59 protein-coding genes (1 of these 59 cut by a window edge) are annotated in these 55282 nt (G+C 63.5%); 10 read left to right on the plus strand and 49 right to left on the minus strand.

The window, feature by feature from the left end:
• A partial coding sequence (locus QZ497_RS06730; RefSeq protein ID WP_295472679.1) for an IS3 family transposase occupies positions 1-98 on the plus strand: 98 nt, incomplete at its 5' end.
• Positions 99-187: 89 nt separating this feature from the next.
• On the opposite strand, the gene QZ497_RS06735 is transcribed toward QZ497_RS06730, so the two are convergent.
• On the minus strand, positions 188-856 hold the full coding sequence (locus QZ497_RS06735) for a polysaccharide lyase family 7 protein (protein ID WP_295472454.1): 669 nt from the start codon (positions 854-856) through the stop codon (positions 188-190).
• Between the two features lie 476 nt (positions 857-1332).
• On the opposite strand from QZ497_RS06735, the gene QZ497_RS06740 reads away from it, so the two are divergent.
• The 7 genes from QZ497_RS06740 (at position 1333) to QZ497_RS06770 (ending at position 8521) form a co-directional block, all read left to right on the plus strand.
• Complete coding sequence (locus QZ497_RS06740) at positions 1333-1782, plus strand: MarR family transcriptional regulator (protein WP_295472456.1); 450 nt, start codon at positions 1333-1335, stop codon at positions 1780-1782.
• Positions 1779-3866, plus strand: a complete 2088-nt coding sequence (locus QZ497_RS06745; RefSeq protein WP_295472458.1) for an FUSC family protein — start codon at positions 1779-1781, stop codon at positions 3864-3866. The genes QZ497_RS06740 and QZ497_RS06745 overlap by 4 nt, the downstream gene beginning before the upstream one ends.
• Positions 3863-4072, plus strand: a complete 210-nt coding sequence (locus tag QZ497_RS06750; protein ID WP_295472460.1) for a DUF1656 domain-containing protein — start codon at positions 3863-3865, stop codon at positions 4070-4072. Before QZ497_RS06745 ends, QZ497_RS06750 begins: the two co-directional genes overlap by 4 nt.
• Positions 4069-4950, plus strand: a complete 882-nt coding sequence (locus QZ497_RS06755; RefSeq protein WP_295472462.1) for an HlyD family secretion protein — start codon at positions 4069-4071, stop codon at positions 4948-4950. The genes QZ497_RS06750 and QZ497_RS06755 overlap by 4 nt, the downstream gene beginning before the upstream one ends.
• Positions 4947-6359 carry an efflux transporter outer membrane subunit gene (locus QZ497_RS06760; protein WP_295472464.1) on the plus strand — a complete coding sequence of 471 codons (1413 nt, stop codon included), beginning with the start codon at positions 4947-4949 and terminating at the stop codon, positions 6357-6359. The genes QZ497_RS06755 and QZ497_RS06760 overlap by 4 nt, the downstream gene beginning before the upstream one ends.
• Before the next feature lie 217 nt (positions 6360-6576).
• Positions 6577-7410 carry an ion transporter gene (locus QZ497_RS06765; RefSeq protein ID WP_295472466.1) on the plus strand — a complete coding sequence of 278 codons (834 nt, stop codon included), beginning with the start codon at positions 6577-6579 and terminating at the stop codon, positions 7408-7410.
• Between the two features lie 115 nt (positions 7411-7525).
• Positions 7526-8521: a sulfate ABC transporter substrate-binding protein gene (locus QZ497_RS06770; RefSeq protein ID WP_295472467.1), complete on the plus strand. Its 996-nt coding sequence runs from the start codon at positions 7526-7528 to the stop codon at positions 8519-8521.
• A gap of 54 nt (positions 8522-8575) precedes the next feature.
• Here QZ497_RS06770 and QZ497_RS06775 read toward each other — a convergent pair whose 3' ends face one another.
• The 10 genes from QZ497_RS06775 to ccmA all read right to left on the minus strand — a co-directional run bounded on the left by QZ497_RS06775 (position 8576) and on the right by ccmA (position 15938).
• Positions 8576-8992: a hypothetical protein gene (locus tag QZ497_RS06775; RefSeq protein WP_295472469.1), complete on the minus strand. Its 417-nt coding sequence runs from the start codon at positions 8990-8992 to the stop codon at positions 8576-8578.
• 9 nt (positions 8993-9001) lie between these two features.
• Positions 9002-10183, minus strand: a complete 1182-nt coding sequence (gene ccmI / locus QZ497_RS06780; protein ID WP_295472470.1) for a c-type cytochrome biogenesis protein CcmI — start codon at positions 10181-10183, stop codon at positions 9002-9004.
• Positions 10180-10647: a cytochrome c-type biogenesis protein gene (locus QZ497_RS06785; RefSeq protein WP_295472472.1), complete on the minus strand. Its 468-nt coding sequence runs from the start codon at positions 10645-10647 to the stop codon at positions 10180-10182. The genes ccmI and QZ497_RS06785 overlap by 4 nt, the downstream gene beginning before the upstream one ends.
• Positions 10644-11180 carry a DsbE family thiol:disulfide interchange protein gene (locus QZ497_RS06790; RefSeq protein ID WP_295472474.1) on the minus strand — a complete coding sequence of 179 codons (537 nt, stop codon included), beginning with the start codon at positions 11178-11180 and terminating at the stop codon, positions 10644-10646. The genes QZ497_RS06785 and QZ497_RS06790 overlap by 4 nt, the downstream gene beginning before the upstream one ends.
• Positions 11177-13150, minus strand: a complete 1974-nt coding sequence (locus QZ497_RS06795; RefSeq protein ID WP_295472476.1) for a heme lyase CcmF/NrfE family subunit — start codon at positions 13148-13150, stop codon at positions 11177-11179. The genes QZ497_RS06790 and QZ497_RS06795 overlap by 4 nt, the downstream gene beginning before the upstream one ends.
• Positions 13151-13153: 3 nt before the next feature.
• The gene (gene ccmE, locus QZ497_RS06800) at positions 13154-13621 is read right to left on the minus strand and encodes a cytochrome c maturation protein CcmE (protein WP_295472478.1); all 468 of its coding nucleotides are present in this window, start codon (positions 13619-13621) and stop codon (positions 13154-13156) included.
• Positions 13618-13794 carry a heme exporter protein CcmD gene (ccmD, locus tag QZ497_RS06805; protein WP_295472479.1) on the minus strand — a complete coding sequence of 59 codons (177 nt, stop codon included), beginning with the start codon at positions 13792-13794 and terminating at the stop codon, positions 13618-13620. Before ccmD ends, ccmE begins: the two co-directional genes overlap by 4 nt.
• On the minus strand, positions 13791-14576 hold the full coding sequence (locus QZ497_RS06810; RefSeq protein ID WP_295472481.1) for a heme ABC transporter permease: 786 nt from the start codon (positions 14574-14576) through the stop codon (positions 13791-13793). The genes ccmD and QZ497_RS06810 overlap by 4 nt, the downstream gene beginning before the upstream one ends.
• A 61-nt stretch (positions 14577-14637) precedes the next feature.
• Positions 14638-15309, minus strand: coding sequence for a heme exporter protein CcmB (gene ccmB, locus QZ497_RS06815; RefSeq protein WP_295472483.1), 672 nt, complete (start codon positions 15307-15309; stop codon positions 14638-14640).
• Positions 15306-15938 (minus strand): cytochrome c biogenesis heme-transporting ATPase CcmA, encoded by a 633-nt coding sequence (gene ccmA / locus QZ497_RS06820; protein ID WP_295472485.1) that lies wholly within the window; start codon positions 15936-15938, stop codon positions 15306-15308. The genes ccmB and ccmA overlap by 4 nt, the downstream gene beginning before the upstream one ends.
• Positions 15939-16083: 145 nt before the next feature.
• Between ccmA and QZ497_RS06825 the strand changes: the two genes are divergently transcribed.
• Positions 16084-17712 carry a flagellar hook-length control protein FliK gene (locus QZ497_RS06825; RefSeq protein ID WP_295472487.1) on the plus strand — a complete coding sequence of 543 codons (1629 nt, stop codon included), beginning with the start codon at positions 16084-16086 and terminating at the stop codon, positions 17710-17712.
• Positions 17712-18041, plus strand: a complete 330-nt coding sequence (locus tag QZ497_RS06830; protein WP_295472489.1) for an EscU/YscU/HrcU family type III secretion system export apparatus switch protein — start codon at positions 17712-17714, stop codon at positions 18039-18041. The genes QZ497_RS06825 and QZ497_RS06830 overlap by 1 nt, the downstream gene beginning before the upstream one ends.
• 241 nt (positions 18042-18282) lie before the next feature.
• Here QZ497_RS06830 and QZ497_RS06835 read toward each other — a convergent pair whose 3' ends face one another.
• The 38 genes from QZ497_RS06835 to fliD all read right to left on the minus strand — a co-directional run.
• A complete protein-coding gene (locus QZ497_RS06835) occupies positions 18283-18678 on the minus strand; it encodes a DUF2802 domain-containing protein (protein WP_295472491.1) in 396 nt (131 codons plus the stop codon).
• Positions 18679-18681: 3 nt separating this feature from the next.
• The gene (locus QZ497_RS06840) at positions 18682-19161 is read right to left on the minus strand and encodes a chemotaxis protein CheW (protein WP_045489510.1); all 480 of its coding nucleotides are present in this window, start codon (positions 19159-19161) and stop codon (positions 18682-18684) included.
• 57 nt (positions 19162-19218) lie between these two features.
• Positions 19219-20118, minus strand: coding sequence for a CheW domain-containing protein (locus tag QZ497_RS06845; RefSeq protein ID WP_295472495.1), 900 nt, complete (start codon positions 20116-20118; stop codon positions 19219-19221).
• A 102-nt stretch (positions 20119-20220) separates the two neighbouring features.
• Positions 20221-21009, minus strand: coding sequence for a ParA family protein (locus QZ497_RS06850; protein WP_295472497.1), 789 nt, complete (start codon positions 21007-21009; stop codon positions 20221-20223).
• 39 nt (positions 21010-21048) lie between these two features.
• Complete coding sequence (motD, locus tag QZ497_RS06855) at positions 21049-21936, minus strand: flagellar motor protein MotD (RefSeq protein ID WP_295472499.1); 888 nt, start codon at positions 21934-21936, stop codon at positions 21049-21051.
• A gap of 3 nt (positions 21937-21939) precedes the next feature.
• Positions 21940-22680: a flagellar motor protein gene (locus QZ497_RS06860; RefSeq protein WP_295472502.1), complete on the minus strand. Its 741-nt coding sequence runs from the start codon at positions 22678-22680 to the stop codon at positions 21940-21942.
• Complete coding sequence (locus QZ497_RS06865; protein ID WP_295472504.1) at positions 22680-23837, minus strand: chemotaxis response regulator protein-glutamate methylesterase; 1158 nt, start codon at positions 23835-23837, stop codon at positions 22680-22682. The genes QZ497_RS06860 and QZ497_RS06865 overlap by 1 nt, the downstream gene beginning before the upstream one ends.
• Positions 23838-23882: 45 nt before the next feature.
• On the minus strand, positions 23883-26207 hold the full coding sequence (locus QZ497_RS06870; protein ID WP_295472506.1) for a chemotaxis protein CheA: 2325 nt from the start codon (positions 26205-26207) through the stop codon (positions 23883-23885).
• Between the two features lie 35 nt (positions 26208-26242).
• Entirely contained in the window at positions 26243-27028 is a 786-nt protein-coding gene (locus QZ497_RS06875) for a protein phosphatase CheZ (protein ID WP_295472508.1), read from the minus strand.
• A gap of 20 nt (positions 27029-27048) precedes the next feature.
• The gene (locus QZ497_RS06880) at positions 27049-27423 is read right to left on the minus strand and encodes a chemotaxis response regulator CheY (RefSeq protein ID WP_295472510.1); all 375 of its coding nucleotides are present in this window, start codon (positions 27421-27423) and stop codon (positions 27049-27051) included.
• Positions 27424-27657: 234 nt separating this feature from the next.
• Positions 27658-28398: an RNA polymerase sigma factor FliA gene (gene fliA / locus QZ497_RS06885; RefSeq protein WP_295472512.1), complete on the minus strand. Its 741-nt coding sequence runs from the start codon at positions 28396-28398 to the stop codon at positions 27658-27660.
• Positions 28395-29231, minus strand: coding sequence for a flagellar synthesis regulator FleN (fleN, locus tag QZ497_RS06890; RefSeq protein WP_295472515.1), 837 nt, complete (start codon positions 29229-29231; stop codon positions 28395-28397). The genes fliA and fleN overlap by 4 nt, the downstream gene beginning before the upstream one ends.
• Positions 29232-29346: 115 nt before the next feature.
• Positions 29347-30693, minus strand: a complete 1347-nt coding sequence (gene flhF / locus QZ497_RS06895) for a flagellar biosynthesis protein FlhF (protein WP_295472517.1) — start codon at positions 30691-30693, stop codon at positions 29347-29349.
• 11 nt (positions 30694-30704) lie between these two features.
• A complete protein-coding gene (gene flhA, locus QZ497_RS06900) occupies positions 30705-32834 on the minus strand; it encodes a flagellar biosynthesis protein FlhA (protein ID WP_295472519.1) in 2130 nt (709 codons plus the stop codon).
• Between the two features lie 106 nt (positions 32835-32940).
• Positions 32941-34077, minus strand: a complete 1137-nt coding sequence (gene flhB / locus QZ497_RS06905) for a flagellar biosynthesis protein FlhB (RefSeq protein WP_295472521.1) — start codon at positions 34075-34077, stop codon at positions 32941-32943.
• A gap of 1 nt (position 34078) precedes the next feature.
• Positions 34079-34864: a flagellar biosynthetic protein FliR gene (fliR, locus tag QZ497_RS06910; protein WP_295472523.1), complete on the minus strand. Its 786-nt coding sequence runs from the start codon at positions 34862-34864 to the stop codon at positions 34079-34081.
• 4 nt (positions 34865-34868) lie between these two features.
• On the minus strand, positions 34869-35138 hold the full coding sequence (fliQ, locus tag QZ497_RS06915) for a flagellar biosynthesis protein FliQ (protein WP_295472525.1): 270 nt from the start codon (positions 35136-35138) through the stop codon (positions 34869-34871).
• Positions 35139-35162: 24 nt separating this feature from the next.
• Complete coding sequence (gene fliP, locus QZ497_RS06920) at positions 35163-35915, minus strand: flagellar type III secretion system pore protein FliP (protein ID WP_295472527.1); 753 nt, start codon at positions 35913-35915, stop codon at positions 35163-35165.
• On the minus strand, positions 35915-36331 hold the full coding sequence (fliO, locus tag QZ497_RS06925) for a flagellar biosynthetic protein FliO (RefSeq protein WP_295472680.1): 417 nt from the start codon (positions 36329-36331) through the stop codon (positions 35915-35917). Before fliO ends, fliP begins: the two co-directional genes overlap by 1 nt.
• A gap of 30 nt (positions 36332-36361) precedes the next feature.
• Positions 36362-36829 carry a flagellar motor switch protein FliN gene (fliN, locus tag QZ497_RS06930; RefSeq protein ID WP_295472529.1) on the minus strand — a complete coding sequence of 156 codons (468 nt, stop codon included), beginning with the start codon at positions 36827-36829 and terminating at the stop codon, positions 36362-36364.
• Between the two features lie 60 nt (positions 36830-36889).
• The gene (gene fliM / locus QZ497_RS06935; RefSeq protein WP_295472530.1) at positions 36890-37858 is read right to left on the minus strand and encodes a flagellar motor switch protein FliM; all 969 of its coding nucleotides are present in this window, start codon (positions 37856-37858) and stop codon (positions 36890-36892) included.
• A gap of 11 nt (positions 37859-37869) precedes the next feature.
• Positions 37870-38361, minus strand: coding sequence for a flagellar basal body-associated protein FliL (gene fliL / locus QZ497_RS06940; protein WP_295472531.1), 492 nt, complete (start codon positions 38359-38361; stop codon positions 37870-37872).
• Between the two features lie 188 nt (positions 38362-38549).
• Positions 38550-39965 carry a flagellar hook-length control protein FliK gene (locus QZ497_RS06945; protein WP_295472533.1) on the minus strand — a complete coding sequence of 472 codons (1416 nt, stop codon included), beginning with the start codon at positions 39963-39965 and terminating at the stop codon, positions 38550-38552.
• 75 nt (positions 39966-40040) lie between these two features.
• Entirely contained in the window at positions 40041-40370 is a 330-nt protein-coding gene (locus QZ497_RS06950) for an Hpt domain-containing protein (protein ID WP_295472682.1), read from the minus strand.
• A 66-nt stretch (positions 40371-40436) separates the two neighbouring features.
• Entirely contained in the window at positions 40437-42161 is a 1725-nt protein-coding gene (locus QZ497_RS06955; RefSeq protein ID WP_295472535.1) for a fused response regulator/phosphatase, read from the minus strand.
• Between the two features lie 3 nt (positions 42162-42164).
• Positions 42165-42467, minus strand: coding sequence for an STAS domain-containing protein (locus QZ497_RS06960; RefSeq protein WP_295472536.1), 303 nt, complete (start codon positions 42465-42467; stop codon positions 42165-42167).
• 439 nt (positions 42468-42906) lie between these two features.
• Positions 42907-43353, minus strand: a complete 447-nt coding sequence (fliJ, locus tag QZ497_RS06965; RefSeq protein WP_295472538.1) for a flagellar export protein FliJ — start codon at positions 43351-43353, stop codon at positions 42907-42909.
• A gap of 6 nt (positions 43354-43359) precedes the next feature.
• Entirely contained in the window at positions 43360-44718 is a 1359-nt protein-coding gene (fliI, locus tag QZ497_RS06970; RefSeq protein WP_295472540.1) for a flagellar protein export ATPase FliI, read from the minus strand.
• Positions 44708-45556 carry a flagellar assembly protein FliH gene (gene fliH, locus QZ497_RS06975; protein WP_295472542.1) on the minus strand — a complete coding sequence of 283 codons (849 nt, stop codon included), beginning with the start codon at positions 45554-45556 and terminating at the stop codon, positions 44708-44710. Before fliH ends, fliI begins: the two co-directional genes overlap by 11 nt.
• 3 nt (positions 45557-45559) lie before the next feature.
• Positions 45560-46576: a flagellar motor switch protein FliG gene (gene fliG / locus QZ497_RS06980; protein ID WP_295472543.1), complete on the minus strand. Its 1017-nt coding sequence runs from the start codon at positions 46574-46576 to the stop codon at positions 45560-45562.
• Positions 46569-48350: a flagellar basal-body MS-ring/collar protein FliF gene (fliF, locus tag QZ497_RS06985; protein WP_295472545.1), complete on the minus strand. Its 1782-nt coding sequence runs from the start codon at positions 48348-48350 to the stop codon at positions 46569-46571. Before fliF ends, fliG begins: the two co-directional genes overlap by 8 nt.
• Before the next feature lie 15 nt (positions 48351-48365).
• The gene (fliE, locus tag QZ497_RS06990) at positions 48366-48695 is read right to left on the minus strand and encodes a flagellar hook-basal body complex protein FliE (protein WP_295472547.1); all 330 of its coding nucleotides are present in this window, start codon (positions 48693-48695) and stop codon (positions 48366-48368) included.
• A gap of 243 nt (positions 48696-48938) precedes the next feature.
• Positions 48939-50327: a sigma-54 dependent transcriptional regulator gene (locus QZ497_RS06995; protein ID WP_295472549.1), complete on the minus strand. Its 1389-nt coding sequence runs from the start codon at positions 50325-50327 to the stop codon at positions 48939-48941.
• Complete coding sequence (locus tag QZ497_RS07000; protein ID WP_295472551.1) at positions 50327-51538, minus strand: ATP-binding protein; 1212 nt, start codon at positions 51536-51538, stop codon at positions 50327-50329. The genes QZ497_RS06995 and QZ497_RS07000 overlap by 1 nt, the downstream gene beginning before the upstream one ends.
• A 194-nt stretch (positions 51539-51732) precedes the next feature.
• The gene (gene fleQ, locus QZ497_RS07005) at positions 51733-53211 is read right to left on the minus strand and encodes a transcriptional regulator FleQ (RefSeq protein WP_295472553.1); all 1479 of its coding nucleotides are present in this window, start codon (positions 53209-53211) and stop codon (positions 51733-51735) included.
• Between the two features lie 167 nt (positions 53212-53378).
• Positions 53379-53681: a flagellar protein FliT gene (gene fliT, locus QZ497_RS07010; protein ID WP_295472555.1), complete on the minus strand. Its 303-nt coding sequence runs from the start codon at positions 53679-53681 to the stop codon at positions 53379-53381.
• A 21-nt stretch (positions 53682-53702) separates the two neighbouring features.
• Positions 53703-54110, minus strand: a complete 408-nt coding sequence (gene fliS, locus QZ497_RS07015) for a flagellar export chaperone FliS (protein WP_295472557.1) — start codon at positions 54108-54110, stop codon at positions 53703-53705.
• A gap of 120 nt (positions 54111-54230) precedes the next feature.
• On the minus strand, positions 54231-55282 hold the 3' portion of the coding sequence (fliD, locus tag QZ497_RS07020) for a flagellar filament capping protein FliD (RefSeq protein ID WP_295472558.1). 388 nt of this gene lie beyond the right edge of the window; the window shows 1052 of its 1440 coding nt (coding positions 389-1440); its start codon lies off the right edge, out of view; the stop codon is at positions 54231-54233.

Genomic DNA, 55282 nt, shown 5'->3' on the forward strand with positions numbered 1-55282 from the left:
GTCTGGATGAGTACATCCGTTACTACAACCATGACCGTATCAAGCTGAAGCTCAATGGCCTGAGCCCTGTGGAATACAGGGTTCAGGCTGCGAGCTAAAACTCTCCAACTTTTGGGGGGCAGTTCAAAAGCTGCAAAGCGCTTAATCGAACAGTATTGCGGCTAAAGCCGCGAAGGACTCAGGCCACTCAACCCTTTTTGTCGTGAGCGATGCTCAACTGATAGAAGGTCGCCGCGCCGCCTTCGGTGGCGTAGCCGGTGTTGTCCTGGGTGTAGACCCCGGCCTTGAAGTACAACAGCTTGGTGCTCCAGGTCGGATCCAGACGCACGTTCCACACGTTCTCGTAGGCATTGACCGTCAGGTTGCCCGCCGGGGTCAGGTGGATGCTGTAGCTGAAGCGCTGGTTGAGCGGCACGCCCTCGGCGATGGTAATCACTTCGATCTCAGACTGCGGGCTGCGACGCAGTTTGGCGACGATGTTGCCGGTCTTGAGCTTGTCCTTGTACTGGTACTCGACCTTGAGCAGTGGCTCGTTGCTCTGGTAGGTGTGGATCTGACCAATGACGATCTTGCCGCTGGAAGGCACCTGGTTGACCATCAGCGCCGCCCGCAGGAAGTTGTCCGCCGAGGTGTAGTTCCAGTTGAACGCGCGTCCGTCCGCCGTGGTCTCGCGCAGCTCGGTGCGCGGGAACTTGGCGTTGTCGGTGGTCGACCCCGTAACCGGCGCCCAGAAGAACAACGTATTGCCGGAGCGGAAGTAACCGTCCTGATAGCCGCGCATCAGCTGCGCAGTCGCGATGGTCTGGGCGGGAACACCGACGGGAATGGACAGGTTCCAAGTGGCAAGGTCGATCATGGTGTGGCTCGCAAGGTGCGCATGCGCACCGACAGGATGGCTCTGGGACGCGGGTTACAGGCCCGAGTGATTCGTCATCGCTATCGGCATGGGCGGTTTTTTGATGAACCGCTACAGGCGTCAAGGAACCGTTGTGCCAGCACCGAAGATATCATTTAGATATCACCCATCCCCTCCCCCTGGGCTGGACCCTTTCAGCACGAAGGCCGTGCCATAAGGCCCGCCTCCCGGCGATCCGCGTCGGTTTTTTGAATGCCTTGGGGTCTCGCCCCTCAATGCACGCAAAAAACCCCGACGAACGGTCAATAATTTTTGAACTTTTCACCCGGGAACCCTGTCTCGTCCGCTCAACCCCGCGCCGTTCGTCGAGCTGCTCGCCGATTTTCAGTTGACTGAAATGGTTTGTTACAGGATATTAATAGTTAGCAAGCTACTAATATCTTCACTAACAATGTTCAACCTAACTACCTGCCACCATGCCTGACGAAATCCTCCACCGCGCCATCAGCAGTACGCTGGTCGCCGCCTCGCGGCGCTGGCGACGCCTGTGCCACGCCACGCTGTCCAGCTACGACATCAGCGAAGCCTGTGCCGGGCCGCTGCTGGCCATCGCGCGCCTGGGCGACGGTGTGCATCAGGTCAAGGTGGCGCACGCGGCCGGCATGGAAAGCCCGACCCTGGTGCGCCTGCTCGACCAGTTGTGCAAGGCCGGTATCGTCTGCCGCACCGAAGACCCCAACGACCGCCGCGCCAAGGCGCTGAGCCTCACCGACAAGGGCCGCACGCTGGCCGCGGCCATCGAAAACGAGCTGACCCGCCTGCGTGCCGGGGTGCTGGCCGACATCAGCGCGGCGGAGCTGCAGACCACCTTGCGGGTGCTGCAGGCGTTTGCCGATGCCGTCGACGCCGAGGGAGACGGCGCATGAAGGATTTCCTGGCCGGCTTCCCGCCAGGGCGTGACTGGCTGCACGGCGTGCGCACCTTCGCCGCGTCGATGCTGGCGTTGTACATCGCTCTGGTCATGGAAATGCCCCGCCCCTACTGGGCCATGGCCACGGTGTACATCGTCGCCAGCCCGTTCGTGGGGCCGACCAGCTCCAAGGCCCTGTACCGGGCCATGGGCACCCTGGCCGGGGCCTGCGCCTCGGTGCTGCTAGTGCCGCTATTCGTACAGACACCGATTCTGCTGGCCATCGTCGTGGCGCTGTGGACCGGCACCCTGCTGTTCCTCTCGCTGCACCTGCGCACCGCCAACAGCTACGCGCTGATGCTCGCCGGCTACACCATGCCGCTGATTTCCCTGCCGGCAGTGGACAACCCGCAGGCGGTGTTCGAGATCGCCGTGTCGCGTACCGAAGAGATCTTCCTGGGCATCACCTGTGCCGCGGTGGTGGGCGCGCTGTTCTGGCCCCGGCGCCTGGCGCCGGTGCTGCAGGGCACCGTGGACAAATGGTTCAAGGACGCCAGCCAGTACAGCGCGCAGTTCCTCGCCCGCCGCGTGGACGCCGCCGAAGTGGCCGGCCTGCGCACGGCCATGGCCGCCGGCTTCAACAGCCTGGAACCGATGATCGGCCAGTTGCGCCATGAGGGCGCGCACCGCCAGACCGTGCGCCATGCCCGCGAGCTGCGCGGGCGGATGATCCACTTGCTGCCGGTGATCGACGCCCTGGACGATGCGCTGTGGATCCTCGAACGCCGCCAGCCCGCCGGCATGGCCAGCCTCACGGCGCTGCTGGCGCAGACCCGCGAATGGCTGGAGGCCAGCGACCAGGACACGGGCATGCCGCAGTGGCAGGCGCTGCATGCCGAGCTGCAACGCCTGCAGCCCGATGCCGCAGCGCTGGACGAACGCGACAACCTGCTGCTGTCCAACGCCCTCTACCGGCTGGGCGAGTGGATCGACCTATGGATGGATTGCCGTACCCTGCAGCAGGCCATCAACGCCGACGACGGCCGCCCCTGGCAAGCGGTGTACCGGCACTGGCGCCTGGGGCGCATCAAGCCCTTCCTGGACCGTGGGCTGATGCTCTATTCGGCCGGTTCGGCCGTGTTGGCGATCATCGTCGCCTCGCTGCTGTGGATCTTCATGGGCTGGCAGGACGGCGCCAGCGCGGTGATTCTCGCCGCCGTGTCGTGCAGCTTCTTCGCAGCCATGGACGACCCCGCGCCGCAGATCTACCGGTTCTTCTTCTGGACCCTGACGTCGGTGGTGCTGGCCAGCCTCTACCTGTTCGTGGTGCTGCCCAGCGTGCATGACTTCCCGATGCTGGTGCTGGCCTTCGCCGTGCCCTTCATCTGCGTGGCCACCCTCAGCGCGCAGCCCCGCTTTTTCCTGCCGACGGTGCTGACGGCAGTCAACACCGCCACCTTCGTTGGCGTGCAGGGCGCCTACGACGCCGATTTCCTGGTGTTCATCAACAACAACCTGGCCGGACCGGCAGGCCTGCTGTTCGCCTTTGTCTGGACGCTGATCATGCGCCCCTTCGGCGTCGAGATGGCCGCCCGGCGCATGACCCGCTTCGGCTGGCGCGACATCGTCAGCCTCTGCGAACCGGCCAGCCTCGCCGAACACCGGCGCTTGGGCGTGCAGATGATCGATCGTCTGATGCAACAGGTGCCACGCCTGGCGCAGACCGCCCAGGACAGCAGCGCACCGCTGCGCGAACTGCGCGTGGCACTGAACCTGCTCGACCTGCTGGCCTGGACCCCGCGCCTGCCCGAAGCCTTGCAGCCAGGCACGCGCCAGGTGGTTGGCGAGGTCGGTGGTTATTTCCGTGCCTGCCTCAAGGCGGGCGAACGCCTGCCCGCGCCCATGGGCCTGCTGCTGACCCTCGACCGCACCCGCCGCACGCTCAACAGCGAAGCGCTGGGGGATGAGCCGGTACGCCTGCACCTGCTGCATGCACTCAGCGGCCTGCGCCTGGCCCTGTTGCCTGGCGTGGAAATCGTCGACATGAACGGCGAACTCATCGAACAACCCATCCACGGCCCGGACGGAGCCCCCGCATGATTGGCGAACTGGACATCAGCGGGATCTTCATTCCCACCTTCCTGGCCCTGATGGGCATTGCCTACCTGCTGTTCCTGGGCATTCACGCGCTGCTGTCGCATACGCATTTCTACCGCCTGGTGTGGCACCGGGCGCTGTTCAACACCGGTCTGTACGTGCTGCTGCTGGCGGCCCTGGACTCCTTCTGCCGATATCTGATGACATGAAAAAGCCGATCCTGACCCTGGGCCGCGTGGTCCTGACCCTGATTGTGGTAGCGCTGGCCGCCGTGCTGGTCTGGCGCATGGTGATGTACTACATGTTCGCGCCCTGGACCCGCGACGGGCACATTCGCGCCGACATCGTGCAGATCGCCCCGGATGTTTCCGGGCTGATCCAGCAGGTGGACGTGCACGACAACCAGAAGGTCAGCAAGGGCCAGGTGCTGTTCACCATCGACCAGGAGCGCTTCCGTCTGGCCCTGCGCCAGGCCCAGGCCACCGTGGCCGAGCGCCAGGAAACCTGGCAGCAGGCGCAGCGCGAGAACCGCCGCAACCGCTCGCTGGGCAACCTAGTGTCCCGCGAACAGCTGGAAGAGAGCCAGTCCCGCGAGGCGCGCGCCCTGTCGGCGCTCAATGAAGCCAGGGTGGCGGTGGACGCCGCCCAGCTCAACCTCGACCGCTCGGTGATCCGCAGCCCGGTGGACGGTTACCTCAACGACCGCGCTCCGCGCCCCCATGAGTTCGTCAGCGCCGGACGCCCGGTGCTGTCGCTGGTGGACGCTGCGTCTTTCCATATCGACGGCTACTTCGAAGAAACCAAGCTCGACGGCATTCATATCGGCTCCGCGGTTGACATCCGCGTGGTCGGCGACAACGCCCGCCTGACGGGCCATGTGGTAAGCATGGTCGCGGCCATCGAGGACCGCGACCGCAGCAGCGGCACCAACCTGCTGCCCAACGTCAACCCGGCGTTCAGCTGGGTGCGCCTGGCGCAGCGCATCCCGGTGCGCATCGCCTTCGACCAAGTGCCGGCAGACTTCCGCATGATCGCCGGGCGTACTGCGACGGTGTCGATCATCGATACCCAGGAGCACCGCCAATGATTCGCCCTCTGCCCTGGTTGGCGCTGGGCCTCGGCGCGCTGCTCTCGGCCTGCCAGATGGTCGGCCCGGACTACCAGAAACCCAAGGACGCGGCGATCAACCGCGCGGACCTGCAGGGCGCGCTCGGCCAATCGGCCAATGTGGTTTCCGCACCGGTACCCGACCAGTGGTGGCGGCTGTACCAGGACCCGCGCCTCGACGAGCTGGTACACCAGGCCCTGGCCAGCAATGCTGACCTGCGCGTCGCGGCGGCCAACCTGCAGCGCTCGCGTTACCAGAACGCCGAGGCCGAGGCCGCTGGCGGCTTCAGCGCCGGCGCCAAGGCCGGGGTGCAGCGCCTGCAGGAATCAGGCGAAGCCTTTCTGCTGACCGAGAAAGTCCCGGTGGCCAATGTCGGCGATGTCGGCCTGACCACCTCCTACCAGTTCGATCTGTTCGGCACCCTGCAACGCGGCATCGAGGCGGCGCAGGCCAACGTGGACGCCACCCAGGCCGCCGCCGACACCGCGCGCATCACCGTGGTCGCTGACGTGGTGCGTGCCTATACCCAGGCGTGCGCAGCCAACGAGGAGCTGGCCATCGCCCATGAGTCGCTGGACCTGCAACAGCAGAGCGTCAACCTCAACCAGCGCCTGCGCGACGCCGGGCGTGGCGACGAGACCCAGGTGACCCGTTCGCAGACCCAGTTCAAGTCGTTGCGCGCCGAGCTGCCGCGCTATGAAGCCATGCGCCAGGCGGCGCTGTTCCGCCTGTCAATGCTGCTGGCCAAGCCGGTGGCGCAGTTGCCGGCCGGGGTCGCGCAGTGTGCCGAGCTGCCGCACCTGGCCCAGCTGATTCCGGTGGGTGACGGCGCCGCCCTGCTCAAGCGCCGCCCGGACATCCGCCAGGCCGAACGCCACCTGGCCATGGCCACCGCGCAGATCGGCGTGGCCACCGGCGAGCTGTACCCGGACATCAGCATCGGCGCCTCGGTGGCCACCATCGGCCTGGTCGAGAACCTCGGCAAGCCCAGCGCCAACCGCTGGGGCTTCGGCCCGCTGATCAGCTGGACAATTCCCACCAACGGCAGCCGCGCCCGCATCCACCAGGCCGAAGCCTCGGCCCAGGCGGCCCTGGCGCGCTTCGACGGCGTCGTGCTCAATGCCATCCGCGAAACGCAGACCAGCATGGCCCAGTACACCGCCCTGATCGATCGCCGCGATGCCCTGAAGGAAGCCGAGGAGTCGGCGCGCATCGCCGCCGACCAGACCCACCGTTTCTACCAGGCGGGGCGCGAGTCCTTCCTCGCCGACCTGCAGGCCACCCGCACCTACACCGAGATGCGCGCGCAACTGGCCGCCGCCAATACCCAGGTGGCCATGGGGCAGATCGACCTGTTCCTGGCACTGGGTGGCGGCTGGCAGCAATGACGCGCCGCGACTGATCGCCCAATGGCTTCGGTGTCAGGGCCAATACGGGTCCGTGGGAGCGAGCTTGCTCGCGATGGCGGCGTCACGTTCACCGCACATGCGCTGGCCTTGACGGACGTTTTGCGAGCAGGCTCCAACCGGCAGGGGCAAACTGGCGACGCTTGCAGCGCTCGCCGGTTTGCCCCAGGCTCTGCCGATTGCATCGCCGAGAGCCCCCATGAGCACCACGCCAAGCCGTCGCCAACGATTGCACCGCATCATCTTCGAAACCGACACTCCGGCCGGTCGGCGCTTCGACCAGGTCCTGCTGCTGGTCATCCTGCTCAGCCTGCTGGTGACCATCGTCGACAGCATCGCGAGCGTGCACCGTGACTACGCCACGCACCTGGCCTGGGTCGAATGGGGCTTCACCGCCGTGTTCGCCGTGGAGTACGCGCTGCGCCTGTACTGCTCGCCCCGGCCACTGAAATACGCCTTCAGCTTCTACGGGCTGGTCGACCTGCTGGCGATCATCCCCGGCATCCTGGCCATTTACTACAGCGACGCGCAGTACCTGCTGATCGTGCGCATCATCCGCATGCTGCGCATCTTCCGGGTCCTCAAGCTCGCCCCCTACCTGCGCCAGGCCCACTACCTGGTCGAGGCACTGCGTGGCAGCAAGCAGAAAATCATCGTGTTCCTGGTCAGCGTCTCGACCCTGGTGACGGTGTTCGGCACCCTGATGTACGTCATCGAAGGTCCCGAGCATGGCTTTACCAGCATTCCCAAGGGCATCTACTGGGCCATCGTCACCCTGACCACCGTGGGCTTCGGCGACATCGTGCCCAAGACCCCGGTGGGCCAGATGCTTTCCTCGCTGGTGATGATCACCGGCTATTCGATCATCGCCGTGCCCACCGGGATCTTCACCGCCGAGCTGGCCAACGCCATGCGCGGCGAGCAGCTGCGCCACGACTGCCCGGTGTGCGCCAAGAACCTCCACGAGCACGGCGCGGCGTTCTGTTCACGCTGCGGCCATGCGCTGTTTCCCAAACGCGACGAACAGGCATAAGCAAATAGTCTTTTGTTCTTTAATGGCGCGCAGACACCCCGCTATGATCGCGGGCTACAGGCCCTGGGCCGATAACAACGACACAACACTCCGAGCGTCTACCAAGGAATCCCCCGTGAAGAAACTGTTTGCCGCCTCGCTACTGGCCGCTGGCCTGGCCCTGGGCAGCACCGCCCAGGCCGCCCCTCTGCTCAACGTCTCCTACGACGTGATGCGCGACTTCTACAAGGACTATAACGTTGCCTTCCAGAAACACTGGCAGGCCGAGCACCAGGAAAACGTCGCCATCCAGATGTCCTTCGGGGGTTCCAGCAAACAGGCCCGGGCGGTGATCGACGGCCTGCAGGCCGATGTCATCACCATGAACATGGCCACCGACATCAACGCCCTGGCCGACAACGGTGAGCTGGTGCCCAAGGACTGGGTGACGCGCCTGCCGAACAACAGCGCGCCGTTCACCTCCGCCACGGTGTTCATCGTGCGCAAGGGCAACCCCAAGGGCCTGAAGGACTGGCCGGACCTGGTCAAGGACGGCGTGGAAGTCATCGTGCCCAACCCCAAGACCTCGGGGAACGGCCGCTACACCTACCTCTCGGCCTGGGGCTACACCCTGAAGAACGGTGGCGATGAAGCCGCCGCCAGGCAGTTCGTCGGCCAGCTGTTCAAGCACGTTCCGGTGCTGGACACCGGTGGCCGTGGCGCCACCACCACCTTCATGACCAACCAGATCGGCGACGTGCTGGTGACCTTCGAGAACGAAGCGGAAATGATCGCCCGCGAGTTCGGTCGCGATCAGTTCGAAGTGGTGTACCCGAGCGTGTCCGCCGAAGCCGAGCCGCCGGTGAGCGTGGTCGACAAGGTGGTGGACAAGAAAGGCTCGCGGGCCATGGCCGAAGCCTACCTGAAGTACCTGTGGTCGCCGGATGGCCAGGAAATCGCCGCCAACAACTACCTGCGCCCGCGGGACCCGCAGGTGCTGGCCAAGTACAAGGATCGCTTCCCGAAAGTCGACTTCCTCTCCGTGGAGAAGACCTTCGGCGACTGGCGCACCGTACAGAAGACCCACTTCGTCGACGGCGGCGTGTTCGACCAGATCTACCCGGCCAAGTGACCGATCGTGCAGACAACACAACGGCGACCCTCGGGTCGCCGTTGTGTTTGTGGGTCAGTTGCCGAATGCCCGGCCCAGTCCACCAGGGACGCCATTGACGTCGGTGGCCTGCCAGGGGCCGTCGGGCTGGGTCGACCAGCTCCAGCCGTCATTCCACTGGTAGTAGGTACGCTGGCGGTAGAAGGTGTTGGGCCGGTCTTCCAGCACATAGACACCCAGTTTCTGGTCCCAGTGGCTCTTGCCGCCCGGCGGTGGGGCGAAGCTGGCCGAAGTCTTGGCCGGTTTGGCTGCCGGCCTGGCCGGCTGGCTCGGTTTGGACGGTGTGGCATCCGGTGTGTTGACGCCAGGCAGGCTCTGAATCGGCTCCTGCGTGCGCGGCACGTTGGGCGCTTGATGCACCGCACAGGCACTCAGGCTCATGACGGCGGCCAGCAGGGAAGTTCGTGCAAGGTGCCAGGTAATCGCGGACATGTCAGTTTCCTACTGATCAGGACGGTCGATGGTCAGGGTCTGCAAGGCCGTGGTATCGACGGCCAGCGGCTGGCTGCGTCCCAGCCATTCGCCACGGGTCGGTTGCCCGGCACGCGAGACCCGCGCACTGAGTTGGACTTGCGCGAAGTTCGACAGTTTCAGCTGCGGCATCATGGCGTCAGCATCGGACAGCTCCACCTGCACCGGCAGGTCGGCGACCGACAGGCGCCTGACCGCCAGGGGCGCGGGCGGGCCACCCAGCGCCTGAACGAAGACGAACACGCTGTCGTCGCCGCGCACCTGGTCGCGCACGGCAGCGGCCAGTTCGACACGCACCTTCAGCCGTGGACCGGTGGCGGCGGGTTGTGCGCCGAGATTCTCACGGGCCTTGGCAATGCCGCCCTGCAAGGCGGCACGCGACGGATCGCCTTCCGGCAGCAGGCCCTGCAGGCGCGTCCAGTAGTCCACCGCCTCCTGGTAGCGCCGCCCTTCGAAGGCAGCGATGCCCAGCAGCCCGAGGCTGGTGACTTCGTTGGGATCGGCCTGTAGCGCTTCGTCAGTCAGTGCCCGCACCTGCGCGGTGAAGGTCTTGTTCTCAGCGAAGTACAGTGCCTGCGCCCACTGGCCAAGCAGTTCCGGCGGCCGGCCGGACAGTTGCGCGGCACGCTCGAACTGCCGCGCCGCATCGGCCGGGCGCTGTTCGGCCATGTAGGCACGGCCCAGGAAATACACACCCTCCGCCGAGTCGGGCTGGGCTTCTACGGTGCGCTCCAGGCGGCGGGTCATCTCCTCCAGGGAGGCTGGCGGCGCGGCGAACTCGCGGGCCAGTTCGACCCGTGCGCTGGCGCCGTAGTGCAGGTACAGGCCCAGCGCCAGCAAGGGCACCAGCAGCGCCGCCAACAGCGGCACGCGCCTGCCAAGCTGGCGCGATGCCCGTCCCGGCTGCACAGCCTCGGTGTCAGCCAGCAGTTCACGCGCCGCCTCGGCGCGGGCAGTATCCAGTTGCGCTTCGCTGAGTGTCCCTGCCTCACGCTGGGTCTGCATTTCGCTCAGGCGCTCCTCGTACAGCGCCACGTTCAGCGCCGTACGCGGCGGGGCTTCGGCGCTCGGCCGGTGACGCAGCACGGGAATCAGCAGAAAACTTGCGGCCACCAGCAACAGCAGGCCTACGGCCATCCAGAAATCGATCATTCGCGGTTGTTGTCCAGAAGGTGGGCGAGGCGCTTGCGCTCCTCGTCGGAAAGGCCTTGCTCAGTGCCAGCGAGGGCCGGACGGCGGCGCACGATGACCAGGATCACCCCGATACCGACCAGCAACAGCACGCCGGGGCCGAACCACAGCAGCCAGGTGCGCGCCGTGAGGGCCGGCTTGTAGCGCACGAACTCACCGTAGCGGTCGACCATGTAGTCGACGATCTCGCGATTGCTGCGGCCCTCTTCCAGCAGCCGATAGATTTCCTTGCGCAGGTCGGCAGCGATGGGCGCGTTGGAGTCGGCGATGTCCTGGTTCTGGCACTTGGGGCAGCGCAGCTCGGTGGTCAGCTCGGCATAGCGAGCACGCTCGGCCTCGTCGCGAAAGTTGTGCGCCTCGATGGCCGCCAGGGCCGTGCCGCTCAGGCCCAGGCTCAACAGCGCCATTGCCAGCCAACGCTTCATGGGCGTGCCTCGTCGACCAGTGCCTGGTACCGGCTGGCCAGTTGCTCGCGCCACACCTGGTCGTCGATGACCCCGACGAACTTGTGGCGGATGATGCCGCGGCTGTCGATCAGAAAGGTCTCCGGCGCACCGTACACCCCCAGGTTCAGGCCCAGGCTGCCGTCGTCATCGCGCAGGTTGAGCTGGTAAGGGTTGTGGAAGTCCTTCAGCCACTTCAGGGCCTCGGCGTTGTTGTCCTTGTAGTTGATGCCGTGGATCACCACCCCCTGCTCGGCCAGGCGGTTGAGCACCGGGTGTTCGACACGGCAGGCCACGCACCAGGTGGCCCAGACATTGACCAGCGCCGGGCGGCCCAGCAGGTCGGCGCGGGTAATGGTCTTGCCGGTGGTGACCTCACGCAGGCTGAATTCCGGCAAGGGCTTGCCGATCAATGCCGACGGCAACGCGGCGGGGTCGAGGAACAGGCCACGCAGCAACAGCGCCGCCAGGGCCAGGAAGGCCAGCAGCGGCAGCAACAGGATCCAGCGTTTCATGACAGGGCTCCAGCAGGGTCGAGGGTCTGGCGGACCTTCTGGCTCACCTTGAGGCGGTAGCGGCGGTCCAGCACTGCCAGCGCGCCACCCAGCGCGGTGAGCAGACCGCCCAGCCAGATCCAGCGCACGAAGGGTTTGACGTGCACGCGTACCGCCCAGGCACCGTTGTCCAGCGGCTCGCCCAGGGCGACGTAGAGGTCACGGGTGAAGCCGGCGTCGATACCGGCCTCGGTCATCATCGACTGCTGCACGGTGTACAGGCGCTTTTCAGGATGCAGCACGCTGACCGGCCGGTCGCCGCGCCAGACGCGGACCGTCGCGCGATCAGAGACGAAGTTCGGTCCTTCATGATGCCTGGCCCCCTCGAATTCGAAGCGGTAGCCGCCCAGCTCGGTACTCTGCCCCGGCGCCAGGCGCAGGTCGCGCTCGACGCTGTGCTGGCTGGACAACACCACGCCCAGGGCGCAGACCACCAGCCCGATGTGCGCCAGCTGCATGCCCCAGTAGCTGCGGCCCAGGCTGCGCAAGCCGCGCCACAGGCCCTTGTGGCGAGTCTTGTCGAACAGGTCGCGCAGCGCACCAAACACCACCCAGGCGGCCAGCAGCAGGGTCGCCAGTACCGCCCACTGACCCTCGCCGAGCAGCAGCCAGAACAGCCCGGCCACGCCCCCGCTGGCGATCAGCACCGGCGTCAGCATGCCCAGCAGCCAGCGCAGCGGGGTGTCTTTCCAGCGCACCAGCACTCCGACGCTGAGCACCACCAGCAGCAAGGCCATCAGCGGTACGAACAGGCTGTTGAAGTACGGCGGTCCCACCGACATCTTGGCGCCGCTCAAGGCATCGACCACCAGCGGGTACAAGGTGCCGAGCAGAATCATCGAGGCCGCCACCACCAGCAGCAGGTTGTTGGTCAGCAGCAGGGTTTCCCGCGACCACAGGCCAAAACTCACCTGGCTCTTGACCACCGGGGCGCGCAACGCGAACAGGGTCAGCGAACCGCCCACCACCAGCAGCAGGAACGCCAGGATGAACACCCCGCGCGCCGGGTCGGAGGCGAAGGCGTGCACCGAGGTCAGCACCCCGGAGCGCACCAGGAAAGTCCCCAGCAGACTCAGGGAAAACGCCGCGATGGCCAGCAGCACGGTCCAGCTCTTGAACACCCCGCGCTTCTCGGTCACGGCCAGCGAGTGAATCAGCGCCGTGCCGACCAGCCAGGGCATGAACGAGGCATTCTCCACCGGGTCCCAGAACCACCAGCCGCCCCAGCCCAGTTCGTAGTAGGCCCACCAGGAACCCAGGGTGATGCCGACGCCGAGAAACGCCCAGGCCACCAGGGTCCAGGGCCGCGACCAGCGCGCCCAGGCGGCGTCCAGGCGCCCGCCCAGCAATGCCGCGATGGCGAAGGCGAAGGCGACGGAGAAGCCCACGTAGCCCATGTACAGCATGGGTGGGTGGACGATCAGGCCGATGTCCTGCAGCAACGGGTTGAGGTCGCGCCCGTTGGCCGGGGTCTGCGGCAGAATGCGCAGAAAGGGGTTGGAGGTGAGGATCAGGAACGACAGGAAGCCCACGCTGATCATGCCCATCACCGCCAGCACCCGGGCCAGCATTTCGCGCGGCAGCTGGCGTGACAGCACCGACACCGCGAAGGTCCAGCCGCCGAGGATCAGCGCCCAGAGCAGCAGCGAGCCTTCATGGGCACCCCATACGGCACTGAACTTGTAGTACCAGGGCAAGGCGCTGTTGGAGTTCTGTGCCACATAGGCCACCGAGAAGTCGTCGCTCATGAAGGCCTGGGTCAGGCAGGCGAAGGCGAACACCAGAAAAGCGAACTGGCCCCAGGCCGCCGGACGGCCCAGGTCCATCCACAGCACATCGCCGCGCCAGGCGCCGATCAGCGGGACGCAGGCCTGCACCAGGGCGAAACACAGGGCCAGGATCATGGCCAGATGGCCGAGTTCAGGAATCATCGTTCAGCCCTTCCCGCCAGGTGCCGGCGCCTGGCCTTCGCTCAACCGGCCGCTGTCCTTGAGTGCCTTGCTGACTTCAGGCGGCATGTACTTTTCGTCGTGCTTGGCCAGCACTTCGTCGGCGACCACCACGCCATCGGCACCGAGACGGCCCAAGGCGACGATGCCCTGCCCTTCGCGGAACAGGTCGGGCAGGATGCCGCGATAGCGGATGGTCACCGAACGGTTGAAATCGGTGACCACGAAGCGTACGTCCAGCGAATCGCCAGAGCGCTGCAGCGAGCCCTGCTGGACCATGCCGCCGGCACGGATGCGGGTATCGAGCGGCGCTTCGCCGTTGGCGATCTGCGTCGGTGTGTAGAACAGGTTGAGGTTTTCCTGCAGGGCGCTCAGGGCCAGGCCCAGGGCCACGCCGATACCGGCAAGCAGGGCGACGATCAGCAGCAGGCGCTTCTTGCGCTGTGGATTCATGGCTGGCTCTCCCGACGCAGGCGGCGCGCCTGGTCTTGCAGATAACGGCGCCGTGCCAGCCACGGCAGGGCGAGATTGACGATCATCACCAGGCCGAACAGGCCATAAGCCGACCAGACGAACAGCCCGTGGCGGCCCATGGCCAGGAAGTCGGCGAAGGAATCGAAGCTCACGGGCGCACCTCCCCAGGGGTTGGCCGGCCCAGCTGACGCAGCACTTCATCCTGCGCCCAGCGGGTACGTGCCTCGCGGCGCAGCACTTCCAGGCGCATGCGCATCAGCAGCACCGTGGCGAAGAAGGCATAGAACCCCAGGGCGGTAAACAGCAGCGGCAGCCACATCTCGGCGGGCATCGCCGGTTTTTCGGTCAGGGAAAAGGTCGCGCCCTGGTGCAGGGTGTTCCACCACTGCACCGAGTACTTGATGATCGGGATGTTCACCACCCCGACGATGGCCAGCACCGCGCAGGCCCTGGCCGCGCTGTCGCGGTTGCCGATGGCGTTGCCCAGGGCAATCAGCCCCAGGTAGAGGAACAGCAGGATCAGCATCGAGGTCAGGCGCGCGTCCCAAACCCACCAGGAGCCCCAGGTCGGCTTGCCCCAGATAGCCCCGGTGAGCAGGGCCAGGGCGGTCATCCAGGCACCGATGGGCGCTGCGCACTGCAGGGCGACGTCGGCCAGCTTCATCCGCCACACCAGCCCGACCACGCCACACACTGCGAGCATCACATAGCAGGATTGCGCGAGCATGGCGCTGGGCACGTGGATGTAGATGATCCGGAAGCTGTTGCCCTGCTGGTAGTCCGGCGGCGCGAAGGCCAGGCCCCAGACCACGCCGATGCTCAGGGCCAGGGCCGCGAAGAGCGCCAGCCAGGGCAGCCAGCGACCGCTGATCGTGTAGAAGCTTTTGGGCGAGCCCAGCCGGTGAAACCAGGCCCAACGGGTGCTGCTAGTCATTGCACTGCCTTATTGGTGTACGTAAGCGAGCGCGGCCGGCCATGCGGCATCGCGACCTCGATCATTCCGCGACGCTGATCTTCAGCCCTTCGGCGATGGCGAAGGGGGTCAGGGTCAGCGCCAGTGCTGCCAGGCTGGCCAGCCACAGCAGGTAACCCGTCGCCGGCATGCCCTGCAGCGCGGCCTGCAGTGCACCGCTGCCGAGGATCAGCACCGGGATATACAGCGGCAGGATCAACAGCGCCAGCAACAGGCCACCGCGCTTCAGGCCGACGGTCAGCGCCGCCCCCACGGCCCCGAGCAGGCTCAGCACCGGCGTACCCAGCAGCAGCGAGGCCACCAGCACGCCGAGGCACTCGCCCGGCAGCCCGAGCATCAGCGCCAGCACGGGCGCCATCAGCACCAGCGCCAGGCCGGAGAACAGCCAGTGTGCCAGCACCTTGGCCAGAACCATAAGCGCCAAGGGGTGCGGCGAAAGGACCCACTGCTCCAGCGAACCGTCCTCGAAGTCGCTGCGAAACAGACCATCGAGCGACAGCAGTACCGCCAGCAATGCCGCCACCCACACCAGTCCGGGCGCCAGGGTGCGCAGCAGGCCGGCTTCAGGGCCGACCGCCAGGGGGAACAGAGCAATCACGATAGCGAAAAAAACCAGCGGGTTGAGCAGCTCCGCCGGACGGCGACTCAGCAGGCGCAGCTCGCGCAGCAGCAACAGGGTAAAGGCGTGGGTCATGCGCGGCCCTGCCCCAGGTCAAGATTACGGTAACCAGACGGCTTGCCGCCCAGGCTGTGATGGGTCGTCAGGACCACCAGGCCGCCCTGCTCGCAGTGCCTGGCCAGATGCGCTTCCAGTTGCGTGACGGCGTGGCTGTCCAGGGCCGTGAACGGCTCATCCAGAACCCAGACCGACGGCCCCGGCAGATACAGGCGCGCCAGGGCGACGCGGCGTTGCTGGCCGGCCGACAGGCTGTGACAAGGCACGTCTTCGAAGCCTCGCAAGCCGACCTGCTCGAGGGCCTGCCATAAGGTCTCGGCTGCCACCGGTTGGTGCAGCGCACAGAGCCAGGCGAGATTTTCCAGGGGGGTCAGGACATCCTTGATGCCCGGCGCGTGGCCGATCCACAACAGTTGGCGGGCCAACGCCGCGCGCTGGCCTGCCAACGGCTGGCCGCCCAGGCGCACCTCGCCGGCCGTCGGACGCATCAACCCGCACAGCAGGCGCAGCAGGCTGGTCTTGCCGCTGCCGTTCGGCCCGCTGACCTGCAGCATGTCGCCGCCTTGCAGGTGCAGGTCCAGGTTGTCGAACAGCAGACGAGCGTCGCGTTCGCAGCCCAGCCCGATGGCTTGCAGGTCCAGCTTCATCGACCTTCCCGGTTAATGGTGGGTTCAAGTCGACCTTGCAACGGCCGTTACACTAATGCAACGTGATTGCAAGGTCGGAAAAAAAGCGTCGCATTATACATGGACGCCCAGCTCCAGAGCGCTCCAATCAACGGGTTACAGCTCAATGACAGGTGACATCGCCAACGTTCCAGCGGCCAATCCGGCCATCATCCAGGCCCGCGCCAGCCTGGCCGCCAATCAGGTACTGACGCTGTTCAATGCCATGGCCGAGCTGATTCCCCCGGGCGAAAACGCCAAGGCCGAAGTCGTGACCCTCAAGCAGGTCGGCCAGCAGTTCGAACTGTTGCTGCGGGTGCTGCTCGCCAATGGCAGCCAGGTCAGCGTGCAGGCCACCAGCGACCAGCCACTGACGCCCGGCACCCGGCTGCTGGTGACACAATCTTCGCCCATCGAACTGAACCTGAGCCTGCAACAGATCAATAATGCGGCGAATAACCTCAAGACCGAACTGGATCTGCGCCAGGTCCCGGTGGGCACCCTGCTGCAGGCCAAGGTCTTGACCAACCAGGCCATCGACAAGGCCACCGGCCAAGTCATCGCCCAGCCGCAGGGCGCTGCGGCGGCGCTGCCGGCCACGGTGGCCTATCGCTCAATCATTATCTTGCTCAACACCGCGCTGGCCGGGACCAGCCTCAGCCTGGAAAGCCCGGCGCCGCTGGTGCCTGGCAGTCTGCTCAACGCCCGCGTGCAGGACAGCCAGGCGCTGAGTTTCGTGCCCCTGCCCGGCCGTCTGGATCAGCTCGCGGTGAACCAGCAGCTGGCCGCCCAGCAAAGCCGCCAAGGATCCCTGGAGACCCTGTTCAAGGCCCTGCAGGACCTGCCGCGTACCCAGGCGAACCTGCCCCCCGCCGTGCAGAGCAGAATCGACACCCTTCTGGCCGAGCTGCCGCCCCTGCGCCAGCTGACCAGCCCACAGGGGCTGGCCCAGGCATTGAATGCCAGTGGGATGTTCATGGAGTCGCGGCTGCTGGCCGGCCAGGATATGGCGCAGCTCCCGGACCTCAAGGCCGGCCTGCTGCGCCTGGTGGCACAACTGCTGCCGCCTGGCGTGCCCGCCAATGTCGCCTACGGCGCCGCCGCAGCCAGCAATACCCTGGTGCGCACCATGCCCAGCGCGATCCGCAATGCCCTGGGCACTCTGGGCCAGGTGGCGCCACGGCCCGAGCAGCTCAGTTTCCCCCTGCCCGCCCGGGATGTCGCCGCCGGGGTGGACAAGGACGACCTGGAACTGCTGTTGAAACTGGCCGCCGCCGCCGTATCGCGTATCCAGAGCCATCAGCTTGGCGCGCTGGAACAGACCCGCAGCAATGCCGACGGCACCCAGGTCACCACCTGGCAGACCGAAGTGCCGACCCGTAACGCCCACGAAGTGGTGCCGCTGCAGGTCAAGATCCAGCGCGAAGACCCGCCGCCCGAAGAAGACCCGCGCCAGGCTGGCGAGGACCGCTCTGCCCAGGCCCGGGAGCCGTTGTGGAACATCGACCTGGCCTTCGACCTGGAACCGCTGGGACCGCTGCAGGTGCATGCGCGGCTGGTGCGCGGCACGCTGTCCAGCCAGCTCTGGGCACAGCGCGAAAGCAGCGCGCAACTGATCGAACAGGAACTGGGGCACTTGCGCGACCGCCTGGTGGCCTGCGGGCTGACGGTCGGCGACCTGAGCTGCTCGCACGGCGCTGCTCCGCAAGGACCGCGCACCCAACTCGAACAACGCTGGATCGACGAGAACGCCTGATGAGCCATGCCGACCTGACCGCGCCCCGCCAGGCGATCGCCCTCACCTATGATGGCGAGCAGGCACCGACCCTGAGCGCCAAAGGCGAAGACCGGATCGCCGAGGAGATCCTCGGCATCGCCCGGGAGCATGAAGTGCCGATCTACGAGAACGCCGAGCTGGTCAAGTTGCTGGCGCGGCTGGAACTGGGTGACAGCATTCCCCAGGAGCTGTACCGCAGCATCGCCGAGATCATCGCCTTCGCCTGGCACCTGAAGGGCAAATACCCGGTGGGCATGGGCCCGGATGATCCGCCTATCGAGAAGGACATCACGCCGAAAAGCGATTGAGCGACCGGGGAGTGTTGCAGGGTACTGGCAGGACCGGCTTCAGCCGGGAACCCTCTGAGCGACGATGGGCTTTGACCGCACTACTTGTGGCTGGGTGGGAGCGGCTTTAGCCGCGAAAGCGCAAGGAAATTCACTGCATTTGCTGTGAACATGCGGCCGCTTCGCGGCTGAAGACGCTCCTACACGGTCTAACCGAACAGTATTGGCTTTAGCCGCAAACCCGATGGTCACGGCCTGGCCATCAGGGCGCGCTGCCGTGCAGCTTGCTCATCAGCTGAGCTTCGGCCTGGGTCAGACCACAGGCCTGGGTCAGTTCTTCGACGCTCGCGCCCATGCCTACCAGCCGGGCAGCCTGGGCGAAACTGAGGGTCGAGGGGTCGCGCTGTTCCAGCGCAGTGATCTTGTCTGGCAACGGAGCGACGATGGCGCGTAGCTCGCGCAGGTCCTCGCCCATGCCAACCGTGCCTTTCTGGTAGTTGTCGACGCGGCGGGCCAACTCGCGCAGCCGCTGTTCACGGGCGACATCGGCCTGCTCACGCTCCACCTCGAGCTTGCGCTGGCGCTTGATGTGGCTCAGGAGCACGCCCAGGGTGGCAACCCAGGCGACGCCCAGAACCCCGACAGCAATCTCAAGCATTGGTCAGATGTTCTCCAGCTCGGACCATTCTTCCTCGGTCATCATCTTGTCCAGCTCGACCAGGATCAACAGCTCGCCGTTCTTGTTGCACACGCCCTGGATGAACTTGGCCGACTCGTCGTTGCCCACGTTAGGCGCGGTCTCGACTTCCGACTGACGCAGGTAGACCACTTCGGCCACGCTGTCGACCAGGATACCGACCACCTGCTTGTCCGCCTCGATGATCACGATACGGGTGTTGTCACTGACTTCGACAGGCGCCAGGCCGAAGCGCTGACGGGTGTCGATCACGGTGACGACGTTGCCGCGCAGGTTGATGATGCCCAGTACATAGCTGGGAGCCCCCGGCACCGGTGCGATCTCGGTGTAGCGCAGCACCTCCTGGACCTGCATCACGTTGATGCCGTAGGACTCGTTGTCCAACCGGAAGGTAACCCACTGCAGGATAGGATCTTCGGAACCTTGTGCAGACGACTTATTCATGTTTCCAACCCCTCACCTATGTGCTGTGCAGGCAGCGCAATACGCGCCGTCCAATGGTTATCTAAGCGTGTTTATCTGCTTGACCGCGCCACTGGCGATCAGCTCGGCCAACTGTGCAACATCCAGCAAGGCGCACATGTGCTCGATCACCGTACCGGCCAGCCATGGCCGATGACCGCGCGAAACGCGCCACTTGATCTCGTCGGGGTCCAGGCGCAGCGAACGGCTGACCTGGTGTACCGCCAACCCCCACTCATACCCCTGCACCGAGATGACGTACTGCAGGCCCTGGCGGAAATCCTCGCGGTAACGGTCAGGCATGACCCAGCGCGCGGTGTCCAGCACCTTCAGGTTGCCGGCCTGGCACGGCAGGATCCCCAGGAACCAGTCGGGCTGGCCGAACAATGGGGTCAGCTCCTGCCCTTGCAGTGAATAGATCGAGCCCAGGCACACCAGCGGTACCGCCAGGGTCAGGCCTGCCACGTCGAACAGCAGGCATTCGAACGGTTCCTCGGCCCACTCCGGACGGCCATCGATGGCCGGAGGCGGAGGTGGCGGCTGATCGACCTTGGCATTGAGCTGGGCCACCGGCTCGACACGCGTCGACTCTTCGGTGACCACGGGCGCCACCGGTTCGGCAACCGGCACCACCACACGCACCTCGACCGCCGGTTTGGCTTCGACCACCGGCTGGGTAGGCACCACCACCGGCGCCGGGGCAGGAGCCGCTACAGGGGCAGGTACCGCCACCGGACGTGGCCGGGGCGCCATGCGCGCATCACGGGCCTGCTCTTCGAGCACGGCGGCCTTGAATTCGTCGAAATCGTTTGGCGGCGCGATGACCTCGAGCTGTATCGCCTCGTCCGGCGTGACTTCGTCGATGTCCTGAAGCAACGCGTCCAGGTACGACTGCAGAGCAGCTTGTGGCCGGGTGGCGATGTCTACGGGACGAATCATGTCAGGGCCCAACGAAAGGAAATGCCAAACGCTTCTGACCGGGTTATCGGCTGCAGGGAAGCCGGGCTTGAGCAGCGAAACGACAAGAATTGCATTGCCATGTCAGGCCACCTGCGTTGTCAGTTGTTCGGCGAGCAGATGCTTGAGCAGGGCCCGGTAGGCCAGCACGCCACGGCTCTTGTTGTCGTTCTGCGACGGTGTCACGCCAGCCCGGCTGGCGTCGCGCAAACGCGTATCGACCGGCACGTAGGCTTTCCAGACGTGCTCGGGGAAACTGTCGCGCAGCAGCTTGAGCGTTCCCATCGAAGCCTGGGTGCGCCGGTCGAACAGCGTCGGCACGATGGTGTACGGCAGCGGCGTCTTGCGCGAGCGGTTGATCATGGCCAGGGTATTGACCATGCGCTCCAGGCCTTTCACGGCAAGGAACTCGGTCTGCACCGGGATCACCAGCTGCTGGCTGGCGGCCAGGGCATTGACCATCAGCACGCCCAGCAGCGGCGGGCTATCGATCAGGGCGTAGTCAAAATCCTGCCACAGCTGAGCCAGGCTCTTGGCGACTACCAGGCCCAGGCCGCTCTGTCCTGGCGACTGGCGCTCCAGGGTTGCCAGGGCGGTGCTGGACGGCAGCAGGGAAATGCGCTCGTCGCTGGTGGGCAACAGCAGCTGGCCCGGCAACCCTTCCGGCACGCTGCCCTTGTGCAGGAACAGGTCGAAGGTGCTGTGCTCCAGTTCGTCTGGGTTATGCCCGAAGTAACTGGTCATCGAACCATGCGGGTCGAGATCGACCACGACCACACGCTTGCCCGCGTCAGCCAGCAGGCCGGCCAGGGCAATGGTCGTGGTGGTCTTGCCGACCCCACCTTTCTGATTGGCGACTGCCCAGACTCTCATTTAGGTGTATTCCTTGCGCACGACAACTGACCTACCGCTTCAACGAACGGCCGACGGAGAATTGACGGCATTGGTGCCTGACGGCGAACTTGCCGGAACCGGTGCAGTTTGTGTGCCAGCACGCCGCAGCGCCGCATCCGGACGCGCATTGGCCGAGCCACTGCTGGTCAGGCTGCGGCGCACATCCAGATTGCGCGAGATCACCAGCACCACGCGGCGGTTCTGTGCACGCCCCTGGGCCGTGGTGTTGGAAGCCACCGGCTGGAATTCGGCGTAGCCGACCGACGCCATGCGCGCCGGGTTGACCCCATACATGGCCAGCAGGCGCACGATGCTCGCCGCACGCGCGGAGGACAGCTCCCAGTTGGTGGGAAACTGCGCCGTGTTGATGGGCTGGTCGTCGGTAAAGCCTTCGACATGCACAGGGTTGTCGAAGCGCTTGACGATATTGGCCACCCGCTCGATCAGGTCGAACGCACGGTTGCTCGGCATGGCATCGCCACTGCCGAACAGCAGGCTGGAATTGAGCTCGATCTCGACCCATAGCTCGTTGCCACGCACGGTCATCTGGTCGGAGCTGATCAGGTCGCCAAACCCGGCCCGCACGTCGTCGGCGATGGTCTGCAAGGGGTCGACGCTGTTCGCGCCGATGCCGGCGTCGGTCTGCTCACTGTCCTTGAGCAGCGGCTGGGCCGGGGTGACGCTCTGCGGCCGCTGTTCACCGACCGGAATCGGCTTCATGGAGCGCTCGGCTTCGTTGAACACCCCAACAAGGGCCTGGGAGAGAATCTTGTACTTGCCTTCGTTGAGCGAAGAAATCGAGTACATCACCACGAAGAAGGCGAACAGCAAGGTGATGAAGTCCGCGTAGGACACCAGCCAGCGCTCGTGATTTTCGTGCTCTTCATGACGACGGCGACGGGACATCGATTACTCCATGAAGCCTTGCAGCTTGAGTTCGATGGAGCGTGGGTTTTCCCCCTCGGCGATGGACAGCAGGCCTTCGAGCATCATTTCCCGGTAGCGCGACTGGCGCATGGCAATGGCCTTGAGCTTGTTGGCCACCGGCAGCAGGAACAGGTTGGCACTGGCCACGCCGTAGATGGTGGCGACGAACGCCACGGCGATGCCTCCGCCCAGCTGGCTGGGGTCGGCAAGGTTGCCCATGACGTGGATCAGGCCCATCACCGCACCGATGATGCCGATGGTCGGCGCATAGCCGCCCATGCTTTCATAAACCTTGGCCGCCTGGATGTCGCGGGTTTCCTGAGTGATGAAGTCCACTTCCAGGATGCTGCGGATCGACGCCGGCTCGGCGCCGTCGACCAGCAACTGCAGGCCTTTGCGCGCATAAGGATCGGGTTCGGCGTCGGCCACGCTTTCCAGGCCCAGCAGGCCTTCCTTGCGCGCGGTCATGCTCCAGCCGATGATGCGGTCGATGCCGCCGGACAGGTCGATGCGCGGCGGAAACAGGATCCAGGCGAGGATCTGCACCGCGCGCTTGAAGGCGCTCATCGGCGACTGCAGCAGCGAAGCGCCCAGGGTACCGCCAAGCACGATCAGCGCGGCCGGCCCGTTGATCAGCGCGCCGGCGTGGCCGCCCTCGAGAAAGTTGCCGCCCAGGATCGCAACGAACGCCAGGATCAGGCCGATTAGACTCAGGACATCCATCAGAGACACGCCTCGACCAGATGACGACCGATGTCGTCCAGGCTGTACACGGCATCGGCCAGGTCGGCCTTGACGATCGCCATGGGCATGCCATAGATCACACAACTGGCCTCGTCCTGGGCCCACACCGTACTGCCACCCTGCTTGAGCATGCGCGCGCCTTCGCGGCCATCGGCGCCCATGCCGGTGAGCACCACCGACAGCACCTTGTCACCGTAGGCCTTGGCCGCCGAGCCGAAGGTGATGTCCACGCACGGCTTGTAGTTCAGGCGCTCGTCGCCGGGCAGGATCTTCACCGCACCACGGCCGTCGACCATCATCTGCTTGCCGCCTGGCGCCAGCAGGGCCAGCCCCGGACGCAGCAGATCGCCGTCTTCGGCTTCCTTGACGCTGATCTGGCAGAGCTTGTCCAGGCGCTCGGCAAAGGCCTTGGTAAAGGCCGCCGGCATGTGCTGGATCAACACGATGGGTGCCGGAAAATTGGCAGGCAACTGGGTCAGAACCCGCTGCAACGCGACCGGCCCACCGGTGGAAGTGCCGATGGCCACCAGCTTGTAAGCCTTGCGCCGCGGCGTTCCGGAGTGATGGGCGTGGCTGGGTGCCGGAGCCGCCGGGCGAGCCGGAGCCGGAGCCGGGCGGGCACTGCTGGGTGTCGGCGCAGGCGCAGGTGCTGGGCGCCGCGCGGCCGGGGTGGCTGCCGGCGCAGGCGCAGGAGCCGCCGAGCTGGAGGCCGGCGTGCCGAAGGAGCTGAAGCGCCGGTTGCTGCGCGCGATGCTGTTGATCTTCTCGCACAGCAGCTGCTTGACCTTGTCGGGGTTGCGCGAGATGTCTTCGAAATTCTTCGGCAGGAAATCGACCGCACCGGCATCCAGGGCGTCGAGGGTGACGCGGGCGCCTTCGTGGGTCAGGGAAGAGAACATCAATACCGGCGTAGGAATACGCTGCATGATGTGACGGACCGAGGTGATGCCATCCATCATCGGCATCTCGTAGTCCATGGTGATGACATCCGGCTTGAGCGCCAGGGCCTGTTCGATGGCTTCCTTGCCGTTGGTGGCCGTGCCGACCACCTGAATGAGGGGATCCGAGGAGAGAATTTCCGAAACGCGGCGGCGGAAGAAACCGGAATCGTCCACCACCAGGACCTTGACTGCCATAAACACTCCAATAGACCCCGGAGCATCGCTGCCCCGGGGCCAGAATCAAATACGCCGTGCGGCGTAACGCTTGAGCATGCTCGGAACGTCCAGGATCAGTGCAATCCGGCCGTCGCCGGTGATGGTCGCGCCCGACATGCCCGGCGTGCCCTGCAGCATTTTGCCCAGCGGCTTGATGACCACCTCTTCCTGACCGACCAGCTGGTCGACCACGAAGCCGATGCGCTGGGTACCCACCGAGAGGATCACCACATGGCCTTCGTGCTGCTCCTCGAAGGACGCCGACTTGATCAGCCAACGCTTGAGGTAGAACAGCGGCAGCGCCTTGTCGCGCACGATGACCACTTCCTGGCCGTCCACCACGTTGGTGGTCGACAAGTCGAGGTGGAAGATCTCGTTGACGTTGACCAGCGGGAAGGCGAACGCCTGGTCGGCGAGCATCACCATCAGCGTCGGCATGATCGCCAGGGTCAGCGGCACCTTGATGACGATCTTCGAACCCTGGCCCTTGGTCGAGTAGATGTTGATCGAGCCGTTGAGCTGGGAAATCTTGGTCTTGACCACGTCCATGCCCACGCCACGACCCGAGATATCGGAAATCTCGCTCTTGGTCGAGAACCCCGGGGCGAAGATCAGGTTGTAGCAGTCGGTGTCGCTCAGACGGTCGGCGGCATCCTTGTCCATGACCCCGCGCTTGACCGCGATGGCGCGCAGCACCGCCGGGTCCATGCCCTTGCCGTCGTCGGAGATCGACAACAGGATGTGATCACCTTCCTGCTCGGCAGACAGCACCACCCGGCCACTGCGCGACTTGCCAGCGGCTTCGCGCTCGTCCGGCATCTCGACACCGTGGTCGACGGCGTTACGCACCAAGTGGACCAGCGGGTCGGCCAGCGCCTCGACGAGGTTCTTGTCGAGGTCGGTCTCTTCACCGACCAGCTCCAGGTTGATTTCCTTCTTGAGCTGGCGGGCCAGGTCGCGAACCAGACGCGGGAAGCGCCCGAAGACCTTCTTGATCGGCTGCATGCGGGTCTTCATCACCGCGGTCTGCAGGTCGGCGGTTACCACATCCAGGTTGGACACCGCCTTGGACATGGCCTCGTCACCGCTGTTGAGCCCCAGGCGCACCAGACGGTTACGCACCAGCACCAGCTCGCCGACCATGTTCATGATCTCGTCGAGGCGCGCGGTGTCGACCCGTACGGTGGTTTCCGCTTCGGAGGCCACCGGTTTCTCGCCCGCCGGAGCGGCAGCCGGTTTGGCCGCTGCCGGTGCAGGCGCAGCAGGTGCGGCAGGTGCTGCGGCACGGGCCGCCGGGGCCGGCGCAGGCTTGGCCGCCGGAGCGGGAGCCGGTGCCGGTGCGGGTGCTTCCGCTTTGGCAGCGGCGGCAGCAGGCGCCGCCACGGCCGCACCGCTGACGGCGGCTGGCTCGAACTTACCCTTGCCGTGCAGCTCGTCGAGCAGGTTTTCGAATTCGTGATCGGTGATCTCGTCGGAAGCCGCCGCACTGGCGGTCGGCGCGGCGGCCGTCACCGTCGGTGCCTGGGCGGCGACACCGCCGTCGAAGGAACCCTTGCCATGCAACTGGTCGAGCAGCGCTTCGAATTCGTCGTCGGTGATTTCGTCACCGCCCGGCGCAGCAGCGGCCGACGCTGCTGGCGGGGCACTCGGCGCGGACGCCGCTGTGGCCTTGCCGGCATCGAAATTGCCCTTGCCATGCAGCTGGTCGAGCAAGGCTTCGAATTCGTGGTCGGTGATCTCGTCGCTTTCTACCGCGCCCGCTGGGGCGGCTGGTGCGGGTGCGGCTGCCGCGGCATCGCCTGCAGGGCCGTGCAGTGCATCGAGCAACTGATCGAATTCAGCCTCGGTAATCAGGTCGCTGTCGTCGGCAGTGGCCTCGACAGCCTCGGCGACCGGCGTCGGCTCGCTGACCGGCTCGGGCGCGGCGACAGGTGCGGGTGCAGCAGGCGCGTCAGCCGACTCGGGTTCGGCGAGGCGCGCAAGTGCCTGCAGCAACTCTGGGGTAGCCGGGGTGATGTCGGTGCGCTCACGCACCTGACCGAACATGCTGTTGACGGTATCCAGGGCTTCAAGCACCACGTCCATCAGCTCTGCGTTAACGCGTCGTTCGCCCTTGCGCAGGATGTCGAACACGTTCTCGGCGATGTGACAGCATTCCACCAGCTCATGCAGCTGGAGGAAGCCGGCGCCCCCTTTTACAGTGTGAAAACCGCGAAAAATTGCATTGAGCAAATCCGCATCGTCCGGTCGACTTTCCAGCTCGACCAACTGCTCGGACAGTTGCTCTAGAATCTCGCCGGCCTCTACCAGAAAATCCTGAAGGATCTCTTCATCGGCGCCGAAGCTCATGGGGGGTGCTCCCTAAAATTGACCGTCAATTGACCTTAGAAGCCAAGACTCGATAGCAAGTCGTCCACGTCATCCTGCCCGGAAACGACATCTTCACGTTTATCGGCATGAATCTGCGGACCTTCACCCTGAGCGGTATGTTTTTTCGGATCTTTTTCTGCCTGCATGGCTTCGTGATCATGCTCGATGCCAGCGAAACGATCGACATGGCTGGCCATCAGCACCAGCTTCAGCAGATTGCTTTCAACTTCAGTGACCAGTTGCGTGACCCGCTTGATCACCTGGCCGGTCAGGTCCTGATAGTCCTGGGCCAGCAGAATGTCATTGAGGTTGCCCGCGACCGCATGGCTGTCCTGCTCGGCTCGAGTCAGGAACACATCGACGCGACGCGCCAGGTCCCGGAACTCTTCGGCACCGATCTCGCGGCGCATGAAGCGACCCCAGTCGGCGCGCAGCACCTTGGCTTCATCGCTGAGGCCATTCATCATCGGCGCGCTCTGCTCCACCAGGTCCATGGTGCGGTTGGCAGCCCCTTCGGTCAGCCTCACAACATACGACAGACGCTCGGTGGCATCCGTGATCTGGGACACTTCTTCGGCTTGCGGCATGTGCGGATCGATGTGGAAATTGACGATCGCGCTGTGCAGCTCGCGCGTCAATTTGCCGACTTCCTGGTACAAGCCACGGTCGCGAGTCTGGTTGAGTTCATGGATCAGTTGCACGGCATCGCCGAACCGGCCCTTTTCGAGGCTGGCGACGAGTTCTTGCGCATGTCTTTTCAGGGTCGACTCGAAGTCACCCAGTGAATCTTTGTTATCCATAGCACCCTCGCGGCATGCAATCAGCTATTGACGCGCTCGAAGATCTTTTCGATCTTTTCTTGCAGGACTTGCGCCGTGAAGGGCTTGACCACATAACCGTTCACACCGGCCTGGGCGGCCTCGATGATCTGCTCACGCTTGGCCTCGGCAGTCACCATCAGCACAGGGATGTTCTTCAGGCGCTCGTCCTGACGGACATTGCGCAGCAGCTCGATCCCGGTCATGCCCGGCATGTTCCAGTCGGTCACCAGAAAATCGAACGCACCACTCTGCAACATAGGCAGCGCGGTCAGGCCGTCATCGGCTTCCGACGTGTTGGTGAACCCCAAGTCACGCAACAGGTTTTTTATGATCCGCCGCATCGTTGAAAAGTCATCAACGATGAGGATTTTCATGTTCTTGTCCAATTCGACCTCCAAGCAGTCTTTAACGGGCCCGCTCCCCGGACCCGCTGTTCACTCAATACGAATACAGCCCATCTTCGACCACACCCCTGACAGCCAAGTATCAGGACACGCACAAGACGCCCGCAGCCCCCCTCACGGAGTCGACTGACAGGCTCCTGCCTTGTCTGGATGCTTGCCTAACCTGATGCAACCGGTCTGAAACCAGAGAAAACCGCGAGCGCCTCAACGCGCGCGCCATTCCCCCAGACGCCCCCGCAGACGCGCTGCACACTGGCTGTGCAACTGGCTGACTCGCGATTCACTGACCCCCAGGACCTCCCCGATCTCTTTGAGGTTCAGTTCCTCGTCATAGTACAACGCCAGCACCAATCGCTCACGCTCCGGAAGATTGGCAATGGCATCGGCCAAGGCATTCTGGAAGCGTTCATCCTCGAGATCTCGGGAGGGCTCCAGCGAACCGCTGGCGCCATCCTCATGCAGCCCGTCATGTTCGCCATCCTGCAGCAGGTCGTCGAAACTGAACAGCCGGCTACCCAAGGTGTCGTTCAAGATAGCGTAATAATCATCAAGACTTAACTGGAGTTCGGCAGCAACTTCATGATCTTTAGCGTCGCGACCCGTTCTTGCCTCAATTGCACGTATTGCATCACTGACCATACGTGTATTGCGGTGCACGGAACGCGGTGCCCAGTCGCCTTTGCGCACCTCGTCGAGCATCGCGCCACGGATGCGGATGCCGGCGTAGGTCTCGAAACTGGCCCCTTTGCTGGAGTCGTATTTGGTCGAGACTTCCAGCAGGCCGATCATGCCGGCCTGGATCAGGTCCTCGACCTGCACACTGGCTGGCAGACGCGCCAACAGGTGATAGGCGATGCGCTTGACCAAGGGTGCGTAACGCTCGATCAGTTCGTACTGTGAGTTGCGTGACGCCTTGCTGTACATCTGATAGCCGCTTGCTGTCATTGGACCGGTCCTGCTGCGCTGGTCTGGTGAACAAGTCGCTCGACGAAGAACTCGAGATGCCCGCGCGGGTTGGCAGGCAGTGGCCAGGTGTCGACCTTCTGGGCGATGGCCTTGAAAGCCAGCGCACACTTGGAGCGCGGGAAGGCCTCGTAGACCGCGCGCTGCTTCTGTACCGCCTTGCGCACGCATTCGTCATAGGGCACGGCACCGACGTACTGCAGGGCCACGTCGAGGAAGCGGTCAGTGACCTTGGTCAGCTTGGCAAACAGGTTGCGCCCTTCCTGCGGTGTCTGCGCCATGTTGGCCAGGACCCGGAAACGGTTCATGCCGTAGTCACGATTGAGCAGTTTGATCAGCGCGTAGGCGTCGGTGATCGAGGTAGGCTCGTCGCAGACCACCAGCAGCACCTCCTGGGCGGCGCGCACGAAGCTCACCACCGAGTCGCCGATGCCCGCGGCGGTATCGATGACCAGCACGTCGAGGTTGTCGCCGATTTCGCTGAATGCCTGGATCAGCCCGGCATGCTGGGCCGGGGCCAGGTGCACCATGCTCTGCGTGCCCGAGGCGGCCGGCACGATGCGCACCCCACCCGGGCCCTGCAAGAGCACATCGCGCAGCTCACAGCGGCCTTCGATCACATCGGCCAGCGTGCGTTTGGGCGTCAGGCCCAGCAGGACATCGACGTTGGCCAGGCCAAGGTCGGCATCGAGCAGCATGACACGGCGCCCAAGCTCGGCCAGCGCCAGTGAGAGGTTCACCGAAACGTTGGTCTTGCCCACGCCACCTTTGCCGCCGGTCACGGCGATAACCTGTACAGGATGCATGCTGCCCATGTTATTTCTTTACCTTGTCATGCTTGGACCGAAACCACATTACGGGCTGCACGTTCCGTGTCGAACAATGCCTGGCAGACCAGCGATGCAGACGCTTTTCTTTATTTTCCATCGTTTACCCCACTCGCTTGCCGGGGGTGTGATAGAGGTCGGCGAACATGTCCGCCATCGCCTCCTCACTGGGTTCATCCTGCAGCTGCACGCTGACCGCACGGCTCACCAGTTGGTGACGCCGCGGCAGATGCAGGTCGTCAGGGATCCTCGGCCCATCGGTCAGATAGGCCACTGGCAATTCGTGAGCGATTGCCAGGCTCAACACTTCGCCAAGGCTGGCGGTCTCGTCCAGCTTGGTCAGGATGCAACCGGCCAGGCCGCAGCGTTTGTAGCTGTGGTAGGCCGCAGTGAGCACCTGCTTCTGGCTGGTGGTGGCCAGCACCAGGTAATTGCGGGCGCGGATGCCACGCCCGGCCAGGCTCTCCAGTTGCATGCGCAGGGCCGGATCGCTGGCCTGCAGGCCGGCGGTATCGATCAGCACCACGCGCTTGCGAATCAGCGGCTCCAGGGCCTGGGCCAATGACTGCCCGGGATCGACATGAGTGACCGGCACATTGAGGATTCGCCCGAGGGTCTTGAGCTGCTCCTGGGCACCGATACGGAAGCTGTCCATGCTCACCAGCGCGACGTTCTGCGCGCCGTACTTGAGCACGTAGCGTGCCGCCAGCTTGGCCAGGGTGGTGGTCTTGCCCATGCCGGCCGGGCCGACCATGGCGATCACACCGCCCTCTTCCAGAGGCTCGATCTCCGGCACGCTGATCATCCGCGCCAGGTGGGCAAGCAGCATGCGCCAGGCATGCTTGGGATCGTCGATTTCCGCCACCATGTCCAGCAGGTCGCGCGACAGCGGGCCGGACAGCCCGACACGCTGCAGCCTGCGCCACAGGTTGGCCTGTTGCGGACGGCTGCCTTGCAGTTGGGTCCAGGCCAGCGAGCCGAGCTGGACTTCCAGCAGTTCGCGCAGACCATTGAGTTCCGAACGCATCGATTCGAATACGCGCTGGCTGATGGCCTGCTCCGCTGCCGACGGCGACGGCGACGGCGCAGGTGCAGCCGCGACAGGAGGACGCGGCAGCTCTTCGAGGGTCGGTTCGATGTGCTTGTCGGTGGCGCTCAGCGGCAGGCCGGAGAACAGCTGGCGGTTGGTCGCCGCATCGGCCTCGCTACGGCTGCCGAGCTCGGCCTGCGCGGAAACGATGCGCGACTGGGTCTTGCGCAGCTCGTCTTCGAGTTCCATGTTCGGCACACGCGGGGCCAGGGCGGACAGTTTGTAATCCAGGGCAGCAGTCAGCTCGACACCGCCGGCGATACGCCGGTTGCCGATGATGGCCGCTTCGGCGCCCAGCTCATCACGAACCAGTTTCATGGCTTGACGCATATCGGCGGCGAAAAAACGCTTAACTTGCATGACTCACTACCTCAGCCATTTGGCCCGACAGTCGCTACGATGGTGACCTGCTTGTTATCAGGGATCTCCTGATACGCCAGAACATGCATGTTCGGTACAGCCAATCGTCCAAATCGTGACAGCATGGCCCGGATCGGGCCCGCCACCAACAGAATCACCGGAGAACCCTGCATTTCCTGACGCTGGGCCGCCTCAATCAACGAACGCTGGAGCTTTTCAGCCATGCTCGGTTCGAGAAGAACGCCTTCTTCCTGACCCTGACCAGCCTTCTGCATACTATTTAGCAATATCTGTTCCAACCTTGGCTCCAAGGTAATCACAGGCAGCTCTGTCTCAGTACCTACAATGCTTTGCACGATGGCACGGCTCAGACCGACCCGGACCACCGCCACCAGAGCGGCGGTATCTTGACTCTTGCCGGCGTTATTGGCGATCGCCTCGGCAATGGTGCGGATGTCACGCACCGGCACGTGCTCGGCCAGCAACGCCTGCAATACATTGAGCAGCGCCGACAACGACAGCACGCCCGGTACCAGCTCCTCGGCCAGCTTCGGAGAGCTCTTGGCCAGCAGCTGCATCAGTTGCTGGACCTCCTCGTGACCGATCAGCTCATGAGAGTGCTTGTAGAGAATCTGGTTCAGGTGGGTGGCCACGACCGTACTGGCATCGACCACGGTGTAGCCCAGCGACTGGGCCTGGGCGCGCTGGCTGATCTCGATCCATACCGCCTCCAGGCCGAACGCCGGGTCACGGGCGGTGATGCCGTTGAGCGTGCCGAATACCTGACCGGGGTTGATGGCCAGCTCGCGGTCCGGGTAGATCTCCGCCTCGGCGAGAATCACCCCCATCAACGTCAGGCGATAGGCGCTCGGCGCCAGGTCGAGGTTGTCGCGAATGTGCACGGTGGGCATCAGGAAGCCCAGCTCCTGCGACAGTTTTTTGCGCACCCCCTTGATCCGCGCCAGCAGCTGCCCGCCCTGGTTGCGGTCCACCAACGGAATCAGGCGGTAGCCAACCTCCAGGCCGATGATGTCGACGGGGGTCACGTCATCCCAACCCAGCTCCTTGGATTCCTGAGCACGCACCGGTGAAGGCAGCATGTCCTGCTGGCGTTGCACCTCGGCCAGGGCCACGGCCTTGGCCTTTTGATCGCGGCGCCACAGCCAGTAGGCCATACCGGCGGCGATGCCACCCAGGCCGATGAAAGCGAAATGCGGCATGCCGGGCACCAGGCCCATGACGATCATGATCGCCCCGGACACCGCCAGCGCCTTATAGGAAGAAAACATCTGGCGGTTGATCTGCTTGCCCATCTCTTCCGAACCGGAAGCACGGGTGACCATGATCGCCGCGGCAGTGGACAGCAGCAGTGATGGCAATTGCGCCACCAAACCGTCACCGATGGCCAGCAGGGTATAGACCCGGCCAGCTTCAGCGAACGGCATGCCGTGCTGCAGCATCCCCACCAGCATGCCGCCGATCAGGTTGATGAACAGGATCAGCAGGCCGGCGATGGCGTCGCCGCGCACGAACTTGCTGGCACCATCCATCGAACCGTAGAACTCGGCCTCGGCGGCCACTTCCGAACGCCGCGTCTTGGCCTGGTTCTGGTCGATCAGGCCGGCGTTGAGGTCGGCGTCGATGGCCATCTGCTTGCCGGGCATGGCGTCCAGGGTGAAACGCGCACTGACCTCGGAGATACGCCCAGCACCCTTGGTGATGACCACGAAGTTGATGATCATCAGGATGGCAAACACCACGATCCCGACCACATAGTTGCCGCCGATCACCACTTCACCGAAAGCCTGGATCACCTTGCCGGCGGCGTCGTGACCGTCCTGGCCGTGCAGCATGACCACTCGGGTGGAGGCCACGTTGAGCGCCAGGCGCAGCAGCGTGGCGACCAGCAGAATGGTCGGGAACACGGAGAAATCCAGCGGCCGCATGGCATAGACGCAGACCAGCAGCACGACGATGGACAAGGCGATATTGAAGGTGAAGAACACGTCGAGCAGGAACGGTGGCATCGGCAGCATCATCATCGCCATCAATGCCAGCAACAAGATCGGCACACCCAGCTGCCCACGGCCCAGGCCCGCGAGATTGTTGCGTGCGTTACTGATTAACTGAGTGCGATCCACCGGTTATATCCTGCATCAGACCAAAACTTTGACGCCCTGCGCGCCCTGGTCTGACTCATTGCAAGAAGCTGTCCAACTTTGCGGCCTCGATGAGCCGACGCCCGCATCAGGCGTCGCGCTGGAGATCCGGCGGAATGGGCAGGTCGCCCAGCGGTTGCGGCCGCTTGCCGCGGCCGGCGTGGAACTGGCGAATCTGGAACACGTAGGCCAGCACTTGGGCAACGGCCAGGTACAGCCCGGCCGGGATTTCCTGCTCCAGCTCCGTGCTGTAGTAGATCGAGCGAGCCAGCGCCGGCGACTCGAGAATCATGATCTGGTTGTGCGCGCCGATCTCACGAATCTTCAAGGCGATCAGGTCGACACCCTTGGCCAGCAGCATCGGCGCCCCACCCTGCTCGGGGTCGTACTTCAGGGCTACGGCAAAGTGCGTGGGGTTGGTGATGATGACATCGGCTTCCGGAATGGCGGCCATCATCCGGCGATGGGACATTTCATATTGCAGCTGACGAATACGCTGCTTGATCTCTGGACTGCCCTCGCTGTTCTTGTGTTCGTCGCGCACTTCCTGCTTGGTCATCATCAGTTTCTTGTGTGACTCGTACAACTGGAACGGCACATCCACGGCGGCGATCAGGAACAGCCCGGCAACGATCCACAAAGTGCTCCAACCCACCAGTTGCAAGCTGTGGATCATGGCCTGCTCCAGCGGCTCATGAGCGATGGCAACCAGGTCGTCGCGATCTTTCTTGATCACCACCAGCGCCACGGCCAGGATGATCAGGAACTTGGCCAGCGACTTGAGCAACTCCACCAGCGAGTTCATCGAGAACATCCGCTTGACCCCGGAAAGCGGGTTCATGCGGCTGAACTTGGGTGCCAGCGACTTGGTCGCGAACAGCCAACCGCCCAGCATGATCGGCCCCGCCACCGCCGCCAGCAGCATGACGATCAGAAATGGCAGCACAGCCACCAGCGCATGCTGCCCAGACTTGACCAGCATACGCCCCATCCAGGAGGGGTCCATGAGCATCTCGCGCGTGATGCTGAAGTTGTCGCGCATCAGCTCCTGCATCATTTGCGCCACGCCGCCGCCGAACATCAGCAGACCTGACGCGCCCATCATCATGACCACGAAGGTGGTCAGCTCCTTGGAGCGAGCGATCTGCCCGTCGGCGCGACTGTCACGGACCTTTTTGTCCGTGGGCTTTTCCGTCTTGTCCTGACCGCTCTCGCTTTCAGCCATATCAGCGGGCCCTTACCAGATCGCGAAGCTGTTGCAAGGCCTCTACCGCCATGGGCTGATATTGACCGAGTATGTCCGCCATGGTCATCCACAGAATCACCATGCCCAGCACCAGGGTCATCGGAAAGCCGATGGAGAAAATGTTCAACTGCGGCGCCGCGCGGGTCATGATGCCGAAGGCGATGTTGATGATCAGCAGGGCCACGATAGCCGGCAGCACCAGGCGCAGCCCGGAAGCCAATACCCAGCCCAGCCCGTTGGCCAGCGTCCAGAAGGTGTCTACGTGCACGGCATGCCCCACCGGCAGGGTGGTAAAGCTCTCGATGAGCACCTCAAGCACCACCTGATGGCCGTTCATGGCTAGGAACATCAGGGTCACCAACATGGTGAAGAACTGCCCCACCACCGCCGTGGACACACCGTTGGCCGGATCGACCATCGACGCGAAGCCCATGCCCATCTGTACAGCGATGATTTGCCCGGCGACCACGAAGACCTGGAAGAACAGCTGCAGGCAAAGCCCCATGCCCACACCGACAATGATCTGCTCGGCGACCAGCAGCAAGGCACTGAGGTCCAGCGCCTGAACCGCTGGCATCGGCGGCAACACCGGCGCCACTACTACAGTGATGGCCACCGCCAGATACATACGCACACGACGCGGCACCAGCGTCGTACCGATGATCGGCATGGTCATCAGCAACGCCACGATGCGGAACAACGGCAGAATGAAGCTCGCCACCCAGGTACTGATCTGGGTGTCGGTGAGCATCAGCAGCGGCTGCATGGCGTCAGCCGATCAGGGTCGGAATGCTGTTGAACAGGTTCAGGACGTAGTCCATGAAGTAATTCAGCAGCCAGGGGCCGGCGACGATCAGGGTCACCAGCATCACCAGCAGACGCGGCAGGAAGCTCAGGGTCTGCTCGTTGATCTGGGTGGCGGCCTGGAACATCGCCACGATAAGACCGCAGATCAGGCTCGGCACCACCAGGATGGCCACCAGCATGGTGGTCAGCCACAGCGCCTCGCGAAACAGGTCGATCGCCACTTCAGGGGTCATCGCACAGCCTCCTCGTCGAACCGGCTATACGCCGCCAAAACTGCCGGCCAGCGTGCCGACGATCAGCGCCCAGCCATCCACCAGCACGAACAGCATGATCTTGAACGGCAGGGAAATGATCAACGGCGACAGCATCATCATACCCATGGCCATCAGCACACTGGCCACAACCATGTCGATGATCAGGAAAGGAATGAAGATCATGAAGCCGATCTGGAACGCCGTCTTGAGCTCGGAAATCACGAACGCCGGCACCAGGATGGTCAGCGGCGCAGCATCCGGGGTCGGAATGTCGGTGCGCTTGGACAAGCGCATGAACAGCTCAAGGTCGCTGGTGCGCGTCTGCGCCAGCATGAAGTCCTTGATCGGCACCTGGGCCCTGGCCACTGCATCCTGGGCCGTGAGGGTCTCGGCCAGGTAGGGCTGCAGGGCCTCGTTGTTCACTCGGTCGAACACCGGCGCCATGATGAACATGGTCAGGAACAGCGCCATGCCGATAAGAATCTGGTTGGACGGGGTCTGCTGCAGGCCCAGGGCCTGACGCAGGATCGAGAACACCACGATGATCCGCGTGAAGCTGGTCATCAGCATGACGAACGCCGGAATGAAGCTCAGCGCCGTCATGATCAGCAGGATCTGCAGGCTGACCGAATACTCCTGCTGACCGTTGGCCCCGCTGGACAAGGAGATCGCCGGGATCGACAGCGGGTCGGCCGCCAGCACGGCAGGCGCCGCCATGGCCAGGAACAGCACGATCAGTAAACGCAAGGCGCGCATCACTTGGGTTCCTTATCCTTGCCCATCAGCTCCAGCAGACGCTGGGCGAATTCAGGCGTGGCCGGTTCACGCACCGGCACCTCGACGTTGTCCTTGAGCACATGCAGCGGCGTGATGCGTCCAGGCGTGATACCCAGCAGGATCTGCTCCTTGCCCACCTGCACCAGCACCAGCCGGTCGCGCGGACCGATGGCGCGGGAGCCGATCATCTCGATGACCTGCGCATTGCCGGGTGCCATGCTTTGCACCCGCCGCACCACCCAGGCCAGGGCGAAGATCAGGCCCACCACCAGCAGCAGACCCAGCAGCAGTTGCAGCAGTTGCCCACCCATCCCACCAGGCAAGGCGCTACCCACCTGCGGCGCGGCAGCCTGGGTGGCCGGCTCGGCCGCCAGGGCCAGCGCCGGCATGGCCATCAGCGCCACGGCACTCGACAGACGCTTCACTTAACGCAGCTTCTTGATACGTTCGCTGGGGCTGATCACGTCGGTCAGGCGGATGCCGAACTTCTCGTTGACCACGACCACTTCACCATGGGCGATCAGCGTACCGTTGACCAGCACGTCCAGCGGCTCGCCGGCCAGGCGATCCAGCTCGATCACCGAGCCCTGGTTGAGCTGCAGCAGGTTGCGGATGCTGATATCGGTGCTGCCCACTTCCATGGAGATGGATACCGGAATATCCAGGATCACATCCAGGTTCGGGCCTTCCAGCGATACGGGCCCGGCAGCCTTCGGCGTGCTGCCGAACTCTTCCATCGGCATGCGGGTCGATTGCGGCTTGCTGGCCTCGTCGGCCGCCAGCAGTGCGTCGATGTCCGCCTGCCCTCCTTCGCCGGCCTCGTTCAGCGCAGCCGCCCATTCATCGGCCAACGCCTGGTCATCAGCAGACGTCATTTCGTTTTCATCAGCCATCGGTTGTCCTCTGCGGGCAGTGATTCAAATACGCGATATGGATTACGGCGCGACCTTCGGTCAACGCCGCTCTATGGGTTCGATGATCTGCAGGGCCAGGTTGCCCTTGTGCGAGCCCAGCTTGACCTTGAACGACGGCACGCCATTGGCGCGCATGACCAGCGATTCAGGTAGATCCACCGGAATCACGTCGCCCGGCTGCATGTGCAGAATCTCGCGCAGCGCCAGCTGACGCTGGGCCACGGTGGTGGTCAGCGGCACCGAGACATCCAGCACGTCTTCCTTGAGCGCCTTGACCCAGCGCTCGTCCTGGTCGTCGAGGTCGGACTGGAAGCCGGCGTCGAGCATTTCGCGGATCGGCTCGATCATCGAGTAAGGCATGGTGACGTGCAGGTCGCCGCCACCGCCGTCGAGTTCGATATGGAAGGTGGAAATCACCACAGCCTCGCTGGGGCCGACGATGTTGGCCATGGCCGGGTTGACCTCCGAGTTGATGTACTCGAAGTTGACTTCCATGATCGCCTGCCAGGCTTCCTTCAGGTCGATGAACGCCTGGTCCAGCACGATGCGCACCACACGCAGCTCGGTAGGCGTGAACTCACGACCTTCGATCTTCGCGTGACGGCCATCGCCGCCAAAGAAATTGTCCACCAGCTTGAACACCAGCTTGGCGTCAAGAATGAACAGCGCCGTGCCACGCAACGGCTTGATCTTGGCCAGGTTGAGGCTGGTCGGCACATACAGCGAATGCACGTATTCACCGAACTTCATCACCTGCACCCCGCCCACCGCGACATCGGCGGAACGGCGCAGCAGGTTGAACATGCTGATGCGGGTGTAACGGGCAAAACGCTCGTTGATCATTTCCAGGGTCGGCATGCGTCCGCGGACGATGCGGTCCTGACTCGTCAGGTCGTAGCTCTTGACGCTGCCAGGCTCGACAGCGCTTTCGGTCTGGACCATTCCATCGTCCACGCCATGCAGCAGCGCGTCGATCTCATCCTGGGAGAGCAGGTCTTGCACGGCCATGTCGCGGAATCCTACTGCAATACGAAGTTGGTGAAGAGCAGCTGCTCGACGACAGTCTTGCCCACTTCTTTCTGAGCGACTTCCTGAATGCTGGCGGTGGCCTTCTGGCGCAGGAGTTCCTGGCCGATCGGCGACGACAGCGATTCGAACGGAATGCTGGAGAACAGCATCACCAGGTTGTTGCGAATGGTGGGCATGTGCACTTTCAGGGCTTCAAGATCGGCAGCATTACGCGCCAGCATGGTGATGTTCACCTGCATGTAGCGCTGCCGGCCGTTGGCGTTGAAGTTGATGACGAAAGCCGGGGTCAGGGGCTCGAACAGCGCAGGCTGGCGAACGTTGGTGGCGGCTGCCGGCTCGGCCTTGACTTCAGGCTTGTGCATGAAGAACCAGGTCGCACCGACCGAAAGGCCGACAGCCAGCAACAGGGCCACGACCACGATGATGATGAGCTTGAGTTTACCTTTCGAGCCAGGCTCTTTGACTGCTTCACTCTGCGCCATGCCAATAATCCGTCAGTATTCAAGGGGTTCGCTGATACGTAACGGAGTTTGAGCAAGTGTTATGCCAGAGTTGCAATCAAGCCCGCCAGACAGGCCCATGCGAGAGCTGGAAAGGCCGGAAACACAGGCTTGCGGCATGCATGCGAGCGTTCGGCGGCGGCCATGCACCGCCGAACGGCAGGCGTCAATCAGGCGTAATAATCGATTTCGCTGCTACCGATGACCCGCTGCGCCGGCTGACTGGCCGCGACGGCTGCTTCCGGCGCTAAGTCCTCCACCGTCTCCGCACCACCGACACCACCACGCCCGCCGCCTCGCTGAGTACGACTGGCCTGCTCCTGGGCCTGTTGCTGTGCCTGCTGCTGAGACTGGTCGGAAACGTTGACGTCCACCTGACCGAGGCCCTGCTGGCTGAACGATTCACGCAGGCGCGACACCTGGCTTTCCAGCGCATCACGCACCCCCACATGGGCGCTCATGAAGGTGACCTGGGTCTGCTGGTCCGGCGCCATATTGACGCGGATGTCCAGACGCCCCAGCTCGGCCGGCTCAAGCTTGATCTCCGCCGACTTGAGGTTCTGACTGGACAGATACATGACTCGGTCGACGATACCTTCGCTCCAGCCGCTGCGGTGCATGGCCAAGGGCTGGGCCAAGGGCGAGGCAGCGGCCGGATTGGCGACCTTCGCCGGTTGGGCTGCCTGACTTAGCGCTGCCAGGCGCTCGGCGAAGTTGTCGACGCGGGTGTCGCTGGCGGCATTTTTGGTGTCTTTCAGACCATCGGTGATCAGACCACCAAAGGCTTTTTCGCCACTTTCAGTGCTGCCCTGGTCAGAGGTTCCTTTGTCAGCCAGGCTCGCCAGATTATTGACAACGTTCTGCGCCTGACTGGCATCACCGTCCGCATTCTGCGGCTGGGCGTTGCGCTCCTGGCCGGCAGTGGCCTCCTGCGTGGGAGTGCGATGCTTGCCGGTGGCGTTTTCCAGGGCGAACTGCAAGGCATGCAGGCCATCGAGCGGGTCGGCCTGCGGGTCGAAACCGTCTTCGCTCTGGGGCGCTGCCACCACCAGCGCGGCGGCGGCCTGTGCGGGATCCGCAGCCTGGTCAGCAACCTCCGGCTGCGCAGGCACAGGGACCTGCACCGCGGCCACTGCCTGCTGCTGCGCAGGGTCGAGGGCTGGATCGCCGGCCACCGGCAACTGCAACGCCAGAGTCGGATCCACTGCCGGATCGGTAGTCTGCGTCACCTGCTCATCGGCATCCTCACCGTCGGCCTTATCGGACTTGGTCGTGGCTTGGACTGGCAACGAATTGCCGCTATCGGCAACCTTGTTCTGGTCACCCGCCTGTGAATTGGCCTGAGTCGGCTTGTCCTTGCCGGCAACCGGCTTGTCCTTGGCGACGGCTGGCTTGTCCGAACCTGAGCGCGCCGACACGTCACGACTGGCAGCCGGAGCGTCCTGAGATTGCCGGGAATAGACGCTGGAAAAGCTCGACGCCTCGCCTCCGAGGGTATCGGCAGGCTTGAAAGCATTGGCCGCAGACGACGCTCTGGACGTCGCCGAAGCATTGGCCTGCAATAGGATTTCTGGAGCGAGGGGCATCTTGATCTCCGCACTAGGCAAAACGATGAGTTCAGCAAAGCAAGATGCAGGCCAGGTTTTCCGAAGAGTTATCTTTCAGGTCTGCGCCATCAGCGTTTGCCGCTCGGCCTCGAAGAGCTGGCGGATGCTCTGGTACTCCTCGTCGATCAGCGCGATCAACTGCTCAAGCCCCTCAGGCTGCTCGCGGCGAGCCTGCTCTTCGAGGCGCAGACAGAGTTCTGACAGCATTACAGCGCCCATGTTGCTGCTGCTGCCCTTGAAGCTGTGCGCAGCCAGCCCCAACTCGCCCATGTTCAACGAGGGTCGATCGAACGTCATGGTTCGCGAAGCCTGGCGAAACAACGCCATGCGCAGGTCGGAATCCTTGAGAAAGACATCGATCAGCGTCAGGTATTCGTCTTCCATGACCTCATGCAAGGTGTTCAATACATTGTGATCCACATGTCCGGCTGCCACTTGCTCACTCCTTGATCAAGAAACCGTTGGCGAGTATGCCACTTCCCCCCAGGAAAACTCCACGTGAGCTGCACGCCCGTCGTCCGACCAGTGCGCCTCGCGACACAGGGAGCGAATCAGGCGCAGGCCGCGCCCACACAATTCGCTTTCGCCCGGCGTACGCTCAAGCACATCCTGCACATCGAAGCCCTGGCCGCTGTCACGCACACAGATGCCAAGGCTGCCACCCTGAGAGGATGAGCGCACCTGCAACTCCAGACGCACGAACCCGGACTGCAACGCCGCCAGGCGTCTGGCGCGCTCTTCGTAATAGAGTGCGAAACCGCTGGCATCACGCTTGAGCGTCGAGTCCAGCCCCAGCACGCCGTGATCCAGGGCATTGCTGTAAAGCTCGGTCAGCACACTGTAGAGCGCCCCGCCCTGCTCGCGCAGCTCATGCATCTCCAGCAGCAGTTGCAGGATGCCCGGCAGCGGGTTGAACGCCTTGAGGGTAGGCGGGCGAAACTCGAAGGACACCGACCAGTCCATCGGCTCGACCACCACGCTCTCGGTGTGCCAGGCAGCCCGCGTGTCGACCGGCATACGCTGGCCGGTGCTGACCTCCAGCATGCTGACGTCATCACGGGCACGCCCTCCGAAATCATTGAGCGCCTGGAGAATCTCCTGGATGAGCATGGTCGGCTCGCGATTGGCCGCCAGCACCTCACACAGTCGCTGGGAACCGAAAATCCGCTCTTCAGCGTCGCGGGTGTCGATCACGCCATCGGAGCACAGGAACACCCGATCACCCTGCCCCAGGGGATAGACCTGCGTACTGGCATCGAAAGCCCTGGCCGACAACACCCCCAGCGGCAGGTGCCGTGACGGCAACGGTGTGATCGACCCATGACGGGCGCTGAGCAGGTAACCATCCGGCAAGCCGCCATTCCACAGTTCGACCTGCTGCTGATTGAAGTCGAACGCCGCGAGAGTGGCACAACAGAACATGTCCACAGGCAGGATGCGCTTGAGCTTGGCGTTCATCTCGCGAAGCATCTCGGCCAACCCGTAGCCCTTGGCGGTCATGCCATAGAACACGTCGGCCAGCGGCATGGCACCCACCGCAGCCGGCAATCCGTGACCCGTGAAGTCGCCCAGCAATACATGCATGTGCCCGGCCGGCGTGTAGGCCGCCAGCATCAGGTCACCGTTGAACAATGCATAGGGAGATTGCAAATAGCGAATATTCGGCGCATCCAGACACCCGGAATGGGCCACCTGGTCGAACACCGCCTTGGCGACCCTCTGCTCGTTGAGCAGATGCTCACGGTGCGCGGCCAGTTGGTCCCGCTGGCGCAATACCGTGTCCTGCAACTGGCGCAGGCGATTCATGGCATTGATCTTTGCCGCCAGCACCCGCGGATTGAAAGGCTTGGCGAGAAAATCGTCACCACCGGCGTCCAGGCAACGCGCCACGGCCTCACCGTCAGCCAGGGAAGTCAGGAAGATCACCGGCACCAGCGAGTCACCTGCCATCTGCTTGATGCGCCGCGCCGCCTCGAAGCCATCGATGACCGGCATCATGGCGTCCATCAATACCAGATCCGGTCGCTCGCTGGCATACAACGCCAATGCCTGCTCGCCGTTGCAGGTCACCAAGGGCTGGTGGCCCTGGCGACTCACCAGAGTCGCCAGCAACAGCCGATCGCTGGGGCTGTCATCGGCAATCAGAATGCGCAGGCTCTGCGCCTCGGACTGCAAGACTCAGCCCATCTGGAACAGTTTGAAGAAGTTCGAGATCGTCAGGATCTTGACCACGTCCGGGGTGCAGTTGATCAGGCGGACCTGCGCCTTGTCGCCCCCGGCGTGGTCACGCAGCAACAGCAGCATGCCCAGCGCAGAGCTGTCCAGGTACTGGGTGCCGCGCAGGTCGACCGCATATTCCAGATCACCCGGATAGGCCTGGTAGGCCGTGCGAAAGTCCTGGTGCGATGAAAAGTCGAAGCGCCCGTCGACAAACAGCGTGACTTGCCGACCATCCGCAGAGCGCTCGGAAGTAACCGCCATACGACCTCCTGTAACCTTGCCTTGATAAGACACAGCCTAGACGAAGTCTGCCGCATCGAAGATGAAAACCCGGGCCGGAACGGCTCATGAATGCCGGAACGGGTCACCAGCAAACCGAGCGGCCTTGGTCGCAATACTGGTCAGTTAAGAGTTCTTCCGCTTTTGTTGGAGCTTGCTCGCGAACAGGTCAGCAAATTCCATGAATCTGCTGTGAACGTGACGCAGCCATCGCGAGCAAGCTCGCTCCCACGGTCTGAACTGACCAGTATTACCGCTAAAGCCAATACTGATCAGTTAGGCCGGGCAGGAGCGGCTTCAGCCGCGAAGCGACCGCCAGCTCACAGCAGATGCAGTGATTTTCCTGGCGCTTTCGCGGCTAAAGCCGCTCCCACCGGGCCCCATATCGACTAACTGAACAGTATTGCCGCTAAAGCCGTTCCTACAGGTCATGGCGCGGCAGGCGCTGGGACAATTCGTCCAGCAGTTTCTGCTCACGCTTGTCTTCCAGGGCACGGGCTTCATCAATGTAGCGCTGCACCAGCTTGCGCAGACCTTCGACACGGGCGTAAGCCTGTTGCCAGACGCCCCTGGCGCGATCCAGGTTGGCCTGGTGCCAGGCCAGGCTCTTGCGCTGCTGGCCGATGGCGGTTTCCAGTTGGTTGAGAAAGCGCTGATAGTTCATCAGCCACTGTCCCGACACGCCGTGCCCGCCCTTGTCGATCCATTGCTGCTGGTAATTGAGACGGAACTGTTCCAGCTCTTCGAGCTTGTTGTGCGCCAGATTGACCTGCCCCTGCGCATGCCCAAGGCGCTGCGCGGCACTGCGTTCGGCAGATTCGGCCATTTCCACCACCGGCGCCAGACGCGCCGCACGACTCTGCGCCATACCTCATCAACCGCCGGGGGCGGGCCCGAAGACGGCAGCCAGCGCTTGCTCGCTGTCCTGCATGCTCACGCTTTCACGCAGCCCCTGGCGTTGGAAACGCACCAGTGCCGGCTGCAGCTGGATGGCCAGGTCGGTCTCGCGATCGCCGCCGGCCACATAGGCGCCCACGCTGATCAGGTCGCGGCTCTGCTGATAGCGTGACCACAACTGCTTGAAGTATTGCGCACGGGTCATGTGGTCCGCGCTGACCACCGCCGGCATCACCCGGCTGATGGACGCTTCGATGTCGATGGCCGGGTAATGCCCCTCCTCGGCCAGGCGCCGCGACAGCACGATATGCCCGTCGAGCACGCCGCGCGCCGAGTCGGCAATCGGGTCCTGCTGGTCATCGCCTTCGGAAAGCACGGTATAGAACGCGGTGATGGAGCCGCCACCAGCCTCGGCGTTACCGGCCCGTTCGACCAGCTTGGGCAGACGTGCGAACACCGACGGCGGATAGCCCTTGGTCGCTGGCGGCTCACCGATGGCCAAGGCGATTTCCCGCTGGGCCTGGGCGAAACGGGTCAGCGAATCCATCAACAACAGGACGTTCTTGCCACGATCACGGAAGTATTCGGCAATGCGCGTGCAGTACATCGCTGCACGCAGACGCATCAGGGGTGCATCATCAGCCGGCGAGGCCACCACCACCGAACGCTTGAGGCCTTCCTCGCCGAGAATATGCTCGATGAACTCCTTGACCTCACGACCCCGCTCGCCAATCAGGCCGACGACGATGATGTCGGCCTCGGTGAAGCGGGTCATCATGCCCAGCAGCACACTCTTGCCCACCCCGGTACCGGCGAACAGGCCCAGACGCTGGCCGCGCCCCACCGTCAACAAACCGTTGATGCAGCGAATGCCGACATCCAGCGGCTGGCTGATCGGGTCGCGCTTGAGCGGGTTGATGGTCGGACCGTCCATGGGCACCCAGTCTTCGGCCTTGAGTGGTGGGCGGCCATCCAACGGGCGACCCGCACCATCCAGCACGCGCCCCAGCATGCTCATGCCCATGGGCAGGCGTCCGGTGTCGGCCAGCGGCACGACCCGCGCACCCGGCGCGATGCCGGCAACACTGCCGACCGGCATGAGGAACACCTTGCCACCGGCGAAGCCCATGACCTCGGCATCGACCTGCACCGGATGATGACTGTCATCGTTGATGACCACGCAGCGGCTGCCCATGGCGGCGCGCAACCCTTCCGCCTCCAGGGTCAGGCCAACCATGCGCAGCAGGCGGCCCTCGACCACGGGTTGGGTGGGCAGGTCTATGGCGCTGGCATAGCCGCCCAGGCGCTTGGCGAAACTGAGCCGGTCAAGGCGCATCGCTCGCCTCTGGATCTTGCACGGGCGCCTGCGCCTTGGTCGCTGACGCTTCGCCTTGGGTCCGAGGTGTCTCGACCTGCGGGATCTCGATATGCAGGTCGGCTGGCGCAGGGTGAGAAACCTGCTCGTGCATCTGGTCATACAGCCGCGCGATGGCTTGGGTGATGCGGGTCTCGACACTGGCGTCGATACGACTGTGTTCGGTCTCGATCCGGCAGCCGCCAGGCATCAGGCTGTCGTCTTCGAGAATCTTCCAGCTTTCTTCGTGACGCTCGCGCAGCAGCTTGGCCTGGGCGAAGTCCTGCGGATTGACGAAGATGCGCAAATGATTGGCGCCCATGGGCAGCAGCTTCAGAGCATCGCGCAGCACATGGGCGATCTGCTGGGAGTCGGCCAGCAGCTCGCGCTGAATCACCTGGCGAGCGATGTGCTCGACCAGGTGCACCAGCGCTTTCTCGATCTGAGTGTCCTGCTCGGCGATCGGCTCGAACAACTGCTCCATCAGCAATTCGAGGCTGTCGAGCTTGGCCGCCAGCGCCACTTCGGCCTCCTGGCGCACCTTGATCTGAGTGCTGTGAAAACCTTCTTTCTCGCCGGTAGCAAAGCCTTCGTTCCAGGCCTCCTGACGAATGCTTTCCAGCTCTTCAAGGGTCAGCGGCTGGACCTCTTCCAGCGGCACTTCCTCGATCTCGGCCTGTTCGGGCTCTGCTTGCGGCTCGGGTTCGGGCTCGGGCAGCTCGGGGTCGAAGCTGGGCAGCGACCAGATGTCGACCACCTGTGCCTTGACGTCCTTGGCGCGAATCAGGCCACTGGGTTGTTCTTTGCCAGTGCTCGACATGGGTTAGATCATTTCCTCGCCGCCCTTGCCACCCAGCACGATTTCGCCGGCCTCGGCCATGCGCCGTGCGATGGTGAGGATTTCCTTCTGCGCCGCCTCGACGTCGCTGACCCGCACCGGCCCCTTGGCCTCCAGGTCGTCGCGCAGCAGCTCGGCAGCACGTTTGGACATGTTCTTGAAAATCTTTTCCTTGACCGCCTCGTCGGCCCCCTTGAGCGCCAGCACCAGCACGTCGGAAGACACTTCGCGCAGCAGCGCCTGGACACCCCGATCGTCGACATCGGCCAGGTTGTTGAAGACGAACATGAGGTCTTCGATCTGCGTCGACAGATCTTCGTCGACCTCGCGGATCGAATCCATCAGCGCGCCTTCGATGGAGCTGTCGAGGAAGTTCATGATGTCCGCCGCCCGCTTGATGCCACCCAGGGTGGTCCGCGAGGTGTTGGCGTTGCCGGAGAACTGCTTCTCGAGAATCTGGTTGAGTTCCTTGAGCGCCGCCGGCTGCACGGTGTTCAGCGAAGACACGCGCAGGATGATGTCCAGGCGCACCTTGTGATCGAAATGCCCCAGCACTTCACCGGCCTGGTCGGCGTCCAGATAGGCGACGACGATGGCCTGGATCTGCGGGTGCTCGTAGCGGATCACGTCGGCCACCGCACGCGGCTCCATCCACTTGAGGCTGTCCAGACCGCTGGTGTTGCCGCCCAGCAGGATCCGGTCGATCAGGCCATTGGCCTTGTCTTCGCCCAGGGCCTGGGTGAGCATCTTGCGAATGTAGCCGTCGGAGCCGACGCCGAGGCTGGTCTGGTCGCCGACGGTGTCGACGAACTCGCTCATCACCTCTTCGACCTGCTCGCGATGCACGTTGCGCATCTGCGCCATGGCCACACCGACCTTCTGCACTTCCTTCGGGCCCATGTGTCGCAGAACCTGCGCAGCGTCGGTCTCGCCGAGTGACAGCAGCAGCACGGCGGCCTTCTCGACTTGGGTCAGCTTGATAGCCCCGGCTCGATCATTCATCGGCGTTAATCCACTCTTTCACGACCTGGGCGACACGCCCCGGATCTTCGGCCACCAAGCCTTTGATTGCGTTCAGCTGTGCGTCGTAACCCTCGGTAGGGCTCGGCAGCAGGATGCTTTGCGGACCACCCAGGCTCACGCGGTCGGTGGACAGTTCGCCATCGAGACCGCCCATGCCGCCCAGCTCGGCGTCGCCGAAACCGGCCAGTTCCTTGCGCTTGGGGTTGGTGATGTTGTTGAGCACGGGGCGCAGCACACCGAACACCAGGATGAGGATGAAGATGACGCCCGCCGCCTGCTTGAGGATGTCCCAGAACCACGGTTGAGTGTAGAACGGCACGTCGGGGATGACTTCGCCACGCTCGCTGGAGAACGGCACGTTGATCACGCTGACGCTGTCACCACGGCTGGCATCGAAGCCCACGGCATCCTGGACCAGGCGAGTGAAACGCGCCAGGTCGGCGGCACTCCATGGCGTGCGGGTCACTTCACCATTGGCCGGGTTGGTCTTGACCATGTCGTCCACCACCACCGCAACCGACAAGCGGGTCAGGCGACCTTGCTGCTGCTTGGTGTGGCTGATGGAACGGTCGAGTTCGAAGTTCTTGGTCGACTGCGAACGCTTGTCGGTCGGGTACGGCGCCAAGGCTGGCTGGCCGGTCGCCGGGTCCATGATCTGCTGGCCGTTGGCATCGAGCAGCGGCTGACCGGGCGCAATGGCCGCAGCGGCACCGGCAGCTCCGCCCGTGGCGTTCTGCGGCGCAGTGGCCGGGCCGGGAGGCTGGTTGCTCAGCGCACCGGGAACCCCCTGGGGGCCAGAACTGCTGGAGCGCTGTTCATTGACCGACTGCTCGCTGCGCAGCGCCGGCTGGTCGGGATTGAAGCTTTCTGCGGTGGACTCCACGGCACTGAAGTCGACCATGGCCGAGACTTCAGCCTTGTAGCGGTCGTTACCCAACACCGGCTGAAGGATGTTCTGCACGCGCTGGGTCAGCATGCTTTCCATGCGGCGGGTGTAGTCGAACTGCTTGCCGGCCATGGTCAGTTCGGAGTTCTCCGCCTGATCGGACAGCAGGTTGCCCTTCTGGTCGACCACGGTGACCTGCGACTTGGACAACTCCGGCACACTGGTCGCCACCAGATTGACGATGGCAGCCACCTGACCGGCCTCAAGGGCACGGCCGGGATACAGCTCGACCAGCACCGAAGCGGTCGGCTTGCGGTCATCGCGCACGAACACCGAGCTTTTCGGAATCGCCAGGTGCACACGGGCGGCCTTGACGTTGTTCAGAGCCGAAATGGTGCGGGCCAGCTCGCCCTCCAGGCCACGACGGTAACGGGTCGCTTCCATGAACTGGCTGGTGCCCAGGCCCTGGTCCTTGTCGAGGATCTCGAAGCCGATATTGGCGTCGGTCTGGCTCACGCCGGCCTGGGCCAGCTGGATACGTGCGCGCTGCAAGTCATCGGCCTTGACCAGCAGGGCGCCGGAATTGGGCTCGACGGTATAACGGATATTGGCTGCGGTGAGAGTGTCCATCACCTGCTTGCTGTCCAGCCCGGCGAGGCTGCCATACAGGGGACGGTAGTCAGGCTGCTGTGACCAGAGCACGACGGCGAAACCGATGGCCACGCTCGCCGCCAGACCGACCAGAAGGCCGACCTGACGAAGCATGGTCATCTCGGAAAGATTCTCCAGAAAGGCAAAGCCCATGAACGGCTTCTTTTCGGAGGCGCCCGCCCTTGCTGGAACGGAATCGGCTGCTGCTTCGGCCATGACTCAGTACATCCCTTAAACCGGCATCTGCATGATGTCTTGATAGGCCTGAACCAGCTTGTTACGGACCTGGGTCAGCGCCTGGAAGGACACACTGGCCTTCTGCGAGGAAATCATCACGTCAGTCAGGTCGACACCGCTCTTGCCCATTTCGAAGGCGTTGGCCAGTTGGCTGGAAGCAGCCTGGGTATCGGCGACCTTGTTGATCGCCTGGCCGAGCAGGTCGGCGAAATTGCTGCCGGCGACTTCGGGGACGTTCGCATTGGCCTTGGGAGCGGCCATGGCGTCCATCTGCATGGCCCGCATATCCAACATCAAGCGATTAAATTCAACACCTTGGCTCATGGACGTTATCTCTCGTAAGGCCCGCAAATTTTTGACACCGGTTCAGCGAATACCTAAGTCATAGCAACAAGAGTGCCAGCTAAATACCGGCAAATGGCCATCTAGGCACATTGCCGCAGTTCGCGACAAACTCGAATACAGCCTCAGCCCCCGGCGCCTGCATACTCGCACGCGGATATTTCACTGTATCGGCATTTGACACAGATCACATAAATGAAAATAAAAAAACACGGTCAATCGGCTTCAGGTCGCGTAGAGATACGCCTCGACGTCCATTCCGGCATCGCGCATCTGCGCCAGTTTGTAACGCAACGTACGCGGGCTGATACCTAGGCGATCAGCCGCTTCCTTGCGCCGCCCGCGCTCACTGCGCAAGGTATCGATGATCAGCTGGAACTCACGGCGCCGCAGATCTTCCCCCAGCGCCCCGGCAGTTTCAGGCACTGTGGTGGCAGGTACTTCAGTCACCGGCGCCACAGCCGCCGGCTTGACAGTGAAGCTCACCGGACCGGCCAGGCAAAAATCCTGTACCTGGATGATCCCGCCCTGCTGGAGAATCAGTGCCCGTTGCACGGCGTTGTCCAGCTCACGCACGTTGCCCGGCCAGGCATAGCTCACCAGGCAGGCGCGCGCCTGTTCGGAAAGCTGCACCGGAGCATGCTTCATTTTCTTGACGTGTTTGTTCAGCAAACGCTCGGCCAGCGGCAGGATATCGGCGGTTCTATGACGCAGGGGTTGCCAGGCCAGCGGAAAGACCGACAGGCGATAGTAGAGGTCTTCACGGAAGCGCCCCGCAGCCACCTCCCCTGCCAGATCGCGGTTGGTGGTGGCCAGCACACGGATGTCCAGGCTGATGGGCCGCCGAGCACCTACTCGCTCGACCTCGCGCTCCTGCAGCACGCGCAGCAACTTGGCCTGCAAGCCCATGGGCATTTCGGAAATTTCGTCGAGCAGGATGGTGCCGCCGTCGGCCAGCTCGAACTTCCCGGCCTGCGCAGCGATAGCCCCGGTAAACGAGCCCTTCTCATGGCCGAACAGCGTCGCTTCGAGCATGTTGTCGGGGATCGCCGCACAGTTGATGGCAATGAAGGGTTTGTCGGCACGTGGTGAATGCTGATGAATGTAGCGCGCCAGCACTTCCTTGCCGGTACCCGACTCGCCCGAGATCAGCACGGTCGAATCGCTTTTCGCCACGCGACTGGCCAGCTCCAGCAATTGCCGGCTGGCCGGTTCGACCGCCACCGGGCCGTCCTCCTCTACATTGGCCAGCGAGCCCTGGGCGTGGCGCGCGACAAGGGCCAGCAGTGAAGCAGGCTCGAAGGGCTTGACCAGATAATCCACAGCACCCTGGCGAATGGCGTCCACGGCGCGCTCGACCGCGCCATGCGCGGTCATCAGCAGCACCGGCAAATGCGGGTGGCGCTCGCGCAGCAGGCCGAGCAGCTGGTGCCCATCCATGCCGGGCATGTTCACATCGCTGATCACCAGGCCGAAGGGCTCACGACCGGCCAACAGCGAGGCCTCTTCGGCGCTGCCCACGGCACGGTATTCATGACCGGCCAGCTCCAGCGTATCACCCAGCGCCTCGCGCAATGAGCGATCGTCTTCGACCAGCAAAATCCGGGTTGTCATCACAGCTCTCCTTGAACACTGCCCGGCACCAGGGGCAGGCTGATGATTGCGCAGGTACCTCGGCCAGGTCGAGACAGGTAATGCACCCGCCCCTGGTGAGCCCGGGCAACCGCCATGACCACTCCGAGCCCGAGCCCGGTGCCAGTGGCCTTGGTGGTGAAGAATGGCTCACCGATGCGCGACAGGGCCGCAGCGTCCATTCCGACACCGTTATCGCTGACACACAGGCGTAGGACATCGCCGCGACGATAGGCATGCACCTTCACACGTACGGCGGCCGAACCAGCCTGGATAGCGTTCTCGACCAGGTTGAGCAGAGCCCCCACCAGGGTGTCGCGGTTACATAGCACCTCGCCGTCCAGCGCGTCACACTGCCAGCGCACCGACACATCACGCACATGGGTACGTGCCGCCGCCTCCAGGGCGTCGAACAGCGCCCGGCCAGACAACCGATCGGTCAACGGCAACTCGCCGCGCGCGAACACCAGCATGTCGCGAACCTGATGTTCCAGCTCATGCAAACGATCCTTGAGCCGCGCCGCGAAACGCTGCTGGGTTTCCACCGTCAACGCCTGTTCACTCAGATGACTGGCGTAAATCATGGCGGCAGACAACGGGGTGCGGATCTGGTGAGCCAGCGAGGCCACCATGCGCCCCAGCGAGGATAGACGCTCGTGACGCGCCAGTTGATCCTGCAAGTGTCGGGTTTCAGTCAGGTCATTGAGCAGCACCAGCTGACCTGGCTCGGCATCCAGCGAGCGAGTGGCGATAGACAGACGACGACCGTCCTTGAGGGAGATTTCATGGCCATCGTCGCGGCGCGGCGCAAAGCACCGTGCAATCACCACGCGCCAGAGTTCGCCGACCAGGGGCTGCCCCAGCAGGTCCACGGCGGCGGGATTGGCCTCACGGACCACCCCCGAACCATCGATGACGATCACCCCGCCAGGAAGCAGGTCGAGCAGATTCTGCAAGCGATTGGCCAAGCGCTCCTTCTCGGCGAGCTCCTGCATGCGCTGCAAGGCCGCCTCGGCCAGCTCACCCTTCAGCTCGCTGACCCTCGCTTCCAGCAACCCGTAGGAATCGGTGAGCTGCGTGGACATCTGATTGAACAGGGCGAAGGCCTGCTCCAGCCCTTGACGACTCTCCAGCTCCGGCGAAAGCGCCGGCTGAGCACAAGGGTGAGCGGAAAGTGGCAGGGCCTGGGACATCGGATTCTCTCTCACATGGCTAACCGTCATTAAACGGCCTGTTGAGAGAGCCTTTTGCAAACGCCGTGCCCACGCGCGGCACAAGCAGATGACAGGTCAGGTGCTGGCCGCCATCAGCCCGACGCTACGGCGCTTTCGGGCCGATCGACCAAGCAGGCTACGCAGATCGAGGAAAACGCAGACGACGCCAGGCGTCAATCATCCGCCTGTTCGTCACCTTCACGCCGGCTCATGCCGTACTTGCGCATTTTCTCGACCAGCGTGGTGCGTCGGATACGCAGCCGCTCGGCCGCACGCGCTACGATGCCATTGGCATCGTCGAGCGCCTGCTGGATCAACCCCTGCTCGAGACCACCGAGGTAGTCCTTGAGATCGAGGCCTTCGGGCGGCAGCATCGCACCGGCGGAAAAGTCCGGCGTCGTGGAGCTGTTGATCGCCACACGCTCTTCGAGGTCGCTGCGCAGGCTGTCGACCATCTGCTCGTCTTCATCCTCGACGTAGCGGAATTTCTTCGGCAGCTCCGAGACGCCGATCACCCCATAGGGATGCATGATCGCCATGCGTTCGACCAGATTGGCCAGCTCACGTACGTTGCCCGGCCAGCCGTGCCTGCACAGCGACATGATCGCTGCCGAGTTGAAACGAATGGAGCCACGCTTTTCGTGCTCCATACGCGAGATCAGCTCGTTCATCAGCAACGGGATGTCTTCGACGCGCTCGCGCAGCGGCGCCATCTCGATCGGGAATACGTTGAGGCGGTAATAAAGGTCTTCACGGAACGCGCCGGTCTCGATCATCGCCTCGAGATTCTTGTGCGTCGCCGCGATGATCCGCACGTCGATGCTCTGGGTCTTGTTGCTGCCCACGCGCTCGAAGGTGCGCTCCTGCAGCACGCGCAGCAGCTTGACCTGCATGGGCAGCGGCATGTCGCCGATTTCATCGAGGAACAAGGTACCGCCGTTGGCCAGCTCGAAACGCCCGGCACGGCTGGTGATGGCGCCGGTGAACGCCCCCTTCTCGTGACCGAACAGCTCGCTTTCAAGCAACTCGGCCGGAATGGCGCCGCAGTTGACCGGCACGAAGGGCGCGTCACGCCGCTTGGAGTGGTAGTGCAGGTTGCGCGCCACGACTTCCTTGCCAGTGCCCGACTCACCCAGGATCAGCACACTGGCGTCGGTGTCGGCGACCTGCTGCATCATCTGGCGGACATGCTGGATGGCCCGGCTGGTGCCTACCAGACTGCGAAACAGGTTGGGTTCTCGATGCCGGCCACGCTCGCGCGCCTGGTCGTACATCTCGCGGTAGACCTGAGCACGGTGCAGGGCATCGAGCAGCTTGCTGTAGCTCGGCGGCATTTCCAGGGTGGCCAGCACCCGCCGACGCAGGTCCTCAGGCAATTCCACCGTGGAATTTTCACCAAAAAGCAGAACGGGAAGGAACTCATCCCAGGCAGCGATGGTCTTAAGCAGGCCCTGAAGGCTTCCCGCCGCGCTGACATTGCCGATCAGCACGCACAGCACTTCACGTGTGGAACCAAGAGAACCGACGACCTGCTGCCAGTCCTGGCTCGAACAGGCAATGTTCTCTTCGCCGAGAAAATTCAGAATGACCGCCAGATCACGGCGGCGCGAGCTATCGTCATCGATCAGCAGAATTTTGATTTCACGCCACATGCAATAGCAACTTCCCTAGTCCACTCTAAAGCTCGCCAGACATGCGAGCCGCTTGGCATCTCAGCCGTTTGTATCGATCTGACGCCAGAAAACAAAAAACATCACTAGTTAAGTCAAAAAAGCCGATACAGTCAAATTAATGGCGTGAATGGTATCGACTCTTAACTTCAGCCGAACAGATGGTATACCTTAGTCGCATTCTTTGCTCGCTGAATCTCGGACATCTCATCGACAATGGCCTGACGCTCCCCCACGGCGACGTCAATCAATTGCCTGTAAACGCCCAATAATTCCTCAAGATTGCTGCGCAACTCTTCGTCATCGGGCTTGGCGTCGCTCTCGCTCACCACCGACTCCACGCATTCGCGGCACGCCAGGTCGAGCTTGCTGATCGCCTCCCAGTCACGCTCGGCCAGTGCACTGACCAGCGCTTCGCGGGTTTCTTCGATACGTTTGAGCGCAGCACTCATGGGTGATTCTCCTGAGGGCGTTTAGACGGTAGCCGGCTGCTCAGCGACCTCACCGATCGCATCCCAACCCTCTTTGACCGTAATCAGCAAGCCAGCCACCTCGTCGAGGATCTTCTGATCATTCTTGATATTAGCCTCGGCCAGACGCTTCATCATGTAGTGATACAGATTGTCCTGGCTGTGCAAGGCATCGGAACCGTGATTTTCCAGGTCCAGGCCTTCACGCAGACCACCGATGATATCGATGGCCTTGCCGATGAACACGCCCTTGCTCGCCACATCCTTACGCGACATGGCACCCTTGGCCTGGGCAATGCGGTCGAGACCGCCTTCCATCAACATTTGCACCAGGCGATGAGGACTGGCCTCGGAAGTCTGGGCGTGTGAACCGATTTTCTGATATTGACGCAACGCTAACATGGGATTCATGGGGGGACCTCTCGGACAATCCGTACGCGGTATATTCAAGCTATCGACGCGGCGTCAAAAAACTTTAAGCCCTCAAGCAAAAACCCGACACGTGGTCGGGTTCTTGTCACAAGCCTCCGCTTAGGAAGCGTTTTTCTGTGCATTCATGGCTTCGAAGATCGAGGTGATATTCGATGCTGTCGCCTTGAGTTGACCGACAACCAGATCCATAGCGTTGTATTTCTTGGTCAAGGTTGTGGTCAGGGTTTCGACGCGACGATCAAGCGCCGACTGATCGTTGGTCAGACGGGTCTTGGTTTTATTAAGGGCATCATTACGCTGATCCAGCACACCACCGGTCTTGGTGTAGGACTCAAGTGATTTCTCGATACGCTCGATCAATCCGCCGTTGGCATTGAACAGATCCTGGATCTGATTGCCGAACTTCTTGTCTTCCAAGGCGGCGGTGAACTTGATGGTGTCCAGCGAAAGTGTACCGTCGCTCTGCTTGGTGTTGATACCCAGCTGCGAGAGACTCGCCAAGCCGGAAGTCGACACAGAGGACGCCAGGACATTGCGAATGGTCGCCACGATGCCGCGAGGCATGGCATCACCCGTCATGGCTGCCGCCGTGAACGTGCCGTCATCCGCCATGGTGCCCTTGGTCAGGGAAGTCGTGAGGTTGACGAGGGTGTTATAGGCATCGACAAAGCTCTGCAGCGACTTCTTCAAGCCATCGGTGTTGGTACCCACCGTTACCACAACCGACTTATCCGTGGCAGTAGCCGATACCAGGTCCAGGGTCAGACCGGAAATAGCATTGCTGACCGAATTCTTCGGGCTGGTGAGCGTCAAGCCATCGACCGTGAAACTCGCGTCTTTAGCGAGCTCACTGATGGTGCCCGCACCCGGATTACCGGTCGTTCCGGTTTGCGACATCAGCTTGGTGCCGTCGATATCCAGAAGCGTGCCGATGTTGCTGTCACCCTTGACACTGATATCAGTACCCGCGCCCGTCGTGGTCGAAGTGAAGACCAGACGAGAACCATTGGCATCATTGATGATGTTGGCACTGATGCCCTTGCCAAGCTTCTGCATTTCGCTGTTGATCTGGTCGCGAACCTGCTGCAAGCTCGAAGTGGCCGCGATGTTGATCTTGGTATCAGTGCCATTTTGACTGATGGTCAGCTCAC

It is taken from the genome of uncultured Pseudomonas sp. (assembly GCF_913777995.1).
Taxonomy (GTDB): Bacteria; Pseudomonadota; Gammaproteobacteria; order Pseudomonadales; family Pseudomonadaceae; genus Aquipseudomonas.

Excerpts from the sequence above, each read along its gene's own strand:
- QZ497_RS06735 (WP_295472454.1), bottom strand. The coding sequence starts at position 856 with ATGATCGACCTTGCCACTTGGAACCTGTCCATTCCCGTCGGTGTTCCC.
- QZ497_RS06740 (WP_295472456.1), top strand. The coding sequence starts at position 1,333 with ATGCCTGACGAAATCCTCCACCGCGCCATCAGCAGTACGCTGGTCGCC.
- QZ497_RS06745 (WP_295472458.1), top strand. The coding sequence starts at position 1,779 with ATGAAGGATTTCCTGGCCGGCTTCCCGCCAGGGCGTGACTGGCTGCAC.
- QZ497_RS06750 (WP_295472460.1), top strand. The coding sequence starts at position 3,863 with ATGATTGGCGAACTGGACATCAGCGGGATCTTCATTCCCACCTTCCTG.
- QZ497_RS06755 (WP_295472462.1), top strand. The coding sequence starts at position 4,069 with ATGAAAAAGCCGATCCTGACCCTGGGCCGCGTGGTCCTGACCCTGATT.
- QZ497_RS06760 (WP_295472464.1), top strand. The coding sequence starts at position 4,947 with ATGATTCGCCCTCTGCCCTGGTTGGCGCTGGGCCTCGGCGCGCTGCTC.
- QZ497_RS06765 (WP_295472466.1), top strand. The coding sequence starts at position 6,577 with ATGAGCACCACGCCAAGCCGTCGCCAACGATTGCACCGCATCATCTTC.
- QZ497_RS06775 (WP_295472469.1), bottom strand. The coding sequence starts at position 8,992 with ATGTCCGCGATTACCTGGCACCTTGCACGAACTTCCCTGCTGGCCGCC.
- ccmI (WP_295472470.1), bottom strand. The coding sequence starts at position 10,183 with ATGATCGATTTCTGGATGGCCGTAGGCCTGCTGTTGCTGGTGGCCGCA.
- QZ497_RS06785 (WP_295472472.1), bottom strand. The coding sequence starts at position 10,647 with ATGAAGCGTTGGCTGGCAATGGCGCTGTTGAGCCTGGGCCTGAGCGGC.
- QZ497_RS06790 (WP_295472474.1), bottom strand. The coding sequence starts at position 11,180 with ATGAAACGCTGGATCCTGTTGCTGCCGCTGCTGGCCTTCCTGGCCCTG.
- QZ497_RS06795 (WP_295472476.1), bottom strand. The coding sequence starts at position 13,150 with ATGATTCCTGAACTCGGCCATCTGGCCATGATCCTGGCCCTGTGTTTC.
- ccmE (WP_295472478.1), bottom strand. The coding sequence starts at position 13,621 with ATGAATCCACAGCGCAAGAAGCGCCTGCTGCTGATCGTCGCCCTGCTT.
- QZ497_RS06810 (WP_295472481.1), bottom strand. The coding sequence starts at position 14,576 with ATGACTAGCAGCACCCGTTGGGCCTGGTTTCACCGGCTGGGCTCGCCC.
- ccmB (WP_295472483.1), bottom strand. The coding sequence starts at position 15,309 with ATGACCCACGCCTTTACCCTGTTGCTGCTGCGCGAGCTGCGCCTGCTG.
- ccmA (WP_295472485.1), bottom strand. The coding sequence starts at position 15,938 with ATGAAGCTGGACCTGCAAGCCATCGGGCTGGGCTGCGAACGCGACGCT.
- QZ497_RS06825 (WP_295472487.1), top strand. The coding sequence starts at position 16,084 with ATGACAGGTGACATCGCCAACGTTCCAGCGGCCAATCCGGCCATCATC.
- QZ497_RS06830 (WP_295472489.1), top strand. The coding sequence starts at position 17,712 with ATGAGCCATGCCGACCTGACCGCGCCCCGCCAGGCGATCGCCCTCACC.
- QZ497_RS06835 (WP_295472491.1), bottom strand. The coding sequence starts at position 18,678 with ATGCTTGAGATTGCTGTCGGGGTTCTGGGCGTCGCCTGGGTTGCCACC.
- QZ497_RS06840 (WP_045489510.1), bottom strand. The coding sequence starts at position 19,161 with ATGAATAAGTCGTCTGCACAAGGTTCCGAAGATCCTATCCTGCAGTGG.
- QZ497_RS06845 (WP_295472495.1), bottom strand. The coding sequence starts at position 20,118 with ATGATTCGTCCCGTAGACATCGCCACCCGGCCACAAGCTGCTCTGCAG.
- QZ497_RS06850 (WP_295472497.1), bottom strand. The coding sequence starts at position 21,009 with ATGAGAGTCTGGGCAGTCGCCAATCAGAAAGGTGGGGTCGGCAAGACC.
- motD (WP_295472499.1), bottom strand. The coding sequence starts at position 21,936 with ATGTCCCGTCGCCGTCGTCATGAAGAGCACGAAAATCACGAGCGCTGG.
- QZ497_RS06860 (WP_295472502.1), bottom strand. The coding sequence starts at position 22,680 with ATGGATGTCCTGAGTCTAATCGGCCTGATCCTGGCGTTCGTTGCGATC.
- QZ497_RS06865 (WP_295472504.1), bottom strand. The coding sequence starts at position 23,837 with ATGGCAGTCAAGGTCCTGGTGGTGGACGATTCCGGTTTCTTCCGCCGC.
- QZ497_RS06870 (WP_295472506.1), bottom strand. The coding sequence starts at position 26,207 with ATGAGCTTCGGCGCCGATGAAGAGATCCTTCAGGATTTTCTGGTAGAG.
- QZ497_RS06875 (WP_295472508.1), bottom strand. The coding sequence starts at position 27,028 with ATGGATAACAAAGATTCACTGGGTGACTTCGAGTCGACCCTGAAAAGA.
- QZ497_RS06880 (WP_295472510.1), bottom strand. The coding sequence starts at position 27,423 with ATGAAAATCCTCATCGTTGATGACTTTTCAACGATGCGGCGGATCATA.
- fliA (WP_295472512.1), bottom strand. The coding sequence starts at position 28,398 with ATGACAGCAAGCGGCTATCAGATGTACAGCAAGGCGTCACGCAACTCA.
- fleN (WP_295472515.1), bottom strand. The coding sequence starts at position 29,231 with ATGGGCAGCATGCATCCTGTACAGGTTATCGCCGTGACCGGCGGCAAA.
- flhF (WP_295472517.1), bottom strand. The coding sequence starts at position 30,693 with ATGCAAGTTAAGCGTTTTTTCGCCGCCGATATGCGTCAAGCCATGAAA.
- flhB (WP_295472521.1), bottom strand. The coding sequence starts at position 34,077 with ATGGCTGAAAGCGAGAGCGGTCAGGACAAGACGGAAAAGCCCACGGAC.
- fliR (WP_295472523.1), bottom strand. The coding sequence starts at position 34,864 with ATGCAGCCGCTGCTGATGCTCACCGACACCCAGATCAGTACCTGGGTG.
- fliQ (WP_295472525.1), bottom strand. The coding sequence starts at position 35,138 with ATGACCCCTGAAGTGGCGATCGACCTGTTTCGCGAGGCGCTGTGGCTG.
- fliP (WP_295472527.1), bottom strand. The coding sequence starts at position 35,915 with ATGCGCGCCTTGCGTTTACTGATCGTGCTGTTCCTGGCCATGGCGGCG.
- fliO (WP_295472680.1), bottom strand. The coding sequence starts at position 36,331 with ATGGCCATGCCGGCGCTGGCCCTGGCGGCCGAGCCGGCCACCCAGGCT.
- fliN (WP_295472529.1), bottom strand. The coding sequence starts at position 36,829 with ATGGCTGATGAAAACGAAATGACGTCTGCTGATGACCAGGCGTTGGCC.
- fliM (WP_295472530.1), bottom strand. The coding sequence starts at position 37,858 with ATGGCCGTGCAAGACCTGCTCTCCCAGGATGAGATCGACGCGCTGCTG.
- fliL (WP_295472531.1), bottom strand. The coding sequence starts at position 38,361 with ATGGCGCAGAGTGAAGCAGTCAAAGAGCCTGGCTCGAAAGGTAAACTC.
- QZ497_RS06945 (WP_295472533.1), bottom strand. The coding sequence starts at position 39,965 with ATGCCCCTCGCTCCAGAAATCCTATTGCAGGCCAATGCTTCGGCGACG.
- QZ497_RS06950 (WP_295472682.1), bottom strand. The coding sequence starts at position 40,370 with ATGGAAGACGAATACCTGACGCTGATCGATGTCTTTCTCAAGGATTCC.
- QZ497_RS06960 (WP_295472536.1), bottom strand. The coding sequence starts at position 42,467 with ATGGCGGTTACTTCCGAGCGCTCTGCGGATGGTCGGCAAGTCACGCTG.
- fliJ (WP_295472538.1), bottom strand. The coding sequence starts at position 43,353 with ATGGCGCAGAGTCGTGCGGCGCGTCTGGCGCCGGTGGTGGAAATGGCC.
- fliI (WP_295472540.1), bottom strand. The coding sequence starts at position 44,718 with ATGCGCCTTGACCGGCTCAGTTTCGCCAAGCGCCTGGGCGGCTATGCC.
- fliH (WP_295472542.1), bottom strand. The coding sequence starts at position 45,556 with ATGTCGAGCACTGGCAAAGAACAACCCAGTGGCCTGATTCGCGCCAAG.
- fliG (WP_295472543.1), bottom strand. The coding sequence starts at position 46,576 with ATGAATGATCGAGCCGGGGCTATCAAGCTGACCCAAGTCGAGAAGGCC.
- fliF (WP_295472545.1), bottom strand. The coding sequence starts at position 48,350 with ATGGCCGAAGCAGCAGCCGATTCCGTTCCAGCAAGGGCGGGCGCCTCC.
- fliE (WP_295472547.1), bottom strand. The coding sequence starts at position 48,695 with ATGAGCCAAGGTGTTGAATTTAATCGCTTGATGTTGGATATGCGGGCC.
- QZ497_RS06995 (WP_295472549.1), bottom strand. The coding sequence starts at position 50,327 with ATGACAACCCGGATTTTGCTGGTCGAAGACGATCGCTCATTGCGCGAG.
- QZ497_RS07000 (WP_295472551.1), bottom strand. The coding sequence starts at position 51,538 with ATGTCCCAGGCCCTGCCACTTTCCGCTCACCCTTGTGCTCAGCCGGCG.
- fleQ (WP_295472553.1), bottom strand. The coding sequence starts at position 53,211 with ATGTGGCGTGAAATCAAAATTCTGCTGATCGATGACGATAGCTCGCGC.
- fliT (WP_295472555.1), bottom strand. The coding sequence starts at position 53,681 with ATGAGTGCTGCGCTCAAACGTATCGAAGAAACCCGCGAAGCGCTGGTC.
- fliS (WP_295472557.1), bottom strand. The coding sequence starts at position 54,110 with ATGAATCCCATGTTAGCGTTGCGTCAATATCAGAAAATCGGTTCACAC.